64 protein-coding genes are annotated in these 54,521 nt (G+C 69.4%); 16 read left to right on the top strand and 48 right to left on the bottom strand.

What is annotated here, in order from left to right:
- The 8 genes from VM938_10435 to VM938_10400 all read right to left on the bottom strand — a co-directional run.
- Positions 1-1,310, bottom strand: a 1,310-nt coding sequence (locus VM938_10435) for a hypothetical protein (protein ID HVF75455.1), incomplete at its 3' end; no start/stop codon positions are given.
- A gap of 179 nt (positions 1,311-1,489) precedes the next feature.
- On the bottom strand, positions 1,490-2,164 hold the full coding sequence (locus tag VM938_10430; protein ID HVF75454.1) for a hypothetical protein: 675 nt from the start codon (positions 2,162-2,164) through the stop codon (positions 1,490-1,492).
- A 280-nt stretch (positions 2,165-2,444) separates the two neighbouring features.
- Complete coding sequence (locus VM938_10425) at positions 2,445-3,242, bottom strand: ABC transporter ATP-binding protein (protein HVF75453.1); 798 nt, start codon at positions 3,240-3,242, stop codon at positions 2,445-2,447.
- On the bottom strand, positions 3,242-6,292 hold the full coding sequence (locus VM938_10420; GenBank protein ID HVF75452.1) for a branched-chain amino acid ABC transporter permease/ATP-binding protein: 3,051 nt from the start codon (positions 6,290-6,292) through the stop codon (positions 3,242-3,244). Before VM938_10420 ends, VM938_10425 begins: the two co-directional genes overlap by 1 nt.
- A 4-nt stretch (positions 6,293-6,296) precedes the next feature.
- On the bottom strand, positions 6,297-7,736 hold the full coding sequence (locus tag VM938_10415; protein ID HVF75451.1) for an ABC transporter substrate-binding protein: 1,440 nt from the start codon (positions 7,734-7,736) through the stop codon (positions 6,297-6,299).
- Between the two features lie 126 nt (positions 7,737-7,862).
- Positions 7,863-8,708 (bottom strand): lysyl oxidase family protein, encoded by an 846-nt coding sequence (locus VM938_10410; GenBank protein ID HVF75450.1) that lies wholly within the window; start codon positions 8,706-8,708, stop codon positions 7,863-7,865.
- Positions 8,709-8,746: 38 nt separating this feature from the next.
- Entirely contained in the window at positions 8,747-9,382 is a 636-nt protein-coding gene (locus VM938_10405) for a response regulator transcription factor (protein ID HVF75449.1), read from the bottom strand.
- The gene (locus VM938_10400; protein HVF75448.1) at positions 9,354-11,288 is read right to left on the bottom strand and encodes a histidine kinase; all 1,935 of its coding nucleotides are present in this window, start codon (positions 11,286-11,288) and stop codon (positions 9,354-9,356) included. Before VM938_10400 ends, VM938_10405 begins: the two co-directional genes overlap by 29 nt.
- Before the next feature lie 268 nt (positions 11,289-11,556).
- On the opposite strand from VM938_10400, the gene VM938_10395 reads away from it, so the two are divergent.
- Positions 11,557-11,796, top strand: a complete 240-nt coding sequence (locus VM938_10395) for a helix-turn-helix transcriptional regulator (protein ID HVF75447.1) — start codon at positions 11,557-11,559, stop codon at positions 11,794-11,796.
- On the opposite strand, the gene VM938_10390 is transcribed toward VM938_10395, so the two are convergent.
- From VM938_10390 to VM938_10380, 3 genes are read right to left on the bottom strand one after another with little or no spacing between them, the layout of a single operon-like run.
- Positions 11,771-12,358, bottom strand: coding sequence for a cytochrome b/b6 domain-containing protein (locus VM938_10390; GenBank protein HVF75446.1), 588 nt, complete (start codon positions 12,356-12,358; stop codon positions 11,771-11,773). The two genes, VM938_10395 and VM938_10390, sit on opposite strands and share 26 nt — an antisense overlap.
- Positions 12,342-13,028, bottom strand: a complete 687-nt coding sequence (locus tag VM938_10385) for a molybdopterin-dependent oxidoreductase (GenBank protein HVF75445.1) — start codon at positions 13,026-13,028, stop codon at positions 12,342-12,344. The genes VM938_10390 and VM938_10385 overlap by 17 nt, the downstream gene beginning before the upstream one ends.
- Positions 13,028-14,185, bottom strand: coding sequence for an Mrp/NBP35 family ATP-binding protein (locus VM938_10380; GenBank protein ID HVF75444.1), 1,158 nt, complete (start codon positions 14,183-14,185; stop codon positions 13,028-13,030). The genes VM938_10385 and VM938_10380 overlap by 1 nt, the downstream gene beginning before the upstream one ends.
- Before the next feature lie 47 nt (positions 14,186-14,232).
- Between VM938_10380 and VM938_10375 the strand changes: the two genes are divergently transcribed.
- Entirely contained in the window at positions 14,233-14,928 is a 696-nt protein-coding gene (locus tag VM938_10375; protein ID HVF75443.1) for a helix-turn-helix domain-containing protein, read from the top strand.
- Between the two features lie 14 nt (positions 14,929-14,942).
- Complete coding sequence (locus VM938_10370; GenBank protein ID HVF75442.1) at positions 14,943-16,025, top strand: cysteine desulfurase family protein; 1,083 nt, start codon at positions 14,943-14,945, stop codon at positions 16,023-16,025.
- On the opposite strand, the gene VM938_10365 is transcribed toward VM938_10370, so the two are convergent.
- On the bottom strand, positions 16,022-16,384 hold the full coding sequence (locus VM938_10365; protein HVF75441.1) for a hypothetical protein: 363 nt from the start codon (positions 16,382-16,384) through the stop codon (positions 16,022-16,024). The genes VM938_10370 and VM938_10365 overlap by 4 nt on opposite strands.
- Entirely contained in the window at positions 16,384-17,688 is a 1,305-nt protein-coding gene (locus VM938_10360; protein ID HVF75440.1) for an acyclic terpene utilization AtuA family protein, read from the bottom strand. Before VM938_10360 ends, VM938_10365 begins: the two co-directional genes overlap by 1 nt.
- Positions 17,689-17,777: 89 nt before the next feature.
- On the opposite strand from VM938_10360, the gene VM938_10355 reads away from it, so the two are divergent.
- Positions 17,778-18,527 carry a lysyl oxidase family protein gene (locus tag VM938_10355; protein ID HVF75439.1) on the top strand — a complete coding sequence of 250 codons (750 nt, stop codon included), beginning with the start codon at positions 17,778-17,780 and terminating at the stop codon, positions 18,525-18,527.
- Between the two features lie 20 nt (positions 18,528-18,547).
- Here the strand turns inward: VM938_10355 and VM938_10350 are convergent, their stop codons facing one another.
- From VM938_10350 to ccmA, 8 genes are all read right to left on the bottom strand, one after another.
- Complete coding sequence (locus tag VM938_10350) at positions 18,548-19,276, bottom strand: tetratricopeptide repeat protein (protein HVF75438.1); 729 nt, start codon at positions 19,274-19,276, stop codon at positions 18,548-18,550.
- Positions 19,273-19,725, bottom strand: a complete 453-nt coding sequence (locus tag VM938_10345) for a cytochrome c-type biogenesis protein (GenBank protein HVF75437.1) — start codon at positions 19,723-19,725, stop codon at positions 19,273-19,275. Before VM938_10345 ends, VM938_10350 begins: the two co-directional genes overlap by 4 nt.
- Complete coding sequence (locus VM938_10340; protein HVF75436.1) at positions 19,725-20,285, bottom strand: TlpA disulfide reductase family protein; 561 nt, start codon at positions 20,283-20,285, stop codon at positions 19,725-19,727. The genes VM938_10345 and VM938_10340 overlap by 1 nt, the downstream gene beginning before the upstream one ends.
- Positions 20,282-22,243: a heme lyase CcmF/NrfE family subunit gene (locus VM938_10335; GenBank protein HVF75435.1), complete on the bottom strand. Its 1,962-nt coding sequence runs from the start codon at positions 22,241-22,243 to the stop codon at positions 20,282-20,284. Before VM938_10335 ends, VM938_10340 begins: the two co-directional genes overlap by 4 nt.
- A complete protein-coding gene (locus VM938_10330) occupies positions 22,240-22,629 on the bottom strand; it encodes a cytochrome c maturation protein CcmE (protein ID HVF75434.1) in 390 nt (129 codons plus the stop codon). Before VM938_10330 ends, VM938_10335 begins: the two co-directional genes overlap by 4 nt.
- A gap of 79 nt (positions 22,630-22,708) precedes the next feature.
- Positions 22,709-23,428: a cytochrome c biogenesis protein CcsA gene (ccsA, locus tag VM938_10325; GenBank protein ID HVF75433.1), complete on the bottom strand. Its 720-nt coding sequence runs from the start codon at positions 23,426-23,428 to the stop codon at positions 22,709-22,711.
- Positions 23,425-24,081 carry a heme exporter protein CcmB gene (locus tag VM938_10320; GenBank protein ID HVF75432.1) on the bottom strand — a complete coding sequence of 219 codons (657 nt, stop codon included), beginning with the start codon at positions 24,079-24,081 and terminating at the stop codon, positions 23,425-23,427. The genes ccsA and VM938_10320 overlap by 4 nt, the downstream gene beginning before the upstream one ends.
- Entirely contained in the window at positions 24,071-24,712 is a 642-nt protein-coding gene (gene ccmA, locus VM938_10315) for a heme ABC exporter ATP-binding protein CcmA (GenBank protein HVF75431.1), read from the bottom strand. The genes VM938_10320 and ccmA overlap by 11 nt, the downstream gene beginning before the upstream one ends.
- 66 nt (positions 24,713-24,778) lie before the next feature.
- Here ccmA and VM938_10310 point away from each other — a divergent pair, with 66 nt between their 5' ends.
- From VM938_10310 to VM938_10300, 3 genes are all read left to right on the top strand, one after another.
- Positions 24,779-25,660, top strand: coding sequence for a class E sortase (locus VM938_10310; protein ID HVF75430.1), 882 nt, complete (start codon positions 24,779-24,781; stop codon positions 25,658-25,660).
- A 56-nt stretch (positions 25,661-25,716) separates the two neighbouring features.
- On the top strand, positions 25,717-26,841 hold the full coding sequence (locus VM938_10305; GenBank protein HVF75429.1) for a DUF222 domain-containing protein: 1,125 nt from the start codon (positions 25,717-25,719) through the stop codon (positions 26,839-26,841).
- Between the two features lie 119 nt (positions 26,842-26,960).
- Positions 26,961-27,464 carry a hypothetical protein gene (locus tag VM938_10300; GenBank protein ID HVF75428.1) on the top strand — a complete coding sequence of 168 codons (504 nt, stop codon included), beginning with the start codon at positions 26,961-26,963 and terminating at the stop codon, positions 27,462-27,464.
- On the opposite strand, the gene VM938_10295 is transcribed toward VM938_10300, so the two are convergent.
- From VM938_10295 to VM938_10285, 3 genes are read right to left on the bottom strand one after another with little or no spacing between them, the layout of a single operon-like run.
- On the bottom strand, positions 27,451-28,209 hold the full coding sequence (locus VM938_10295) for a cytochrome c biogenesis protein CcdA (protein ID HVF75427.1): 759 nt from the start codon (positions 28,207-28,209) through the stop codon (positions 27,451-27,453). The genes VM938_10300 and VM938_10295 overlap by 14 nt on opposite strands.
- Positions 28,210-28,218: 9 nt before the next feature.
- Positions 28,219-28,941 (bottom strand): enoyl-CoA hydratase, encoded by a 723-nt coding sequence (locus VM938_10290; protein ID HVF75426.1) that lies wholly within the window; start codon positions 28,939-28,941, stop codon positions 28,219-28,221.
- Complete coding sequence (locus VM938_10285) at positions 28,938-29,150, bottom strand: biotin/lipoyl-binding carrier protein (GenBank protein HVF75425.1); 213 nt, start codon at positions 29,148-29,150, stop codon at positions 28,938-28,940. Before VM938_10285 ends, VM938_10290 begins: the two co-directional genes overlap by 4 nt.
- Before the next feature lie 48 nt (positions 29,151-29,198).
- On the opposite strand from VM938_10285, the gene VM938_10280 reads away from it, so the two are divergent.
- Entirely contained in the window at positions 29,199-29,453 is a 255-nt protein-coding gene (locus VM938_10280) for a hypothetical protein (protein ID HVF75424.1), read from the top strand.
- Here VM938_10280 and gmd read toward each other — a convergent pair.
- On the bottom strand, positions 29,443-30,417 hold the full coding sequence (gene gmd / locus VM938_10275) for a GDP-mannose 4,6-dehydratase (GenBank protein ID HVF75423.1): 975 nt from the start codon (positions 30,415-30,417) through the stop codon (positions 29,443-29,445). The two genes, VM938_10280 and gmd, sit on opposite strands and share 11 nt — an antisense overlap.
- 53 nt (positions 30,418-30,470) lie before the next feature.
- Here gmd and VM938_10270 point away from each other — a divergent pair, with 53 nt between their 5' ends.
- Positions 30,471-30,911 (top strand): helix-turn-helix transcriptional regulator, encoded by a 441-nt coding sequence (locus VM938_10270; protein HVF75422.1) that lies wholly within the window; start codon positions 30,471-30,473, stop codon positions 30,909-30,911.
- On the opposite strand, the gene VM938_10265 is transcribed toward VM938_10270, so the two are convergent.
- From VM938_10265 to VM938_10255, 3 genes are all read right to left on the bottom strand, one after another.
- Positions 30,870-31,190, bottom strand: coding sequence for a hypothetical protein (locus VM938_10265; protein HVF75421.1), 321 nt, complete (start codon positions 31,188-31,190; stop codon positions 30,870-30,872). The genes VM938_10270 and VM938_10265 overlap by 42 nt on opposite strands.
- 109 nt (positions 31,191-31,299) lie before the next feature.
- Positions 31,300-32,880: an acyl-CoA carboxylase subunit beta gene (locus VM938_10260; protein ID HVF75420.1), complete on the bottom strand. Its 1,581-nt coding sequence runs from the start codon at positions 32,878-32,880 to the stop codon at positions 31,300-31,302.
- A complete protein-coding gene (locus VM938_10255) occupies positions 32,877-33,659 on the bottom strand; it encodes an enoyl-CoA hydratase-related protein (protein ID HVF75419.1) in 783 nt (260 codons plus the stop codon). The genes VM938_10260 and VM938_10255 overlap by 4 nt, the downstream gene beginning before the upstream one ends.
- Before the next feature lie 25 nt (positions 33,660-33,684).
- Between VM938_10255 and VM938_10250 the strand changes: the two genes are divergently transcribed.
- Positions 33,685-34,251: a DUF5317 family protein gene (locus tag VM938_10250; GenBank protein HVF75418.1), complete on the top strand. Its 567-nt coding sequence runs from the start codon at positions 33,685-33,687 to the stop codon at positions 34,249-34,251.
- On the opposite strand, the gene VM938_10245 is transcribed toward VM938_10250, so the two are convergent.
- The 4 genes from VM938_10245 to VM938_10230 form a co-directional block, all read right to left on the bottom strand.
- Positions 34,209-34,814 (bottom strand): hypothetical protein, encoded by a 606-nt coding sequence (locus VM938_10245; GenBank protein HVF75417.1) that lies wholly within the window; start codon positions 34,812-34,814, stop codon positions 34,209-34,211. The genes VM938_10250 and VM938_10245 overlap by 43 nt on opposite strands.
- On the bottom strand, positions 34,811-35,665 hold the full coding sequence (locus VM938_10240; GenBank protein ID HVF75416.1) for a GGDEF domain-containing protein: 855 nt from the start codon (positions 35,663-35,665) through the stop codon (positions 34,811-34,813). Before VM938_10240 ends, VM938_10245 begins: the two co-directional genes overlap by 4 nt.
- A 94-nt stretch (positions 35,666-35,759) precedes the next feature.
- Positions 35,760-36,317, bottom strand: a complete 558-nt coding sequence (locus VM938_10235; protein HVF75415.1) for a hypothetical protein — start codon at positions 36,315-36,317, stop codon at positions 35,760-35,762.
- A complete protein-coding gene (locus VM938_10230; GenBank protein HVF75414.1) occupies positions 36,314-37,081 on the bottom strand; it encodes an HD domain-containing phosphohydrolase in 768 nt (255 codons plus the stop codon). Before VM938_10230 ends, VM938_10235 begins: the two co-directional genes overlap by 4 nt.
- Before the next feature lie 220 nt (positions 37,082-37,301).
- Between VM938_10230 and VM938_10225 the strand changes: the two genes are divergently transcribed.
- The 3 genes from VM938_10225 to VM938_10215 are packed head-to-tail and all read left to right on the top strand — an operon-like array spanning position 37,302 to position 39,684.
- The gene (locus VM938_10225) at positions 37,302-38,282 is read left to right on the top strand and encodes a glycosyltransferase (GenBank protein HVF75413.1); all 981 of its coding nucleotides are present in this window, start codon (positions 37,302-37,304) and stop codon (positions 38,280-38,282) included.
- Entirely contained in the window at positions 38,279-38,536 is a 258-nt protein-coding gene (locus VM938_10220) for a hypothetical protein (protein ID HVF75412.1), read from the top strand. The genes VM938_10225 and VM938_10220 overlap by 4 nt, the downstream gene beginning before the upstream one ends.
- A gap of 41 nt (positions 38,537-38,577) precedes the next feature.
- Entirely contained in the window at positions 38,578-39,684 is a 1,107-nt protein-coding gene (locus VM938_10215; GenBank protein ID HVF75411.1) for a Zn-dependent alcohol dehydrogenase, read from the top strand.
- Positions 39,685-39,760: 76 nt separating this feature from the next.
- Here the strand turns inward: VM938_10215 and VM938_10210 are convergent, their stop codons facing one another.
- The gene (locus VM938_10210) at positions 39,761-39,913 is read right to left on the bottom strand and encodes a hypothetical protein (protein HVF75410.1); all 153 of its coding nucleotides are present in this window, start codon (positions 39,911-39,913) and stop codon (positions 39,761-39,763) included.
- A 124-nt stretch (positions 39,914-40,037) separates the two neighbouring features.
- Here VM938_10210 and VM938_10205 point away from each other — a divergent pair, with 124 nt between their 5' ends.
- Positions 40,038-40,622, top strand: a complete 585-nt coding sequence (locus VM938_10205; protein ID HVF75409.1) for a TetR/AcrR family transcriptional regulator — start codon at positions 40,038-40,040, stop codon at positions 40,620-40,622.
- Here the strand turns inward: VM938_10205 and VM938_10200 are convergent.
- Complete coding sequence (locus tag VM938_10200) at positions 40,619-40,840, bottom strand: hypothetical protein (protein HVF75408.1); 222 nt, start codon at positions 40,838-40,840, stop codon at positions 40,619-40,621. The genes VM938_10205 and VM938_10200 overlap by 4 nt on opposite strands.
- Before the next feature lie 236 nt (positions 40,841-41,076).
- Between VM938_10200 and VM938_10195 the strand changes: the two genes are divergently transcribed.
- Entirely contained in the window at positions 41,077-41,550 is a 474-nt protein-coding gene (locus VM938_10195) for a DinB family protein (GenBank protein ID HVF75407.1), read from the top strand.
- Here VM938_10195 and VM938_10190 read toward each other — a convergent pair.
- The gene (locus tag VM938_10190; GenBank protein HVF75406.1) at positions 41,522-41,869 is read right to left on the bottom strand and encodes a metalloregulator ArsR/SmtB family transcription factor; all 348 of its coding nucleotides are present in this window, start codon (positions 41,867-41,869) and stop codon (positions 41,522-41,524) included. The genes VM938_10195 and VM938_10190 overlap by 29 nt on opposite strands.
- 76 nt (positions 41,870-41,945) lie before the next feature.
- Here VM938_10190 and VM938_10185 point away from each other — a divergent pair, with 76 nt between their 5' ends.
- Positions 41,946-42,347, top strand: coding sequence for an ArsI/CadI family heavy metal resistance metalloenzyme (locus VM938_10185; GenBank protein ID HVF75405.1), 402 nt, complete (start codon positions 41,946-41,948; stop codon positions 42,345-42,347).
- 79 nt (positions 42,348-42,426) lie between these two features.
- On the opposite strand, the gene VM938_10180 is transcribed toward VM938_10185, so the two are convergent.
- From VM938_10180 to VM938_10120, 13 genes are all read right to left on the bottom strand, one after another.
- Positions 42,427-43,305, bottom strand: a complete 879-nt coding sequence (locus VM938_10180) for a hypothetical protein (GenBank protein HVF75404.1) — start codon at positions 43,303-43,305, stop codon at positions 42,427-42,429.
- On the bottom strand, positions 43,302-44,219 hold the full coding sequence (locus VM938_10175) for an ABC transporter ATP-binding protein (protein ID HVF75403.1): 918 nt from the start codon (positions 44,217-44,219) through the stop codon (positions 43,302-43,304). Before VM938_10175 ends, VM938_10180 begins: the two co-directional genes overlap by 4 nt.
- 237 nt (positions 44,220-44,456) lie before the next feature.
- Positions 44,457-44,906: a DUF4345 family protein gene (locus tag VM938_10170; GenBank protein HVF75402.1), complete on the bottom strand. Its 450-nt coding sequence runs from the start codon at positions 44,904-44,906 to the stop codon at positions 44,457-44,459.
- Between the two features lie 151 nt (positions 44,907-45,057).
- Complete coding sequence (locus VM938_10165; protein HVF75401.1) at positions 45,058-45,207, bottom strand: hypothetical protein; 150 nt, start codon at positions 45,205-45,207, stop codon at positions 45,058-45,060.
- An 82-nt stretch (positions 45,208-45,289) separates the two neighbouring features.
- A complete protein-coding gene (locus VM938_10160) occupies positions 45,290-45,499 on the bottom strand; it encodes a DUF6458 family protein (GenBank protein ID HVF75400.1) in 210 nt (69 codons plus the stop codon).
- A gap of 190 nt (positions 45,500-45,689) precedes the next feature.
- Positions 45,690-46,886: a peptidoglycan DD-metalloendopeptidase family protein gene (locus VM938_10155; GenBank protein ID HVF75399.1), complete on the bottom strand. Its 1,197-nt coding sequence runs from the start codon at positions 46,884-46,886 to the stop codon at positions 45,690-45,692.
- A gap of 62 nt (positions 46,887-46,948) precedes the next feature.
- Positions 46,949-47,836 (bottom strand): permease-like cell division protein FtsX, encoded by an 888-nt coding sequence (ftsX, locus tag VM938_10150; protein HVF75398.1) that lies wholly within the window; start codon positions 47,834-47,836, stop codon positions 46,949-46,951.
- Positions 47,836-48,117 carry a hypothetical protein gene (locus VM938_10145; protein HVF75397.1) on the bottom strand — a complete coding sequence of 94 codons (282 nt, stop codon included), beginning with the start codon at positions 48,115-48,117 and terminating at the stop codon, positions 47,836-47,838. Before VM938_10145 ends, ftsX begins: the two co-directional genes overlap by 1 nt.
- 7 nt (positions 48,118-48,124) lie before the next feature.
- Positions 48,125-48,811, bottom strand: a complete 687-nt coding sequence (gene ftsE / locus VM938_10140) for a cell division ATP-binding protein FtsE (protein HVF75396.1) — start codon at positions 48,809-48,811, stop codon at positions 48,125-48,127.
- The gene (locus VM938_10135) at positions 48,808-49,227 is read right to left on the bottom strand and encodes a hypothetical protein (protein HVF75395.1); all 420 of its coding nucleotides are present in this window, start codon (positions 49,225-49,227) and stop codon (positions 48,808-48,810) included. Before VM938_10135 ends, ftsE begins: the two co-directional genes overlap by 4 nt.
- Positions 49,228-49,327: 100 nt before the next feature.
- Complete coding sequence (prfB, locus tag VM938_10130) at positions 49,328-50,434, bottom strand: peptide chain release factor 2 (GenBank protein HVF75394.1); 1,107 nt, start codon at positions 50,432-50,434, stop codon at positions 49,328-49,330.
- A gap of 3 nt (positions 50,435-50,437) precedes the next feature.
- Positions 50,438-53,158, bottom strand: a complete 2,721-nt coding sequence (secA, locus tag VM938_10125) for a preprotein translocase subunit SecA (GenBank protein ID HVF75393.1) — start codon at positions 53,156-53,158, stop codon at positions 50,438-50,440.
- A 95-nt stretch (positions 53,159-53,253) separates the two neighbouring features.
- The gene (locus tag VM938_10120) at positions 53,254-53,955 is read right to left on the bottom strand and encodes a response regulator transcription factor (GenBank protein ID HVF75392.1); all 702 of its coding nucleotides are present in this window, start codon (positions 53,953-53,955) and stop codon (positions 53,254-53,256) included.
- Positions 53,956-54,521 lie beyond the last annotated feature (566 nt).

Genomic DNA, 54,521 nt, shown 5'->3' with positions numbered 1-54,521 from the left:
TCGACCCCCACGTAGTCCTGCACCAGTTGGTAGAGGCGGCCCGTCGTGGCGTCGATGCCCGCCGACATGGTGTACGAGTCCGTGGCCCGGGCCGAGACGGCCCCCGTGAAGCGCCCCAGCCCGGTGTCGAAGACCCACCAGCTGTGCCCGCCCCCCCACGACTGCACCAGCACCCGTTCGCCCCCGTCGTCGACGAACACGTCGGAGATGCGCTGGCCCAGCGGGAAGAACTCCTGGCCCCCCACCGCCCGCGGCACCCCCGTGGAGCTGTCCACGCCGATGCGCGCCACCCCGCCCGCCGCGTCCGACGCCTGGCACGCCGTGTAGACGGCGTCCCTCGTCGCCAGCATCCCCCACTGGTAGTTGCCCTGGCCGAACCCGCCCGTGCTGGCCATCGGCGCCCCGCTGCAGACGTCCAGGCGCCGGGCCCAGGCGTTTCCGGTCACCGGGGTCGTCCCCGGCGGGACCTCGCCCGCCGACGGGGCCCCCGCGTCGAAGTTCAGGCCGCTCACGTCCCAGCCCGCCAGCGTGTGGTCGTAGAAGGGCGAGACGTGGGTGGGGCCCTGGGGCATGGCGAAGAGCGCCAGGAGCCGCCCCGGCTCGGCCGGCTTCGCATGCGCCCGGTCGACCTTCAGGCCCAGCATGAAGTAGGAGTGGAGCCGCACCTGGTCGACCGGCTCGCGGAACGACGCCGCGAAATCGTCCTTGCCATCGTCGAGACGGTCCTCGTCGATGGCCACGAACCGCCGCAGCGGGCGTTGGCCGTCCGGCGGGAAGCCCGCGCCACCGACGAACGTTCCCGCCGGGTTCTGGCCGGGGTCGCTCATGGCCAGATAGATGCGGCGGCCCGGCCCGTCGACCGCGTGCACGATCTCGCCCGCCATCAGTGTCCCGGTCGGAGCGGAGACGGCGGCCACCCCCGAGGTGATCGGCACGCCGTCGAGCACCACCCGTCGCAAAGGCTTCAGGGTGTCGAGGTCGAACGAGCGGATCACCGTCGTCGAGAACCCCTCCAGAACCTGGTAGCCGCGTCGGCTCTCCGGGTTGAGGATCAGCCACCCCGATCGAGTCACGGCCGCTGCATCGATCTCGGCGTCCGCGGGGAGCTGCAACTGCGCCACCTCCTTGAAGGCCTTCGGGCGCCTTTGTTCGTCGGCCTGCGCGCCGTGCGACGCGCCGACGAGGGCGTAGAGGACGGCGACGACTACGACGATGCGCCCGACTCGGACGGACCTACGAGAACCTGGGGTGCGGCGCTGCTGCGGCTTCAACTGGATTCTCCTTGATATGTCGAATCGCGGATCGTGCATCGTGGCCGACTCGTTGACTGACGAGCCCCCTGCTGATGACGGAGTATCCGACGATATTGCGGCGAGCGCTGCCCTAGTACTTCGACGCAATTCTTTGCTGTCCTGCCGGGTCGTCAAACGCGAAACCTGGGGCCGCCTCAAAAGAGGCGGCCCCAGGATCTTACAGCGAATAACGGCTGCTACGGCAGCGGTGGGTTCTTCACGATGTAATTGCCTTCGGCCGCGATGGTGAAGTTGTTTGCGGTCTTCCCGGCGCAGCTGTTGGTCGTAGTAGGAGGAGGTCCCACTGTGACGGTAGGCACGGGGACGGCCTCGGCGGTCACCTCGCCCTGTACCTGTCCACCGCCTGTCGCCTTTGTGCCCTCGATCTTCAGGACAAGTGTGCCGCCGACGCCCTGGCCCCAGAATGTGACGTTGTACGTCTGAGGGCCGAATCGGATTGTGGCGGTGCCCTTGAGCATGCTCAGTCCGCAGTAGCCGTCGACGCGGCCGCTTGCGGTGATCGCGCACGCACCTGCTGTCGCCGGCGCCTTGGGGGCCTTGCCGACTGTGGCGTTGGCCCCTGTGCAGACGGTTGCGCCGAACGCGAAGGCAACCGACTGCCCACCGGGATCGACGTTCGCCTTCGGTGTGTCCTTGAGGCCGTTCTTTGTTGTTGTCGTCGCGTTCGGCGGACACTTCGGCGTGTTCACGTCGTTCGGTGTGCACGGGTAGCCGAGCGGGGCGCTGAGAGTCGCTTCCCCCGAGAAGGCGATGCTTCCCGCTTCTTGGGCACTGGCCGACGGGGTGCCCGTCGCCAGCAGTCCGATGACGCCCGCGGCAAGGATGCCGAGGCGTGCGAGCCGTGATCTCACGGTTATCTCCTTATGGTCGATGTTGCTTGCTCGAGCAGCGACGCGGCGCGACTGAGGAGACGGAATGGCGCGACGACGCTTGGCGCACTGCAGGGGCGGGCGGCTGCTGCGCCAGGAGTTCGGATCCCCCCGATTTCCCCCTGTTTGACCCTACGGGTACCAGTCCCCTCTAACGACCCCCGATCAGGTGATATTCAGGTCACCCTGCCTCCCGTTTGTCACCTATACCAGCGGTGAACGGGCGCCTCGGCAGAAACTGGCGGTCTTTTCGCCGAATGCCTCAGCTCGACCGACTGCGACGTCGACGGTGCCCATTCCCATTTCCATTGGTGACCGGCGGTGGGGAGTCGGCCGCCGCGGGCTCGCCGCCGCCGAGATACGAGCTCAGCAACTCGTCGCTCCCCGCTAGCTCGGACGACCGGCGCTCGAGGACGACCTCGCCCTTGGTCAGGACGTAGGCCCGGTCGGTGTTCTCCAGGGCGGTGTGGACGAACTGCTCGACGATGAGCACGGCGGTGCCCTGCGCATTCACGTCGCGGATGATCTCGAACAAGAGGGCCACGATCTTGGGCGCCAACCCCAGCGACAGTTCGTCGACGATCAACAGCTTGGGCGAGCTCATGAGAGCGCGGGCAACCACAAGCATCTGCTGCTCGCCGCCCGACATGGTGCCCGCCGCCTGGTTGCGCCGCTCCTGCAGCCGCGGGAAGTAGGCGAAGACCTGGTCGAGCGCGGCACGGTAGCCAACCTTGTCCTTGCGCCTCGGGAGGTACCCGAAGCGCAGGTTCTCCTCCACGCTCAGCCCGGGGAACAGCGCACGGCCCTCCGGCCCGTGGGCGATCCCCTTGCCGACCACCGCATAAGCGGGCATGCCCGCGATGTCCTCGCCGTTGAAGACGATCGAGCCCCGCTTCGGCGCCAGCAGCCCCGAGATCGTCCGCAGGGTCGTCGTCTTGCCCGCCCCGTTGGCGCCCAGCAGCGCCACCCGCTCGCCCACGTCGACCTGGAGGCTGACGCCGCGCAGCGCCTGCACCGACCCGTAGAACACGTCGATGTCGTTGACCTCGAGCAGCGCCATCAGCCCACCATCTCCTTCTCGGACGCGTCGGCGGGCTCGCCAAGGTAGGCGGCAATGACCGCCGGGTTGCGCTGAATGTCCTCGGGCACCCCTTCGGCGATTATGCGCCCCTGTTCCAGGACGTACATGTAGTCGGACACGCCGGTGACCATCCGCACGTCGTGCTCAATCAGCAGCAGCGTCACCCCGAGGCCGCGCACGAAGCGCAGCACCTCGATCAGCCGGTCGGTCTCGGTGTTGTCGAGGCCCGACGCGGGCTCGTCGAGCATGATCACCCGGAACCCGGTCACCAGCGCCCTGGCCACCTCGACCATGCGCAGCACGCCGAAGGGCAGGTCGCCCGTCGGCCGATAGGCGATGTCGGTGAGGTCGAGCAGGTCGAGGATCTCGTTGACCCGGTCGACCGCCGCCTCCTCCTGCTCGATGGCCCGCCCCGACACCACCAGGTGGGATCCGAAGCCGGTCGGGTTGTGCACATGGGTGGCCACCAGGAGGTTCTCGTAAACCGAGAGCTGGCGGAACAACTGGATGAGCTGGAACGTCCGGGCCACGCCCACCCGGGCCCGACGGTGGACCGGCAGGTTGGTGACGTCCTGGCCGTACAGCCGGATGATGCCCGCAGCCGGTGTGTTGTAGCCCGCCACCGCGTTGAACAAGGTGGTCTTGCCCGCTCCGTTGGGACCGATGAGCCCGACGATCTCGCCTTCGCACACCTGGAGCGACGCGTCGTCGACGGCGGTCAGGCCGCCGAAGCGCACGGTGACGTGATCGGCCTCGATCAGCGGCCGCCGCTCCGACCGGTCTCCCAGGGGCCGCACCTCCGACAGCCGCGCCCGTAGGGCGGCCAGCTCGGCCTGATGGTCGACGACCGGCTCCGGATGGGCCTCCTCGGCGCTGTGGCCGTTGACTGCAGGCGTGGTCGCCCGCACCGCCGCCTTGAAGTCCAAGGGCGCCTCCGGCGCCAGTTCGGGCGGCGGCTGAAGTTGGGCGATCGGCAGCCGGGCCCGGAGGCGGCGTGTGGCTGTCGCCACCTGATGGCGCCGGTCGCGGATGCGCTCGCCCACCCCGGACAGGTCGACCGACCAGGCTCGCTCGGCTTCGGGCCGATGGCGCCACCGCTCGGGGATACGAGCGACCAGCGGGGCAACCACCGGCTCGATCCGCGGCCGTAACAGCTCCACGATCCGCCGAGCGCGATCGGGGAACGACGCCAGCCCGCCTCGATAGGCGATGAGGACCACCGCCAGCAGCAGGCTGGACACGATCTCCAGGAAGGCTCCCAGGACTTCGACCCGATAGAAGACCTCGGACAACGCCGCGAACACGATCCCCGAGGCCACTGCGCCGGGAAGGCTGACGAGCCCGCCGACGACGGCGATGGCGACGTAGAACAGCGAGCGGTTGAAGGAGAACTGGTCGGGCGTCACCACCCGGGCCTCGGTCATGATCAGGTTGCCCGCGATGCCTGCGATAGCACCCGAGGTCACGAAGGCCAGGAACTTGTAGCGGACGACGTCGATGCCGAGCGACGCCGCCGCCATCTCCGAGCCCCGCAGGGCGAAGAACGCCCGCCCCGTCTTCGAGTCGCGGACGTTGGCGGCGCCGAAAGCGACCAGCCCCAAGGCGGCCAAGGCCACGAGGAAGAACGTGCGGCGGTCACTGAAGTCGAAGAACGGAAGCTGCCCCTTCTCTCCGATGGCGCGCTCGCCGATCTCGCCGTGCTGGGTGAACCAGTCCTGCCGGAAGAGGAACTCGCTCGCCATCCACGAGAACACGAGCGTGGCCACCGCCAGGTAGAGGCCTCGGACCCGCACCGCGACGGCGCCGAGCATCGCCGCCACGCCGCCCGACAGGACGGCGGCGATGGGCAGGCTCAGCGGGAACACGATGCCCGCGCCCTCGACGATGTGGCCGGTGAGGTAGGCACCGACGCCGACGAGTGCGGCGTGCCCCAGCGAGATCTGACCGACCCAGCCCGTCAACAGGACGATCGATACGCCGATGATGGCGTAGATGGCGGCCTGGTTTGCCGTTCCCACGATGGACGACGGCATGCCGGGCAGGTAGGGGAACGCAACCAGCGCGACGATGCCGACGACCAAGCGCACGCGGCTCCGCCGCCGACGCGCCCGCGGCATTCCACCACCGCCGCCGCCGAGGGCGCGGGCTTCGGCGCCGTCGTCGGCGCCGGCCAGGCTCTTGCCCCGGGTCGCCATGACCACCACGGCGAGCACCGAGAGAAGCAACTGGGGAGCACCCTGGAGGTCGCCGATGGCGCCGAGGAGCGGCACCAACCCCTGGACGGTGCCGACGATGCCGGCCCCGACCAGCGCGCCGGGCAGGCTGCCCAGTCCGCCGATGAGGGCGGCGATGAACGCCGGGAGCACCTGGAGGGCCAACGTGTAGGGATGCAGCGACGTGACCGCCGCCAACAGGACGCCCGCCAGCGCAGCCAGCGCGCCGCCCATGGCCCACGTCAACGAGGTGATGCCGTCCGGGTTGACGCCCATCAACGAGGCAGCCAGACGGCTCTCGGCCGTCCCTCTCATCATCAGCCCGAGGTCGGTGCGCTGCACCAGCAGATACAGCGCAGCGGCCACCACGAGCATGACCGCGAACAGCCCGAGCTCGCCGTACTGGATGCTCGACGCCCCGATCGAGACGCGGCCCTCGGGGAAGATGGTGACGGCGGGCAGGCCTGAGGTGCCCCAGATGCGGGCCGCCACGGCAACGATGATGCCGAGGGCGGCGACGGTGCCCACCGTCTGCGCGGTCGGTCCGTCGGCGCGCAGCCGGCCGACAAAGACCTTTTCGACCCCCAGCCCCAACGCTGCCCCGCAGACGAGCGCCAGCGGGAAGGCGATGGCGGTGGGAACGCCCCACTGCACGATTGTGTAAAGCAGGTACGCCGGGAGCATCGCCATCGCCCCGTGTGCCAGGTTCAGCATGTGGGACGCCCGGTAGATGAGGACGATCCCGATGGCGAAGATGGCATAGGCCCCAATCAGGGGCAACGACAGGACGAGCGAGACGACGATGTCGGTGAGCACGCGCCTACCCGAACGCCGGGTCCTGCAAGAACCCGGTGCCCTCGTTGCGCCAGCCGCGGAAGGTGCCCTGGCTCACGGTCATGGCGAACGACTGCGCCCGGGTGTTGGCGTAGTGGCGGCCCGGTGCCCACGTGAGCGGCGACGACAGGTCGGAGGTGAACGTCATGGAGTCCATGACGGCCTTGAGTCGCTCGCGCGTCAGGTTGGGCCCGACCTTCCGTAGGGCCTCGACGAATACCGACATGCCCAGGTAGGCACCCTCGACGAACTGGTTGGTCACGTCGATGTTGGCCTTCACTGCCCGCACGTCGTTCACATAGGTGGACACGCCAGGCAACGAGGCCAGCGGGCCGATAGGCGGGTTGTAGCCCGTCCACACGGCCATGCCTTCGCACTTTGTGCCGTACTGCTGCACGCAGTCCGCCGCGAACCGGTCGGTGAACAGCGTCTGGGCCCCGGCGGTGTACCGCAGGGCGCGCTCGGGGTTGCCCTTCAGCCATTTGGTTGCCGTCTCCGGCAGCAGGAGCATGGCGACCATGTCGCACTTGCCCTGCCCGCACTTCCCGGCCCCGTTGAACTCGGCGACCTTGGAGCCGTAGGAAGGCAGGTCGGGATCGAGGTCGATTTCGGCCTTCACCTCGCCGCCCAAGGCCCTGACTTGGTCGCGAAATGCGTCGCGTCCTTCGATGCCGAACCGGTACTTGCTGTCGTAGACGATGGCGAACGAGCGGGCAGCCCGGTTCTCATAGCCGTACTTCGCCATCACCCGCATGGCCGTTACGGTGGCCGAGGCAACCGGCCAGACATACGGCTCGGCGTACTGCTCTTTGCGCATGCCGTCGCTGCCGACCACGGGGATCTTGGCCTTGGCGATCTCACCGGAGGTGATGGCCGAGCCGAGGCCTTCGGCCGACGGCACCACAGGCAGCGCGAAGTAGCCCTCGGCAATGAAGTTTTTGATGATGCGCAGGCCGTCGTCGGCCTTGAACGAGTCGTTCACGATCCGTAGCTCAAGCAGCCGGCCGCAGATGCCGCCCGCCTTGTTGACCTTGTCGACCACGGCCTTCATGGCATTGGGCGAGTCCTCGAGCAGGCTCTTGGCGGGCCCGTCGAGCACGGCGGTCGAAGCCAGGCGGATCGACGTCGGCGTCACGCCCTTGTCGGTGGCGCCGCCGTTCTTTCCGCGAGCGCACTCCAGGCCCTTGGGATCGGGCCCTGTTGCGGTGGGGTCGTTGACGAGGTTGCTCTGCGGGTTTGTCGGGTCGACGACTTCGTCGAGCGCACCGATATCGCCGTCGTCGTCACCCGCGGTCCCGCCGTCTTGGCCCGCGCTCCCACCGCGCACTGTTTGCTCCCCTGATCCGGGGTCGAGCCGCAACCACGACAGCACCAGGAACACTGCTGCGACGAGTGCGAAGGTCTTAAGGCCGTTGTTGCGATTCATGCTGCTCCTTCGATGGTCGGCCTACTGAGGGGCGCGCGGATGGCTCCTTGGATTCCGCCACTAGACGGTTCGCCGGGCCGCTGAGGTTGTCCTCTCGAAACCGCCGAGAGGCGGCAAACTTTTTGGTCAATTCCAGAACCGATCGACGATCGACACTGTGGGCTCCGGGGTAGCCAGGTTCGTCATCTCCACAATGGCGACGACCCGGTTGTTGGTGGCGTCGGTCTCCAGCACGTGGCCTCCCGGATTCATGTTTATGACCAGGGCGTATCGACCGTCGGAGACGCCCGCCAACGACACAGACTGGCCTTCCAGGTTGCTGCCGTAGATGTCGGCCCAGCCTGGGGAAATGCCTTCCTGGGCGTGTGTGCAACTCGTGTAACGCAGCACCGGCGAGCTGTCGTCGCGTATCCGGATCGAGTCGAGGAGGCAGAACGAGACTTTTTCGCTGGTGGCGATGAGGCCGCGCTGACGGTAGTCGACCGTGCCATTGCGGCGCAGACGGCGCAGTTCGTAACTGGCAAAATCCTCAAAATGGAAATGTGTGTGGATGTCGTGCCACACAAAGCCGCCGACTGTGACGCGCTCCCGACAGCCGAGGTTCGTCGTCCACGACACGCACTGCGACACCGACGAACCGTTGACGTTGCTCGGATCGTCGGCTACCAGGTCGAGGGGGACGGAGCCCAGGTTGCGGGCGTGGGTGTCGAAATACAGGTCGTTCGGACCGTATGTGAACGTCTGGGTGGCCTCGTCGTACCCGAGCACCGGCGGGTAGGCCTCGACCTCTGTGACGTTTGGGCTGAGATCGGGATATGTGCGCTGGGGCGCAAACGGGTCGCCCGGGTCGCCTGTCAGCACCCCGATACATGCCTCCGCCCCGACGGTCGGTGTCGTCGGATCGCACGACGGCGGCACAGGCGCCGCGCTCTGCGCCGGGTACCACGGTATGAGCACGACGACGGATCCCACGAGCGCCCCGACGAGTCGGCGTTGTCTTTTTGACGTCCTCACAGCAACCCCCTCTTTGCTGCCGTCGCCGCCGCTTCCGACCGGCTGTGGCAATTGAGCTTTTCCAATGCACGGCGCAAGTAGGTCTTGACCGTGTTCTCGCTGACGCACATGGCGGCGGCGATGTCCTTGTTGGTGCCGCCCTTGGCCACCAGGCGGAGCACCTCGATCTCTCGCATCGACAACGAGTCGTCGCCGTAGCCTGTGTTGCGCCGATGGGCCCAGCGGAGCACCCGGCCCGTCACCTTCGGGTCCAAGACCGCATCTCCTTTTGCGACAGCGCGGATAGCGCGCTTGAGCTCGAACCCGTCGACGTCCTTGCACACGTACGCCCGCGCCCCGGCTTCGACCGCCTTGAGAATCACTTCGTCGTGGCTGAAGTTCGTGAGCATCACCACGCCCACTTCTTCGAAACGGCGTGTCACTTCTTCGCACACCTCGACGCCGCTCATGCGCGGCAGCGAGTAGTCGACAACTGCCACTTCCGGCCGGAGCTCGGTGATCAGGTCCAACGCCTCTTCGCCCGTCGATGCCGTGGCCACCACGTGGATATCGGGCTCTCGCCCGAGCATGGCCGCCAGGCCCGCCCGAACGATCTCGTGGTCGTCAACGACCACGACTCGTACCGGCGGCACGGGCTGCTCCCTTCTTCTTGGGAATGCGAGCCTCGACCAACACCCCACGCGGCGCGGCATTGCGGACCCGCAATTCGCCGCCGGTGTCCTCCAACCGCCGCTGCATGGCCCGGATGCCGAAGTGGCCCGACCGGCCGAACGGGTCGCGGTGGCCCAATCCCACCCCGTCGTCTCGAATCGTCAGCAGCGCGCCCTCCGGCCCGTACGTCAGGTGCACCGTGACCATCGACGCTCGGGCATGCCGCTCGACGTTCACCAATGCCTCGTGCGCAGTGCGGAACAGCGCATCCTCTTTTGGTGCCGCCAGCGGCACTGGCGTGCCGTGCAGCACGAACCGCACCGGTAGGCCGGTCGTCGTCTCGAACTTGTTGCACAGCTCGCGGATGGACGAGGGCAGGGCAGCCCCCCGTGCCTGCAGGAACAGCAGCGCATACACCGACTGCCGAACCTCACGGTTGCCCCGCCCCGCCATCTGCAGCAGCTCCTCCAACCGCGCCCGCCACACCTTGTCGGGCGCGTCCGCCACGTACTGGGCCAACCGCATGCCCATGGCGGTGATGAGCTGCCCCACCGAGTCGTGCAGGTCCTGGGCGATGCGGTCACGCTCGACCGCCACCGCCAGGCGCCGCTCGCTCTCGGCCAGGCTTCGTTGCAGCCCCGCCTTGTGCACCAGCTCCGCGCACCCGGCGCCGATGGCGAGGAGCAGATCCTCGGTCACCACATCCACCGTCGGACCGCCCGCCAGCGACACGCGCAGGGCCCCGTGCACCTTGCTCCGATGGGCCACAGGCACCAACAAGCCGCCGGCCACCGGTCGGGGCGCCAACGGCTTACCGCCCTTGCCCAGCACGGCCCGCCACGATCGGATGGCCTCCAACTCATCGGCGTCGGGCACCCGTCCGCCCACGGCCAGGCGCAACTCGGCGTTGGCCAGCGAGATCGACCGCAGCCTGATCCCCAGGTCACGGGGCAGCGTGCGGTTGAGCTCACGCACGGCGACGGTCAGCCCCCCGGCGCCCGCCACCACCTCCGACAACCGGGCCAGCGCCTCGGCCTCGTGCAACTGCAGGCGCAGCCGGTCGCCCATCTGCGCCCGGGCGATGGCCGCGGCGGCCAGGTCAGCCAAGGCTTGGCCCGTCTCCAGGTCGTCGATCGCCACCTGCCCCCGCTCCACCACCACGTAGCCGAGGAATCCGTCGGCCGTGCGCAAAGGGAAATGGACCGTCGAGCTCGAGGGCTGGGAAGGCTCGAGCTCGACGGTCCGGTGGTCGCCGTCCGCGACGGGGTGGGACACGGACGGGACCGCCCGACGAGTGGTTCCGGGAACCCGATCGGCCCCACTCGCCGGAGTATTCGACGGCCGCACGCGCACGTCGCACGCCGCCGCTCCCAACAGGTCTGCATAGGCGGCACGCACGCGTTCGACCACGCCGGCCAGGGACGACGTGGCGTTCAGCTCGGCGGCCACGGCCACCAGCCGGGCCAGCGTCGCCGCCTTGGCCTCGGACCGCTCCACCAATCGGGCGTTGCGCAGGGCGATCGAGGCCAGCGCCGCCACGGCAGCCACCACATCGGCGGCGTCGGCACCCGCCCCCACCACGACGAACACGCCGACAGGCCGGCCGTCGACGGCCAAGGGGGCCAACACGTCGGCACCCCGCGCCATCGGCGCCTCCACCAAGGGAACCGACTGGACCTCGACGCCGTGGCCCACGGTGCACATGGGGACCAGCGCCCCCCGTTCGGCGTCGGCCAACAGGACCGACGCCCCCTCGGCGGCCAAGGCCTCCATGGTCAGCCGGGCGATGCTCCACAGCAGCTCGGGCGGCGACAACGCCGAGTTGGCTGCCATGGCCACCTGGGTGAGCAGCCCGACGGCGCCAGGGGGCGGCGTCGAGCGCTGCACGCTCCCCCGCCCTCCTCTTACCGTCTCCGTGCGTCCCACTGGGCGACCCCTTCGTTGACTCCACCTGCACCCAGTAGCTCGTACGAACCGCCCTCACGTCGCGAAAAAACTTTGGAAAAAGGAACGCCGCCGCCCGGGGTGACAGCCCCGTCACCCCGGAAATCGACCCCCGAAGCGCCCCAGGACGCGCCGAAGGAGGCGTGGAGTAGGCAAACTGCTACGCATGGGCTGTCGACACATAGACGGCGGGGCGTCTCGAATGGGTGACATGGGAACCGAAAACGCGGGCGCGCCTACCTTTGCCTTCGGGCAACGGGTCAGGACGCGACGTATCGAGCTGGGACTGTCACAGGAGGCGTTGGCACGACGGGCGGGCTTGCACCGCACCTACGTGGGCTCGCTGGAGCGCGGCGAACGCAACGTGGCGCTCATAAACATCGTGCGGCTGGGCAAGGCGCTGGGGGTCGACCCCGGCACCTTGATCAGCGGGATCGAGCCGGAGGACTGACGGGCTTCGCCGACCCCGACCACATGGCTCGCAGCGCACTCGGGTGGGAGAGCGCCTTGCCGATGTGGCCGACGGTGAAGGCGAACACGACCACGGCCAACCAGTCGTGGACGAAGGTGGCGCCCGTGCGCCACGTCAGTGGGAACGGGGTGAACCAGCGCATGATCACGCCGGTGCCGAGCAGGACGGGGACGGCACCGGCGATGATCGCCGCGTTCAGCTTCTGGCCGGGGTTGAACTTGCCGACCTTGGCGTAGGGGTCGCGCCCAAAGGACCGCACCCAATGCCAGTCGTCTGCCGTCCACCGGTTGAGGCGACGGACGTCGGCGCGCAGCGCCACCGTGCGCAGAGGTCCGAACGCCAGCACCCACACCACCGGGAGCGCCAGCCCGGAGTACACGTGGATGTCGCGCACCAGCGCCCGGCGGCCCACCAGCCGCGATAGCGGGTCGAGGTAGAGGGCGGCGGCACTCGCCAGCAGCACGAGGAACAGCACGGCGTTGGCCCAGTGGAACCACCGCTCCACCCGGTCGAAGCGCACGCCCTCAGTCGACGGGAGCATCGTCCCGCCCGTTCGACTTCCCGATCCAGGCGTCGATGTCGTAGCCCCGCAACTCCCAGTAGCCCGGGACCACCCGAGGCGTGACCTCGATCTCGGCCAGCCACTTGCACGACTTGTAGCCGTACATAGGCGCCGTATAGAGCCGCACCGGCCCCCCGTGGGCCCGGGTCACCGGCTTGTCGTACATCTCGTAGGCCACGACCATGTCGGGCCGGCGGGCCTGCTCCAGGGTGAGGCTCTCGGTGTAGGCGCCGTCGAACGACACGAAGCGCAGCGCCTTGCCTGCCGCCTGCACCCCGGCGGCGTCGAGCAGGGCCGACAAGGCCACGCCCGTCCACGGCACGTCGGGCACACGCCACCCGGTCACGCACTGGAAGTCCTTGACGAACCGGGTGCGAGGCATCGCCCGCAGGTCGGCCACCGTCAGTTCCAACGGCCGGTCGACCAGGCCCGTCACCTTGAGCCGGTACTCCGCCTCCGAGCGCGCAGGCAAGGAGCCGGTCACCGTGTAGATGCGGAAGCCGCCTGCCGCAGGCAGCGCGGCCCCGAGCGGCGAGAACAGGCCGTTCACGGTGTCGGTGACCTTGGAGCCGAACAGCACCCCGACGGCGCCCAGCCCGAGCATCCCGAGGACGACCCGCCGGCCGACCGGGACGCCCTCGCTCTCCATCAGGTGATCTTCAGCTCCGGGCGGAAGATGCGCGCCGGGCCCATGTTCACCAGCTCTTTGGCGATGACGTCGAAGGCCTGCGCGGCCTCGCCGTCAGGATCGGACACCGTGACCGGCAGGCCGATGTCGCCGCCCTCGCGCAGGTCGGGCACCAGCGGCACCTGGCCGATGAGCGGCACGCCCAACTCCTGGGCCAGCGCAGCGCCGCCGCCGCGGCCGAAGATTTCGTAGCGCTTGCCGTCGTCGCCGGTGAACCACGCCATGTTCTCGATGACCCCCCGCAGCGGCAGGTTGACCTTCTTGGCCATGAACGCCGTGCGCTGGGCCACCCGCTGGGCAGCGGCCTGCGGGGTGGTCACCACGAACATCTCCGACTTGGGCAGGTATTGCGCCATCGACAGCGCCACGTCGCCGGTGCCGGGCGGCATGTCGATCAGCAGGTAGTCGGGCTCGCCCCAGTAGACGTCGACCAGGAACTGCTCGAGCGCTTTGTGCAGCATCGGCCCCCGCCACATCACCGGCTGGTTTTCCTCCACGAAGAACCCGATGGAGATGACCTTCACGCCATGCGCCTCGGGCGGCACGATCATGTCGTCGATGACGACGGGGTCCTGGGTGATGCCGAGCATCTTGGGGACCGAGAACCCGTACACGTCGGCGTCGAGCACGGCCACGTCGTAGCCCTGGCGGGCCAGTGCCACTGCGGCGTTGACGGTGACCGACGACTTGCCGACCCCACCCTTGCCAGACGAAATACCGAGCACCCGAGTCTTCGAGCCTGCGGCCATGAACGGATTGGGGCGGCCGTCCTCGTGGCCCAGCTTCTGCCCGCCGCCCGCGTGCGAGTGGCCCGCGTGGCCGCCGCCGCCTTGGGCCGCGCCCATGCGCTCGCGCACGGCGGCCCGTTCCTCGTCGGTCATGACGGTCATGTCGACCTTCACGTCCTTGACGCCGTCGAGCGGCAGCAGCGCGGCGGTGACCCGCGAGGTGATCTCGGCCCGCAGGGGGCAGCCGGGAACGGTGAGGGCGATGAGGACGGAGATCGTGCCCCGCCGGAGGTCGACCTTCTTGACCATGCCGAGGTCGACGATGCTCAGGTGGAGCTCCGGGTCCTCGACCGGCCGCAATGCCTCGATTATCTGCGCTTCGGTGGGCACCAAGCCTCCGGGGGGATTTCCACTATCTCGATAGGTAGAATACCGGGGTGGACGACGCTCAGTTCTCGGCCGCAGTCATCGCGGTCACGTCGGCCTTCGGCGACCCGACCCGGCGTGATATCTACCTCTTCGCCCGTGAAGGCGAACGGGGCGTCACCGCCGCCGAAGTGGCCGAACGCTTCGAGCTCCACCCCAACGTGGCCCGCCACCACCTCGACAAGCTGGCCGCCGGCGGGTACCTCGAAGTGCACGTCGCACGGGGCGGCACCGGCGCCGGGCGCCCGTCGAAGCGGTACCGCAGCGCGGCGCGCGACACCGCCCTCGAGTTCCCCGCTCCCCGCGACGACCTGTTGGTCACCCTGCTGGGCAAGGCGCTGGCGCTGATCCCGGCCGAGCAGGCCGAGGCCATGGCCGAGCAGGTGGGCGAGCAATACGGCCGTTCCCTGGCCGAGCACATGGCGCCCGGCGAAGGGCAACGCTCGTTCCGCAACGCCCTCCACGCCGTGGCCGACGCCCTCACCGCCCACGGCTTCGCCGCCCACGCCGAGGCCCGCGGCGGGTCGCTGGCGATCATCGCCGACCACTGCCCCTTCGGTGAGACGGCCACCCAGCACCCGGTGATCTGCGCCGTCGACCGCGGCATGGTGCGCGGCATGCTGGCCGGCCTCTACGGCAACGCCGTGCCGACCACAACCGCCTCGCGCGCGCTGGGCGACGACGCCTGCGTCACCTCGCTGGCCTAGGCGTAGAGGGCCGAGTGGGCCGCCACTACCTCGACCACGCCTCCACCTCGCCAGCCCGACCCGAGGTGGTCGAGGCCATGCTGCCCTGGCTGGTCGGCGAGCAGGCCGCCGACCCCGGCCGGGTGCATACCGAGGGACGCATGGCCCGCGCCGCTGTCGAGCACGCCCGGGAGCAGGTGGCCGCACTGGTCGGTGCCCGGCCCCGCGAGGTCGTGTTCACCAGCGGCGCCACCGAAGCCATCAACGCCGTGTCATTCGGCGCAGGTGGGCCGGTCGCACTGGCGCCCGTCGAGCACTCGGCGGTGCGCGACTCCGCCGCCCGCCACGAGATGATCGACCTTGCCGTCGACGGCGTTGGTCGCATCGACCTCGCCTCGGTCGACGAGGCGCTCGACCGCAGCGCCCGCCTCGTGCACTGCCAGTGGGGCAACCACGAAGTGGGCACGTTGCAGCCGGTGCGCGAGGTGGTCGAGCGCTGCCGGGAGCGCAACGTGCTCGTGCACGTCGACGCCGCCCAGGCTGTGGGGCGGGTGCCCGTCGACTTCCGCGGCCTCGAAGCCGACCTCCTGTCGGTCAGCGCCCACAAGTTCGGCGGACCCAAGGGGATCGGCGCACTGGTGGTGCGCAGGGGCCTGCGCCTCGACCCCTTCATCGTGGGTGGCGAGCAGGAGCGGGCTCGGCGGGCGGGCATGGAGAACGTGCCCGCCATCATCGGCTTCGGCACTGCCGCCGAAGCGCCACTGGTCGACACCCGTCCATTGGTGCAGCGGTTGGCCGCCGCCGCCTGCGCCGTCGACGGTGTCACCCGCTACGGCGACCCCGACGACGCCCTCCCCCACATCCTCTGCGTCGGCATCGACGGCGTGGAAGCCGAGGCGGTCCTCCTGGGCCTCGACCAAGCAGGCATCGCCGCCCACTCCGGCTCGGCCTGTTCGTCGGAGTCGCTGGAACCCTCGCCCGTGTTGGCCGCCATGGGCGTGGAGGCCGAGCGCTCCCTGCGGCTCTCGGTCGGGTGGTCCACGACCGAGGAAGACGTCGATGCCTTCGCCGACGCCTTCCCGCGTGTAGTCGCCCGCTTGCGTTCGCTGGGCGCCTAGCGAGGCGGGCGGGCTCGGCGGCGAGCGCTTGCCGCCACCTCGTCGGGCACGTCGATCTCCATGCGCAACAGCGAGGCGGCATGGGTCTTGCCCAGGTTGTCGCTGCGCAGGGAGCGCGGGGCCCCGCCGCCCAAGGCGTCGTGCATGACGAACTTCAGGGCCAGCACGTTGCGCGCTTCGTAGCGCTCCACGTCGCCCTGTACCAGCTCGCCGAAATGAGCTTTCACGCGCTCGGCCGTGACCTCGCGACGGATGGCCTCGTAGGCAGCCTCGTCGTCGGCGAACAACGACAGGTCGCTGATATCGCCCTTGTCGCCGGAACGGGCGCCGCACAGGTCGCGCAACTGGATGCGGGCCATCAGACGTCCTCCACCTGCACGCGCACCTGGGCGTCGACCAGCGCCTTGTCGACGTAGAAGGGCTCGACGGCCAGCAACTGCGAGGGCTTGCCGTCGCGGGAGCGCCCCGTCGACGAGATCGTCGGCGGCCCGGAGAGGCCGAGCACACCGACGTTGCGGGCCACGCGGGAGGCACCGTCGGGCGTGGCCGTGCGCCAGGCCAGGCGGCCGACGACCTCGGGCGGCTCGCACTCGTCGTCGGGGACGGTCGGCCCGCCGAAGGCACCGGCCCCGAAGTACTCCTCGCGCCATTCCTCCACGGCGAGGTCGGCGGCCCGTTCCCGCACGAAACGCAGCGCGGCCCGGGCCTTGGCCTCGGCGTCGGGCCACGAGTAGGCCAAGCGCACCTCCCCGGCCCACCCCGCCGGCGTGCACACCAAGCCTTTGTACGACTCGGGCGCGGGGGCACCGCGGGTGCCGGTGATGCGCACACGGTCGTCGCCTTCGTCGGCGAGGGTGAGCGAGGTGAAGTCGGCCACCACGTCGGGGTTGAGGTAGCGAGCCGGGTCGTGCACCTCGTAGAGCAGCTGCTCGCGCACGGTGTCGAAGGTGACCATGCCACCGGTGCCCTGGGGCTTGGTGATCACCATGGTGCCGTCGGCGTCGACCTCGGCGATGGGGAAACCGATGCGCTGCGGGTCGGGGTTCTCCCACCAGCGGCCCGAGTAGTTGCCGCCCGTGACCTGGCCGCTGCACTCCAACAGGTGGCCGACGACCACCCCTGCAGCCAGGCGATCCCAGTCGTCCCAAGACCAGCCGTGCTCGTGCACCAAGGGGGCCAGGAACAGCGAAGCATCGGCGACCCGACCGGTGATGACGACGTTGGCGCCTTGGTCGAGGGCGTCGACAATGGGACGGGCGCCCAAGTAGGCGTTGGCAAATAAGGCGTCGCCGGGCAACCCGAGTTGCCCGGCATGAGGACGGACGTCGTCGCCCACCACGGTGGCGATGCGAAGGCCGCTGACCCCTGCTTGTCGTGCCGCGGCGACGACGGCTCGCCCGGCGGCGATGGGGTTGATGCCACCTGCATTGGTGATCAACTTCGTGCGACCGTCGAGCAGGTACGGCACCGCCTGGTGCACGTAGAGAGGCAGGTCGCGGGTGTAGCCCAGGGCCTCATCGCGCTGGCGGTCCTTCTGGAGGATGGCCAGCGTCAGCTCGGCCAGCGCCTCGCACACCAGGTAGTCGATCCCGTCGGCCAACAGGTCCTCGACCGGGCCGATGCCGTCGCCGTAGAAGCCCTGTCCGCCCCCGAGACGAATCACGAGCGGCGACAGTAGCCGCAGGAGTCTTCGGTCAAATGCACGAAACCTTCTGGGACGAATCCATTTCCCAAATCCGGGGGGCCTTTGCCGTGAAACGTTTTCTTGCGCTGTTTGCACTGCTTTCTGTTGTTCTTGTACCCCATGCCGACGCCGACGAGCCGACGCTGCCGAACCTTCGACCGGACAAGCCCTACGACATCCAATTGGGGTACGCCGACGAGTTCAACATCAACAACCCGACGGAGGCACTCCGGTTCTCGATGGCCAGCGGGAACGTCGGCGCCTACGCCCTCGACCTCCTGGGCGCGCCGCCCAAAGACCAAGAACGCACCACCGCCAACCAGTGCGTGGCCTGGGTCGAAAAGGTGTGCACGCAGCGCCAGGAAGCGGGCGAGTTCGTGTTCCACCCCTTGCACGGCCACTGGCACCTCGACAGCTTCGCCGCCTACGAGCTGCGCAAGGTCACCAGGAAGGGGGCCGTCGACATGACCGGCACCGGCCTGGTCGCCACCAGCGGCAAGGTCTCGTTCTGCATGATGGACTCCCAGCCCGTCGGCGGCTACGACCCGAACCAGACACAGACAGGCTTCTACAACACGTGCACCGGCGTGTACCAAGGCATCAGCGCCGGATGGGCCGACGTGTACGACTTCTCGCTGCCCGGCCAGCAGATCGTGGTCAAGGACATCCCCGACGGCACATACGCCTTGGTGGTGAAGTCGAACGTGGACGGGCAACTGCTGGAGACCGACTACACCGACAACACGGCCTACGAAATCATCACCCTGGCGACGCCGCCCGGGTGCGTCGGCCGCACCGTCACGGTGGGCGCCGCCTGATCTCGTCGGCAGGCGAGCGGTCAGCCGCTGGGTTGGCCGCTCGCCTGCAGGGCCTGCTTGAGCACGCCCTCCACCATCGGCACCATCTCCTGGGGCGGGTTCAGCCCCAGGAAGGCCCGGAACTCGGGCACGGCGGCGGCGGGGTCGTTGCGGTCCTCGAAGAGCATCATGCCCTTGAAGAAGTGGGCGTCGGGGTAGGCCGGGTCGACCTCGACGGCGCGGCTGACGTACTCCAACCCCTTGTCGAGCAAGGCCTTTTCGCCCGCTTGGCGCCCGGCCAGCCGCACCAACCAACCCCGGTAGGCCAGCGCTTCGGCGTTGCGGGGGTCGATGTCGAGCACCTCGTCGTAGCGCTCGATGGCCTCGGCTGCCTTGCCCTGGCCGATGAGCGCACGGGCCTCGGTGAGCTTGCGCGACGGGCCGGTGGCCGTGATGCCGCCCGCGCTGGGGTCGCCGGGCAGCCGTTCGCCTGACGAGCCCGCCACCACCAGCCCCGCCGTCACGGCCAAGACGGCGACGCTCACCACCCAGGCGGCAGGCCGCACCCAACTGCGAGCCGCAGGTGGGGGCGGCAACGGCTGCGCCGCTTGGTCGATGGCCCGCAGCACCGCCGCGGTGCGCACGGTGTAGTCGTCTTTCAGCGTGCGGTAGTCGTCGTCGTCGATGTCGCCCGCCGCCCGTTCGCGCTCGAGGTCGTCGAGCGAGCGCAGCAGAAACTCCCGTTCCTCGAATAGCTCGTCGACGCTCACCGCGCCTGCCTGGCCTGCTCCACCAGCGCCCGGTCCTCGTCGCTCACGCCCGCGTCGCCGTCGGCGCGCCAGCGGCGGAAGGCGAAGGCCAACCCGCCCAACGCGCACACGGCGGCCACCACCGGAAGCGCCCACACCAAGCCGCTCACGCCTGAGGCTTCCGGCTTGAGCAGGATGTCCTTGCCGAAGCGGCTCACCAGGTAGGCGCGGATGTCGCCGTCGCTCTCCCCCGCCTCCACCCGGCGGCGGATCTCGTCGCGCACGACCCGGGCGGTGGCGGCGTCGGACTCCTCGACCGACAGCCCTTCACAGGTGGGGCAGCGGACTTCCTTGGCGATGGCGGTGACCCGGGACTCGGTGGTGCGGCCGCCGCCGTCGCCGCTGGAGCCGACCGCCAACGCGCTGACGACGAGCACGGCCATCGTCAGCCAGGGCAGCCACTTGCGCATCACGGCGCGCTCCCCAGGTAGCGCCGCAGGTCGCGGTCGACGCCGTCGGCGCTGATGCGGCTGATGTAGCGGGCCAGCACGACACCTTCGGGTGAGATCACGAACGTCTCGGGCTGGCCCCGCACGCCGAACTCCAAGGCGATGGTGCCGCGCGGATCGTCGACCACCGGCCAGTCGCCGCCGTGCTCGGCCCGGTACCTGCGCACCTCCTCCGCGGTGTCGTCGTGGATGACGCCGAGCACCACGGCGTCGCCCGCCGCCGCGTGGCGGGTGGAGAACCGTTGGAGCTCGGGGTGCTCCTGGCGGCACGGCACGCACCACGAGTTGAAGAAGTTCACCAGCACGAACTTGCCCCGGTAGTCGGCCAAGCGGACGGTACCGCCCTCGAGCCCGGGGCCTTCCACTGCGGGCGCGGGCTTGCCCAGCAACGGCGTGGCCGCCGCGGTGTCGATGGCAGGCGAACGGGTGGCGAGGACGCCCACGAACACCGCGAGGATGAGGCCCACTGCAGGGGCCACGTAAAGAGCGACGCGTTTGCGGCTGCGCGCCGGCGCCGTCATACCAACGTCTCGACCTTCTCTTCTTCGAGGGGCGCCTCCGACGCGGGCGCGGTGGGCCGGCGACGCCCGCCGGGGATCGCCGCCATGGCGGTGCCAATTGCCATCAGCACGCCACCCACCCACAGCCACATGACCAGCGGCTGCACCACGACGGCGATGACCGCCTCGCCCTCGGGGGTGCGAGGCGCCTGGATGAGCGTGAGGTAGACGTCCTCGATGGGGCCCACGCGCACCGACGGCGTGCCGATGGCTTGGGTGGCGAACGGGAAACGGTTCAACGCCGGGCGGTAGACGCCGTCGTCGTCGACCCGCACCAGGGCCTGCACCGCCGTTCGGTTGGGGAACGTGCGGTTCTCGATGCCGAGGTAGGTGACGCGATGGCCCGCCAGCACGGCCGACTGGCCCGGCGCCAGGCGGAACTCGGCCCGGTGGCCGTACGACTGGGCGGCGGCGAAGGCCACGGCGAGCACGATGACGCCGAGGTGCACGACCATGCCCCCGTTGGCCCGCCCCATCAGTCCTCGCCAACCGGCCCGTCGCGTCGACAGCGCCAGTTGTCGCACTGCTGCGCCCGCGGCGAAGGCGCCGAGCCCGAAGGCCACGAGTGCGCTGAAGCCGCGCAACCCGAAGGCCACGCACGCCACGAGCGTCGCGGTGGCGGCCCACGACGGCCACAGCAACCGGTGCCGCAGCAATTCGCCCGAGGCCTTGCGCCATGGCAGCACCGGCGCCACCGCCATGAGGAACAGCAGCACCAAGGCGATGGGCCGCGTCATGCGGTCGAAGTACGGGCGCCCCACCGAGATGCGGTCGTCGCCGAGTGCCTCGGCCAACAGCGGGAAGACGGTCCCCAGCAGCACCACGAAGGCGAACGCTGCGAAGGCCACGTTGTTGGCCAGGAAGGCGCCTTCGCGCGACAGCGGTGAGTCGATGGCGCCGGGCGAGCGCAGCTTGTCGCCCCGCCAACCGATGAGGCCGACGCCCACGGCCACCACCACGGCGAAGAAGCCGAGCAACAGCGGGCCGATGGCCGATTCGGTGAACGCGTGCACCGAGTCGAGCACGCCGGAGCGGGTGAGGAAGGTGCCGAGGATGGTGAGGCTGAACGTCGACAGCAGCAGCGACAGGTTCCAGACCCGCAGCATCCCCCGGCGCTCCTGCACCATCACCGAGTGGATGAAGGCGGTGCCGGTCAACCACGGCAGGAACGACGCGTTCTCCACGGGGTCCCAGCCCCAGAAGCCGCCCCAGCCCAGCACCTCGTACGACCACCAGGCGCCGAGGATGATGCCGCTGGTGAGGAAGCCCCAGGCGAACAAGGTCCACCGGCGCGTCTCGATCAACCAGCCCTCGCCCACCCGGCCGGTGACGAGGGCCGCCACCGCGAAGGCGAAGGGGATGGTGAAGCCGACGTAGCCGAGGTAGAGCATCGGCGGGTGGAAGGCCACCAGCGGGTGGTTCTGCAGCAGGGGGTTGGGGCCCATGCCGTCGCTGGGCACGGTGGCCAACTGTTCGAAGGGGTTGGCCGGGCCGAGCATGAGCCCGAAGAAGAAGACGGTGACGACGAGCGCGGTCAGCGTCGCCCACGCCACCAGCGGGTCGGCGGCGCGGTGGCGGAAGTGGCGCACCATCACGGCGACGTAGCCCGCCAGCACCAGCGCCCACAACAGGATCGAGCCCTCCAGGGCCGACCACATGCCGGTGACGCTGTAGAGCCACGGGGTCGACCGAGCGTTATTCTCGGCCACGAACTTCAACGAGAAGTCGTGCGTCAGCAAGGCCCGCTGCATGGCGAACGTCGCCACCACCGCGGCGCCGAGCACGAGGAAGGCGTACACCCGCGCCGTGCGCAGCAGGATCGGCCGCTTGCGGCGCAGGCCGACCACCAACGTGCCGACGCCGGCGAGCGCGGACAGGAACCCGAGGAAGACGGCGCCGAGGCCGATGGCAGCATTCATTGCGGCGGGCTGTAGTCCTCGACCCGGTCCGGGTTCTTCTCGCGGTACTCGCTGGTGTGCTTGACCATCACCCGATCGCTGGCGAAGTGGTCGGCCTTCCAGCGGCCTTCCAGCACGACGGGGATGCCCACCTGCATGAGCTGCGGGATGTCGCCCGTGTGCACGATTGCCGCGCTGTGCTGGGTGCCCTTGATGGTGAAGCGGCCGTCCTTGGGTTCGTCGACGACGGTGCCTTCGATGCGGAAGCGCTCGTCGGCCAGCTGCGGCTTCTGGGCGACGGCTTCGTCGACCGTCTTGAAGTAGACGGTGGCATTGCCGAGGCCGCGGAAGACGAGGAAGCCGAGGGCCAGCACGATGACGGCGATGGCAACGGTCGTCCGCTTCATCGACGGCCTCGCTGCAGCAGGCGTGCCGCGTAGGCGACCAGGGTGACGACGGTGATGCCGTAGCCGGCCCACACGTAACTCATGAGGCCACCGCCGCCTCGGCCCGGCGCTCGGCCAGGGCCTGTTCGAGGGCGTCGGCGTCGCTGCGCTCCTCGAGCTTCTCGATGCGGAAGCGCTGGGCCAGAAGCCACCCGTACACCAGGGTCATGGCGAAGAAGCCGAGCAGCATGACGGTGATGTACTCGCCGTCGAGGCTGTCCTTGGGGGCGATGTCGGCCAGTGAACGGCCCTGGTGCAACGTGCGCCACCACTCCACGGCGAAGTGGTTGATGGGCACGACGGAGACAGCGAGCAGGGCGGCGACGGCGGACCGGTGGGCGCGCACGTCGACATCGGCGGGCACCCGCCGCAGGGCGAGGTAGCCGAGGTACATGAAGAACATCAGCGCCGTGAGGGTGAGGCGAGCGTCCCACGTCCACCACACGCCCCACGTCGGGCGGCCCCAGATGGAGCCGGTGGCCAAGGTAAGGAAGGTGAAGACGACGCCGACTTCGGCCGACGACGCCGCCAGTTGGTCCCACCGCCGGGCGCGGGTGGCCGGGAGGAGCCACAGCACGCTGGCCAAGGCGGTGACGGCGAAGGACAGATAAGCGGCCCACGCCAGCGGCGGGTGCACGGCGATGAGGCGGGCCAAGACGTCCTGCTCGCGGGTGGGCGGCAGGGCGAGGCCGAGGGCGATCGTCGAGCCGAGGGCGACGATGGCGAAGAAACCGAGCACCTTGGTGCCGAGGCCGGTCATGCGTCCTCCAGCAGGGGGCCGAAGGCGAGCACGCCGAAGGCGGTGTAGACGACGGCGAACACGGCCAGCAGTTGCAGCCACGGGCGGCCGTCGTCGATGCCGATGCCCATGGCCGCCTCCCACGCCTTGGTGGCGCCGAGCAGGACGGGGGCGAGGACGGGCAGGAGCAGCAGGGGCAAGAGGGTTTCCCGGACTCGCAGTCCTGCGGCCAGCACGCCGTAGGCAGTGCCCGCGGCAGCCATGCCGACGGTGGCGGCCAGGCAGGTGGCGAGCAGGAGCAACGGCCCGTCGAGGCGGGCGTCGTAGAGAACGGCCACGCCGACGGCCAGCAGCACTTGCAGCGCCAGCAGCTCGACGGCCACGGCGGCGGCCTTGCCCAGGAAGATGCCCGCCGGGTCGAGGCCGGAGATGCGCAGGCCGTCGGCCGACTCCAGGGTGAAGCTGCGTTGCACGGCGAGCAGGCCGGCAAAGAGCACGGCCACCCAGAACAGGCCGGCGGCGGCCCGGGTGAGAGTGCCCCGGTCGGGGTCGAGGGCGAAGCCGAAGAGGACGAGCACCAGGACGGCGAAAGGGGCGACTTGGTTGGTCGTCACGCGGGAGCGGGCCTCGATGCGCAGGTCCTTTCCTGCCACCAGCACGGCGTCACGCCACACGGGCGGGCTCCTTCACTTCGCCGCCCGCCACGTGCACGATCCGGTGCGCAGGCACGGCTTCGTGGGAGGCGACCACGACGGTGCGGCCGCGGGCGGCGGCGTCGCGGATCAGGTCGTCGAGCGTGTTGCGTCCCTCGGCGTCGAGCCCGGCGTGGGGTTCGTCGAGCAGCCACAGGTCGGCGTCCTTGGCCACCACGGTGGCGAGGGCGACGCGGCGCTTCTGGCCGGTGGAGAGCTTGCCTGCGGCGACCGAGCGGAGGCGTCCCGACAATCCCAGACGTTCCAGCGTGGGCTCGATGCGGGCGGTGTCGGCTTTGGCGGCGCGCACGGCGAAGCGCACGTTGTCGTCGACGGTCAGGTCGTCGTAGAGGAAGCCCTCGGAGCCGAGGAAGCCGACGTGGCGGCGCACCTGGCGCCGTTCCTTGCGGAGGTCGTGGCCCAGCACCACGGCCTCGCCGTCGGTGACTGCCAGCAGGCCCGCGCAGGCGCGCAGGAGACTGGTCTTGCCCGCGCCGTTCGGCCCTTGCGCGAGCACGATCTCTCCCCGTTGGACGTCGAGATCGACGCCGGCGAGGGCGGGGAAGCGGCCGAGGAGGGCGACAGCGGATCGAAGGCGGATGGCAGGGGCCATGGCTGCGCCTTCCATGCTACGGGGGGCCGTCGCGTTAGTTCCATGCGAGGCCGGTACCCTCCGGCCGTGGACTGGCGACGGATGATGCGAGGAACGGGCCGGGCGCTGATCTCGGCGGGCGTGCTCATCCTGCTGTTCGTCGCCTACCAACTGTGGGGGACGGGGGTGGCCGAGGCCCGCAGCCAACGGGCGCTGAAGGGCGACTTCGTCGACGTGCCGGTGCCCCCCACCACGCCGGGCACAACGGCGCCGCCCGTCGCCGCTCCCCCGCCCGTGCCCGACGGCGAGGCGGTGGCCGTCATCCGCATCCCCAAGATCGGGGTGGAGAAGGCGGTCGTGGAGGGGGTAGCGCTTGGCGACCTGAAGAAGGGCCCGGGGCACTACCGCGATACGCCCATGCCGGGGCAGCCGGGCAACGCCGCCATCGCCGGGCACCGCACCACCTACGGGGCGCCGTTCTACCGGCTCGACGAGCTGGAGCCCGGCGACCGCATCACAGTGGCGACCCGCCAGGGCACCTTCGACTACGAGGTGCGAGAGACCAAGATCGTGCGGCCTAGCGAGGTGTCGGTGCTCGACCCCACGCCCGACAACCGGCTCACGCTGACCACGTGCCACCCCCGCTTCAGCGCCCGGCAACGGCTGATCGTGGTGGCGGCGCTGTTGGGGCCGGCCGCTCCTGCGCCGGTTTCGTCGACCACCACGGTGCCGCCGGGGACGATCCCGGGGGATTCTCGGTCGCTCGATGCGGGGCTGTCAGGGGACGAGGCGAGCAACGGGCCTGCGGTGCTGTGGGGCCTGCTGGCGGCGCTCGTGTGGCTGGTGACGTGGGCCGTGTCGAAGCGGTGGCGGAAGTGGCCTGCATATGCCGTGGGGACGCCGGTGTTTTTGGTCGTGCTGTTCGTGTTCTTCGAGAACTTCAGCCGGTTGCTCCCGGCGAACTATTAGCGGAATTTCAGTGTTTTTCAGTTGATTTCAGTATCGAACACATGTACGATTAAAGGGTGGTTGGGGAACTGCGGAAGGTCGTCGAGGAGTTGGAAATTCCGCTCGACGGCAACGTCCTGGCAGAAGTGTTCTCGCTCATCGACGCACTGACGGCGAAGGCTTCGAAGGCCGTGGCCGAGTTCGACGCCGAGGCAATGTGGGAATTCGACGGAGCGACGTCGATGACGGCCTGGCTGCGGCACCACGCAGGCATGACCTCGAGCACCGCCAAGTCGACGGCGTCCACGGCGAAGAAGCTCCGCACGTTGCCGATGACCGCGGAATGCTGGTTGTCGGGCACCTTGTCGGGCGGCCAGGTGCAGGCCATTGTGCGCAACGCCACGCCGGAGTTCAGCGACCACGAAGCGACGGTGGTGCCGGCGCTGGTCGACCTGTCAGTAGCCGACACGGCGCTGGCCATGCAGCAGTGGAAGGCCATGCTCGACATCGAACCGAAGTTCGAGAAGGGCGTCCACCTGTCGCAGACGTTGGACGGCCAATGGGAACTGTCGGGCTCGCTCGACCCGCTGGGCGGCGAGACCGTTGCTACCGCGTTGCGCTTGGCCATGGTCGACGACCCCGACGTGTTGCCGTCGCAGCGCCGGGCCGATGCGCTGGTCGACGTGTGCCGCTTCTTCTTGGACCATCAGAGCGGCAAGCGGGGCGGACGGCACCGCCCGCACCTCAACGTGGTGGTCGACTACGAAGCCCTGCGTGCCGGCAAGGCCGGCGGCTTTGTCGGCGGGGGCCTGCTCGACGGTGCGTCCGTGCAGGCCCTGGCGTGTGATGCGGCGATCCATCGAGTGGTGACCGACGGCCACAGCACGATCCTCGACTACGGCACCTCCACCCGGACGATCCCGGCCCCGCTGTGGTCGGCGCTGGTGCTGCGGGATCGGCACTGCCGGTTCGAGGGGTGCGACCGGCCGTCGCAGTGGTGCGAGGCGCACCATGTGGTCCCGTGGCACGACGGAGGCACGACGAGCCTCGACAACCTGGTACTGAAGTGCAGCCGGCACCACCACATGGGCCACCAACCCGGTTGGTCGGAGAAGCTCAAGCCCGACGGCACCCTGGTGGTCACGGACCCAAGAGGCCGTACGCGCACCACTCGACCACCCGGTGCGTTGACCGCGCAGTAATGCACACCAGGATGTGCACTACTGCGAGGTCAAGTGTTCGGTCGGTCACGCAGTGGGCGTCGGCGCGTTCCGATAATCCCGGGGGTCACCGTCCGGCCAGATCGCTACCGTCGTCCCTGTTGACTTATTGGGGTTCGTCCGCAGGCACGCTGCTGTTCCTTCCCGACCCCGCGTGCGCACTCGACGTCGAGGACCTGGCCATCCTCGCCGCCGGGAACGTGCAGGTCGTCGCCAACGACGACTACTGGCACAACCCGATGGCCTGGTTCGACAGTCGCGGCGACGGGTTGTTCCTGCGGCTCAGCCGCGTCCCCCCTCACTACGGGGACGGCATCCGCTGGGGCGATCGCGAACAGGAGGACGCGGTCCTCCATGTCGCAGAGCGGGCGACGCTTCGATCCAGGAGGCGCTGGTACGCCCTCTGCGAGTACGGAGGCTGGGACGAGGAGTGCCGCGATATGTGCGAGCACCCGACCTTCGAGGACTTCCGCGACGAGCTGCGTCGGCTCGAAGAACAGCGGCTACACGCCAAGCCCCGCCACCAGACATGGGGTCCGCCCGATTGCGTCATCCACAAGGTGCACGGGCCGCCGTGGATGCCCGACATGCCTAGCTCGTCGTGAGGAAATCCAGGCCCAGGCGGTCCATGGCGTCGAGCACCATGCCCGACACCTGCCCCACTTGATTGGTGAGGAGCAGCAACCCGAACCCGGCGAGCAGCAGGCCGCTGACGACGTTGATCACCCGGAAGTGACGCTTGACCCATCCGAAGGCACCGGCCAGCCGGCCGAAGGCCACGCCGCTGAGCACGAACGGCACGCCGAGCCCCAGTGAGTAGAACACCAGCAGCACCACACCGGAGGTCACCGTCCCGTCGGCCGCCGCGTAGGTGAGGATCGGGGCGAGCACGGCGCCGATGCACGGCGTCCACCCGAAGGCGAACGCCATGCCCATGACCGGTGCGGCGAACACGCCGAGCTTCGACGGCACCACGTGGAAGCGCCGCTCCTGCTGGAGCAACCGAGGCGACACCATCCCGGCCAGGAACAAGCCCATGACGATGACGACCACGCCGGCCACTGCGTTCAACGTGCGCTGGTGCTCCAGCAACGCGCTGCCTACCGCGGACGCAGTGGCGCCCAGCGCGGTGAACACCACCGTAAAGCCGGCCACGAACAACAGCGTCGAGCGCACCAGCCGCCGCACGTCCGACGACGACCCCGCCACCACCTCGGTGACCGACACGCCCGACATCAACGACAGGTAGCCCGGCACCATCGGCAGCACGCACGGCGACAGGAACGACACCATGCCCGCCGCGAAGGCAACGACCCAACCGGTGGGCCCGGTGGAGAGGCCCAGCAGCACGACGGCCGCTCAGCGCCCCTCGAACCGGGGCGCCCGCCGCTCCCGGAACGCCGCCATGCCCTCGGCCAAGTCGTCGCTCGACCACGCCCGCACCCGAGCGGCGGCCACGTCGGCATCGTCGAGCGCAGGCTCCAGCCGGTTCAGCGCCAGCTTGTGCCCGGCGATGGTCAGCGGCGCCAACGAGGCGATGCGCTCGGCCCACTCCAGGGCGTCGTCGCACGACCCCAGCCGCTGCACCAACCCCAAGCGGAACGCGGCGTCGCCGTCGAGCTCCTCGGCCGTCAGCAGCATCTGCCGCGCCGGCCCGTGCCCCGCCAGCAGCGCCAGCCGCTGCACCGTCCAGTGGTCGACCATCAAGCCCAGTTTGGCGGCGGGGATGCCGAAACGAGCAGTCGGCACCGCCACCCGCAGGTCGCACGCCACCGCCAACTGCGTGCCCGCCCCCAACGCCGCCCCCTCGACGGCGGCGATCACCGGGACCGGCACGGCCACCAGCGCGTCGAGCAACGCCCGCAGGGCGGCGGTGAACCGCTCGTCTTCCACCGTCGACAGGTCGGCGCCCGCGCAGAAGTGCCCGCCTGCGCCGGTCAGCACCACCACCCGGCACGACGACGCCAGCGACGAGACGGCATCGAGCAGGTCCTCGCAGTGCGACACGTCCAAGGCGTTGCGCCGGTCGGGACGGTCGATGGTGACCTGCCCCACCACCCCGCGGGACTCGGCGGCGATCACTCGATCACGGCGATGACGTCGCCCTCCTGCACTTGGTCGTCGGGCTTCACCCGCACCTCGCGCACCACCCCGCCGACCGGCGCCTCGACCGGGATCTCCATCTTCATCGACTCCAGAATGGCGAGCGTGTCGCCCTCGGCCACCTCTTGGCCGACCTCGGCCGGCACCTGCCACACGTTGGCCGTGATCTCGGCCTTCACTTCGGTCACGAGTCCCCTCCTGGTTCGCCGTCCGGGCGGACGGGCACAGTACCCCCCATGGGTTTCATTCTGTCCCTCATCATCACCGGCCTCGTCGTCGGCGCCCTCGGCCGCCTCGCCATCCCCGGCCGCAACCCCATGAGCATCCCTGTGACGATCCTCGTCGGCATCGGCGGCGCACTCGTCGGCGGGCTCATCGGCAGGCTGCTGTTCGGCGACGACGGCCCGCACCTCATCTTCGCCGTGGCTGCCGCCGCCCTGATCGTCTACCTGATGCAGCGCAACGGCGACCGGAGCGGGATCAGGCGCTGAGGCGCTTCACCAGGTCGAGGTCGTTGTCGACCATCATCCGTACCAGTTCGGCGAACGACACCTCGGGCTTCCACCCCAAGACGGTCTGGGCCTTAGCCGGGTCGCCGATCAGCAGCTCCACCTCGGCGGGCCGCATGAAGCGCTCGTCGAGCACCACGTAGTCCTGGTAGTCGAGGCCCACGTGTGCGAAGGCCAGCTCACAGAACTCCCGCACCGAGTGCGTCTCGCCCATGGCGATGACGAAGTCGTCGGGCTGGTCCTGCTGGAGCATCAGCCACATGGCCCGCACGTAGTCGCCCGCGAAGCCCCAGTCGCGCTGGGCATCGAGGTTGCCGAGGCGGAGCTCGGTGTCGAGCCCGTGCTTGATGCGGGCCACGCCGTGGGTGATCTTGCGGGTCACGAACTCCAGGCCCCGGCGGGGGGACTCGTGGTTGAACAGCATCCCGCTCGATGCGTGCAGGCCGTAGGACTCGCGGTAGTTGACGGTGATCCAGTGGCCGTACACCTTGGCCACGCCGTAGGGCGAGCGGGGGTAGAACGGCGTGGTCTCCCGTTGCGGCACCTCGACGACCTTGCCGAACATCTCCGACGACGACGCCTGGTAGAAGCGGATGTCGGGGTCGACGATGCGGATGGCGTCGAGCATGCGGGTGACGGCCAGCGCCGTGGTCTCCCCCGTCAGCACCGGCTGGCCCCACGACGTCTGCACGAACGACTGGGCGGCCAGGTTGTAGACCTCAGCGGGCCGGTGGTCGCGCAGGATGTTGATCATCGACACCTCGTCGAGCAGGTCGCCCGAGGCCAGCGTCACCTTGTCCTGGATGTGGGCGATGCGCTCGAAGTTCACCGTGCTCGACCGCCGCACCATGCCCACGACCTCGTAGCCCTGGTCGAGGAGGAACTCGGCCAGGTACGAACCGTCCTGGCCGGTGATGCCGGTGATGAGGGCGCGACGGGGTGCCATGGCCCAGTTGTATAACGGTTCAACCGTATGAGTCTGCTAAGCCAGTTGGCACGATGACCGAGCACCTCGGCCGCCGCATCGCCCGGCTGCGCAACGACTTGGGCTGGACCCAGCAGGACCTGGCCGACCGCCTGGGCATCTCCCGGGTGGCCGTCTCGCACCTGGAGTCGGGCGTCAGCGACCCCGGCGAGCGCACCGTGACCCTGCTGGCGGGGGTGTTCAAGCTGGAGCCCCACGAGCTGGTGGCCGACACGTCGTACCCCCGGGCCAAGGCCGAGCGGCTGCCGGTGGTGGCGTACCGCTACACCGAGGTCGAACTGCAACTGCGGCTGTTCGAGCGTGACCTGGAGACCGGCATCGGCCTGGGCGAATGGAGCCACCGGCTGGCGGCGTTGGAGGCGCTGGCCCACGACCGCCGCGAGCGGGCCGCCCTGCGCGAGGCGGCCCAGCGCCTAGCTGGTGCTGTCGACCAGGCGCAGTCGCGGCCGGCCTGACGCACTCCGCACGTACTTCGCCGGGTTCACCGCCCCGCTCTTGTCGTCGCCCAGCCACTCGAACCAGGCGGTGACGGCGGGGCCGACCTCCTGCCAGTCGGCGTGGCCGCTGTCGGCCAACTGCTGCAGTTCCGCCGTGGTCGCCTCGAACAGCGGCTTGCCCCAGCGCCCGGCGGCGTAGCCGGTCGCCCACACGGCATGGCCCACCCACACCTCGGACACGTCGTCCGGGAAGCCGCGGTTCCGCAACCACGCCTCGAATCCCGCCCCTCGTCGCATGGGCACGACGGTACGGACCGACAGCGTTGACACGCCATGGCCCAACCGGGCCATTTCCCGAGTACATGGCGTAGGGATTCCCTACGCCATGTACTCGGGACGGGCCACGTCAGACGGGGAGGACGCCGTGCTTGCGCCAGGGGCGCTGCACCACCTTCGACTGCGACACCTGCAGCCCCCGCCAGATGGCGTGGCGGGTCTCGGCCGGGTCGATGATGTCGTCGATCTGGGCATGGCCCGCGGCGATGTAGGGGTCGATGTTCTTGCGCAGCTCCTCGGCCATCTTGATGCGGGCGTCGTTGCGTTCCTTGCCCTCGGGGATGGCTTCGAGCTGCTTGCGCATGATGATGTTCACCATGCCGTCGGGCCCCATCACGGCGATCTCGGCGGTGGGCCAGGCCACGATGTAGTCGGCTTCGTAGGCCGTCCCGTTCATGACGAAGTAGCCCGCCCCATACGCCTTGCGCAGCACCACCGTCACCTTGGGCACGGTGGCCTCGGAGATGGCGTAGAGCATCTTGGCGCCGTGGCGGATGATGCCCTGCTTCTCCACCGCGGTGCCCACCATGAACCCGGGCACGTCCTGCAGGAACACCAGCGGGATGCCGAAGGCGTCGCACAGCCACACGAACCGGGCCGCCTTGTCGGCCGAGTTCACGTCGAGGGTGCCGCCCAGCACCTTGGGCTGCGAGGCCACGATGCCGACGGGACGGCCCCCGAAGCGGGCGAAGCCGGTGATCACGTTCTTGGCCCACTCCGCCTTCATGGGGAAGAACTCGCCGTCGTCGACGACGGTCTCGATGACCCGGTACATGTCGTAGGCCCGCCGCGGCGCGGTGGGCACGATGTCGTAGAGCTCCTCGCAGCGCCGGTCGACGGGGTCGGACGTCTCCTTCTCCGGCAGCGGCGTGGTGTTGTTCGACGGGAAGAACGACAGGTACTGGCGCACCACCCGCAGGCAGTCGGCGTCGTCGGCCACTTCCATGTCGGCCACGCCGCTGACCTTTGTGTGCACGGCCGAGCCGCCCATGTCCTCTTCGGTCACGTCCTCATTGGTGGCGGCCTTGACCAGGTGGCGGCCTGCCAACGCCATCGACGAGGTGCCCTTCACCATGGGGATGAAGTCGGCCAACGCCGGGATGTAGGCGGTGCCCGCCGCGCAGTGCCCGAGCATGGCGGCCACCTGCGGCACCACCCCGCTGAGGATCACCTGCTCGCGGAACAGGGCGCCTGCGGCGGCGAAGGTCGAGCCGGTTGTCTGGCTGACGCGGGCGCCCGCCGAGTCGAGCAGCCACACGATGGGGATGCGTTGGCGCAGCGCCAGCTCGCGCATGCGGGCGGTCTTGTGCTCGCCCACCGCGCCCATCGAACCGGCCAGCACGGTGAAGTCGTAGGCGCACACGGCCACGCGCCGCCCGTCGATCTCCCCGACGCCGGCCACCATGCCGTCGGCGGCCAGGTAGCCCTTCTGCTCGCGCAGCACGCGGTCCATGGAGTCGGCCAGCAAGCCGTACTCCACGAACGTGCCGGGGTCGAGCAGCGCCTCCACCCGTTCGCGCACCGGCCACTTGCCGAGCGATCGCTGCCGCTCGACGTTTTCGGGCCCGCCCATGGCGTAGGCCTTCTCACGCCGCGACTGCAGGTCGTCGACGAGGGGCTTCCAGTCGTGCAGTTCGGCGGGGTCGGTCATCGCCCTCTCCATTCGGGCGGCCGCTTCTCGACAAAGGCTTTGATGCCTTCGCGCGAGTCCTCCGTCCCTGTCGTAAGCGTGAGCATTGCGTGCAGGTGGGCCAGCGCGTCGCGGGCGCCCAAGTCCCACACCGCGTAGAACGAGTCGCGCCCGAGTTGCATCACCGCGGGCGACTTGGCTGCCAGCACGGCGGCGAACGAGTCGACCGCCTCGTCGAGGGCGTCGACGGGCACGACGCGGTTCACGAAGCCGATGCGCTCGGCCTCGGCGGCGTCGACCCGCCAGCCCGTCATCATGAGCTCCAGCACCTTCTTGGGGGGCATCGACCGGGCCAGGGGCACGGTGATCATGTACGGCCACAGGCCCACGTCGATCTCCGGCGTGCCGAACTGGGCGTCGTCGGCGGCGATCACGAAGTCGCACGCCAGGGCCAGCCCGAACCCGCCCGCCAGCGCGTACCCCCGCACCCGGGCCACCGTCGGCTTGCCCAGCGACCACAGGTCGTCGAACAGGCCGGCCAGCTCGCCCCGGGCGTTGTGGAGGTCGAGGTAGCTCGCCCCTTCGCCCATGCCGCCCAGGTCGGCGCCCGCGCAGAACGCCTTCTCCCCCGCGCCCGTCAGCACCACCACGCGCACCTCGGGGTCGGCTTTGGCCTCGGCCACGCGCGCCCTGATGTCGCGGATGACGGTCCACGACATGGCGTTGCGGCGCTCGGGACGGTTGATGGTGATGCGGCCCACCCCGGACGCGGCGTCGTACAGGACCTCATCCGATGCCATCGCCGGACGGTAGCGTGAACCCGCCATGTTCTTCACGGCCGTCGCCGTCGTCGTCGGCCTCGCACTGGGGCTCCTCACCGGAGGACGCCTCGAGCACCTCGGGAACCGACGCTTCCGCGCCCCCGCCCTGTTGGCGGCGGGCTTGGTCGTGCAAGCGGCCAGCGGGCGCTTCGGCGGGGGCACGGTGGCACTGGTGATCGTGTCGTACCTGTTCCTCATGGCCTTCTGCGCCGCCAACCTGCGCCTGGTGGGCATGGGCGTGGTCCTGCTCGGCCTGGCCATGAACTTCACCACCATCGCCGTGAACGGCGGCATGCCCGTGCGGCGCTCAGCGGTGGTGGCGGCCGGCATCGCCGAGTGGCACGAGCTCGACGACCTGGAGATCCACGACAAGCGCCACCTGGAACGGTCCGACGACGACCTCATGTTCCTGTCCGACATCATCCCCGTGCCTGTGCTGGGCGAGGTGCTCAGCTTCGGCGACCTGGTGATGAGCGTCGGCGTGGCGGACGTGTTGTTCCACCTGCTGCGGCCCCCGCCGGGGCGGCGCTACGAGGAGGACGGCACGAACGCGTCGTCGCGTGAGAGGTAGCGGTTGAGCGCGTGGAGGGTGGCCCGGGCGGCCGCTTCTTCCATCGACGGGGCACGGGCCACGCCGTAGAGCTTGGGGGCCCGCTCGTCGGGCTCCAGCACCACGACCACGGCGTGGTCGGGGCTCTGGCGCAGGGCGGCGGTGGCGGCGTCGATGCGGAACGGCAGCTCGGCGCCCAGTTCGGCCAGGGCCACCAGGGTGGCCGCTGCCGCCTCGGCGGGCGAGCCCGCCTCTCCCCTGCCGACCACTCGGCGGGAACCGAGGGCCAGGTGCACGTCGAGCTCCTGCGAGAAGGCGTCGACCCGTACGCCGTCGAGCCGCACGCGAGCCGGGTAGCGGGTCGGCCGCGGTGCGGCCAGGTCCTCCACCTCGATGACCAACGGCTTGTCGAGGTGCGCCCGGGCCCGCTGCGACACCTGCCTGCGCAGTTCGCTGGGGCCGACCTGGGGCACGTCGGCCAGCACGTGCACCACCACCGTGTCGCCTTCGTCGGAGTAGCCGACGCCGACGATCCCGGGCAGCCGGCGCAGTTCGAGCTCGAGGGTGTCGAGGGCCTCGTTCACCGGCGTTTGGCCTCGTAGAGCCGGCGGTCGGCCAGGCGGTACAGCTCGGTCACGTCGGTCGCCTCCTGAGGGGCCAAGGCAACGCCGGCTGAGAATCCCATGTCGGCCGCCCCTGCCACTGCCGTGGTCACGGCCGCCTCCAGTCGCCGTACCAACGCGGTGACCAGGTTGCCGTCGCCCTTGGCCAGGATGAGGGCGAACTCGTCGCCGCCCAAGCGGGCAGCCACGTCGCCGGCCCGCAGCGACTGGCGCAGCTCGGCGCCCACGGCCCGCAACACCTGGTCGCCGCCGTCGTGGCCCAAGCGATCGTTGAGCGCCTTGAAGCGGTCGATGTCGATGAGGACGAGGGCAAACGGCCAGCCGTAGCGCACGCTGCGCGACGCCGACTGCACCAGCAGCTCGTCGAACGACCGTCGGTTGAGCAACCCGGTCAGGGCATCGTGCGAGGCGTCGTGGCGTAAAAGGTCCATGCGAAGCGCCACCGTGCACAGCCGTGACACGGTGACGGCCAACCCGGCCTCGACGGGGCGGCCGTCGCCGTAGACGCCGGCCTCGGCCTCCCGCGGGTCGACCGACGTCGCTTCCCAGGGGGGGCGGCGGCGGTTGCGGAACACCTGGCGCCCGGCCGAGGGGTCGTCGAGGACGAGCACCACGTCGTCGTAGCCACCGTCGTGCGCCACCCGGTCGAGGGCTCGGTAGATGAAGGCGATACCCGACGCTGCGGTGGCCAACTCGGCTGCCAGCGCGTCGAAGCCGGCGGTCCCAGTCGACCCCTCGACCTCTTGGTCCTCCGCCCCGGTATCGCGCGGCCGAAGCCAACGCCGGCGTGACGGGTTCGCGCTGGCGCTCACCGTTCACCTCAACTTCAACGAGCTTGTTCCGGCAGAGGCTGAGCTGCGCCGTCAAACCGGGTTTTCGCCACTCTGGGCGCGTTTTCCTGCTGCGTCAAGCTGGGGCGATGCCCTCTTGCATCAGAGCCACAAGTTCGGCGGCGGCCCGTCGATCGTTGCCTGCGCCGTGGGCGGAAACGGTGGCGAACAAGGCGCCGGCCGTTGCCACGTGCGGTTCCGTGCGCTTCCGCTCGAAGGTGGCGGCCACCCGCACGGCCGCGGCAGCTCGACCAGCCCGGCCACCGCTCGTGGTCAAGACTTCGTTCAGGAGCCCCGTGACGGAGGGTGACAAACCGCTCTCTGTGGCGATTTGGGTGACAACCCGAGCTCGGGCCACGCCGTCTTCGCCCGCCCCCAGGTCGGCCAGCCCTTGCAGGCGGGCGGCGGCGGCCACGTGCTCGGCCTCCCGCGGGTTCACACCCAGCCGCACGCTCAGCGCCGTTGCTGTCGCCGACATCCGCTCCGCTGCCCCGGGGGCGGCGACGCCCGCCAGTTCCGGCACCATGGCAAGGGCGTCGACGGTCTGGCGTCGGGTGCGACGGGCACGCGCCCATGCCCCTGCGGCCACGCCGGCCACCACGAGGGTGGAGACGAGCAGCAGGGCAACGATCACGACGACACCTCGCGGCGGGAGGTGAACACGCCCAGCGCAGGCGGATCGACGGCGAAGACGACAGCGCTGCGCTCGTGGCCCATGCCGTGGCGCTCGCCTCGGCGCTCGACGGCGGCGACCAAGGCGGCCACGCACCGGGGGTCGAACTGGGTGCCCGCCCGGCGGCGAAGCTCCTCGAAGGCGACGTCCTGTGGCAGCGCCCGGCGGTAGGCCCGGGTCGAGGTCATGGCGTCGTAGGCGTCGGCCACGGCCACGATGGCGGCCTGCTGCGACGGCTCGCCTGCGCCGTACCCCCCGCCGTCGAAGCGCAGGTGGTGCCCGGCGGCAGCGGCCCGCAAGGGGCGCAGGGCGTCGACCCGGCCGAGCACGTCGTCGCAGGTGTGGGCGTGCTGTTGCACCCGGGCGAACTCTTCGTCGGTGAGGCGGCCCGGCTTGTTGAGCAGGTCGGCGGGCACCGAGAGCTTGCCGATGTCGTGCAGGAGGGCTGCTTGGTGCAACCGCGCCAGGCGCCGCCGCGACAGGCCGAGCTCTTCGCCGATGTAGGCGCTGTAGCGGGCCACCCGCGCGGTGTGCTCGCCGGTGTAGGGGTCTTTCACGGCCAGCGCCCGCACCAGGCCGGCGACGGCGGCGGCCCGGGCCGCTTCGTGTTCGGCGTGCCCGGCAACGGCGAGCAGGGCGAGGCAGGTGACGAGGACAGCCCAGCACGCTCCGGCCGCGACGGGGTGAGCGACGAGTGCCGTCGCGGCAGTTGCGACCGCCGACACGCAGGACGCGAGGAGGAGACGCGTTGCGTTCTCCCGGGCCCAGCCAACCATGTGTCCCTCCGTGCGGTTCGTCGTAGCGAAAGTCCGCCCGGCCCCCAGCAGGCCCCCACTCCGAAGCGAAGGATACGCCTGCTACTACGTAGGTGGCAATGGCCTGGGCTACCGTCCCGCAATCCCCACCGCAGCGATCCTCTCGTTCCGCCTAGGCGGGCCCGACGGCGTGTCAGTGGAAGCGGGCAAGTGGGCGTGGTCGCTCGGCCGGCTCGGCTTCGACGTCCGCACCGTGGCCGGCGAAGGCGCCGCCGACGTGCTCGTTCCCGGCTTGGCACTGGCCGCCGAACGCCCGCCTGCCGCGCCCGAAGTGGCACGCGCCCTCGACGGCGCCGACCTGGTGGTCGTCGAGAACCTCTGCTCCCTCCCCTTGAACCCGCCCGCCGCCGACGTGGTGGCGTCGGTGCTCGCCGGTCGGCGGGCCGTGCTGCGCCACCACGACCTGCCGTGGCAACGGGAGCGCTTCGCCGGCTACCCGCCGCCGCCCGACGACCCGGCGTGGCTCCACGTGACGATCAACGATTTGAGCCGCCACCAGTTGGCCGAGCGCGGCATCACTGCGGTGACGGTGCGCAACGCCTTCGACCCCGACCCGCCTGAGGGTGACCGCAGAGGCACGCGGGCGGCGTTGGACCTCGGCCCCTACGACCTGCTCGTCATGCAGCCGACGCGGGCCATCCCCCGCAAGGGCGTGCCCGTGGCGCTGCGTCTGGCCGAGGCGCTGGGCGCGGCGTACTGGCTGCTCGGTCCCACCGAGGAGGGCTACGAGGGGGAACTGGAGCGGGTGCTCGAACGGGCGAAGGTCCGCATCATGCGGGGGCTGCCCTCCGGTCGAGTAGCCAATGCCTATGCGGCCGCCGACGTGGTGGCGTTCCCGTCGTCGTGGGAGGGGTTCGGGAACCCGGTCGTGGAAGCGGCGTTATACGGCAAGCCGCTGGCGCTGCGCCGCTACCCCGTCGCCCTCGAGTTGGAGGCGTACGGGTTCCGGTGGTTCGACGCCGACGACCCGGAGGCGGTGCGGGCGTGGCTGGCGGCTCCCGGCCCGTCGTTGTTGGAACACAACCGCATCGTCGCTCGCACGCATTTCTCGCTGCACGACCTGCCGGGACGGCTGGCCGCTTTGTTCAACGAGGCAGGATGGTCGTGGTGAACGACTCCGATCCTGTCCTCGTGCAGCGCGCCCGTATCGCCCGGCTCGTCGAGGTGGGCCAGCGGGTCGGCTATTCGCTGTTGCTGGTGGCCGTCGTCGCTTTCTTCGTCGGCCTGGCCACCGAGTTCACCGGGCTGATCACCGTGGTCGTGATCGGCTCACTGCTGGCCATGACCGTCGTGCTGGCACCGGCCATCGTGTTCGGGTACGCCGTGAAGGCGGCCGAACGGGAGGACCGGCAGCAAGGTCGCTAGAGTTCCGGCCAACCGTTTTCTTTGCAGGGGGAGTGCGACAAATGACCAAGGCTGCAGTGCTGTCAGGGATCGACCAGCGCCTGGAGATCCGTGACGACGTCGTCGTCGACGCCCCCAAGGCAGGCGAGGTCAAGGTGCGCATGGCCGCCTCCGGCGTGTGCCACTCCGACGTCTCCGTGCAGAACGGCACGCTCTACAACGCCCTGCCCGCCATCATCGGCCACGAGGGCGCAGGGGTGATCGAGGAGGTCGGCGAAGGCGTCGACGGGCTCGAGGTGGGCGACCACATCGTCATCTCGTGGATCCCCCAGTGCGGCGCCTGCTTCTTCTGCGACAAGGACCAGGCCTACCTGTGCGAGAACGCCAACCTGGCGTTGTCGACAGGCGGCATGCTCGACGGCACGCCCCGGTTTAGCCTCGAAGGGCAGCCCCTGCACCACATGGCTGCGGCAGGCACCTTCGCCGAGTCGACGGTGATCCCCGCCATCGGTGCGGTGAAGATCCCCAAGGAGATCGACCTCAAGGCGGCGTCGCTCATCGGCTGCGGCGTGCTGACCGGCGTGGGCGCCGCGTTGAACACGGCCACCATCCGCAAGGGCGACAGCGTGGCCGTCGTCGGATGCGGCGGGGTGGGGCTCAACGTGATCCAGGGCGCCCGCATCGCCGGGGCGGGCGAGATCATCGCCGTCGACATGAACGAGACCAAGCTGGCCATGGCCAAGGACTTCGGGGCCACCGCCACAGTCAACGCCTCCCAGGGCGACCCGGTCGGCAAGGTCATGGAGATGACCGAGCAGCGGGGCGTCGACGTGGCCTTCGAGGTCATCGGCCTGCAGCAGACGATCGAGCAGACGATCACAATGGCCCGCCGGGGCGGCCAGGCCATCCTGGTCGGCGTCCCCCGCATGGACGTGATGGTCACCCTGCCCGCCTTCCTCGGCCTGGTGCTGCAGGAGAAGACGGTCAAGGGCTGCTGGTACGGGTCGTCCAACGTGCACAAGGACGTGCCCAAGCTGGTGGAGCTCTACCAGCGGGGGGAGCTGAAGCTCGACGAGCTCATCTCGCGAGAGATCCCGCTGGAAGAGGTCAACGAGGCCATGGAGGCCATGAAGACGGGCGAACTGGCCCGGAGCGTGATCGTCTACTGACCGTTCCAGTCGTTCTGGTCCGTCAATCCGGCGCCACAGCACCGGATTGACGGACCAGAACGGCGGCTCTCTGCGGCTAGCGCAGGTCGGAGCGGCGGTAGCGCCGGCGGCGGGCGCGCGCTGCCAGCAGCGTGATGCCCGTGTGCTTGGCGGGCAGCGGCCGGATGGGCTCCGGCGGGCGACGGCTGTCGGCCATCGGGGTGGTCCGGGCCGGTCGGGAAGCGCTCACGCCCATGGTTTTCGGCGCGATGACTAGTCCTCCCTGTGCAAGCGCACATCATGGACATTTCTGTCACTTCGGACGACACTGTGCGTGACCGGCACGACCACTCCTTGTTACTGTCCGGTACCCCATGTCGCTTCGCCTCCCCGCTGCACGCCGCCGCCACCAGTTGTTGGACACCGCCCTCGAGGTGTTCGCCGCCAACGGATTCCACACCACGTCGATGGACGACGTGGCCATCGCTGCGGGCGTCACCAAGCCCGTCCTCTACCAGCACTTTCGCTCCAAGCGGGCGCTCTACCTGGAGCTGCTCGACGAGGTAGGCACGCAGCTGCGGGAGGCCATCACCAAGGCGTCGGTGGAGGCCAGCGGGCCGCGGGAGCAGGTGCAGGCCGGTTGTGCCGCCTACTTCCGCTTCGTGGCCGAGAAGCCGTCGGCCTACCGGCTGCTCTTCGGCGGCGGCGCCCGCCGCGACGAGGAGTTCGCCGACGCCGTACGCCGGGTGGAAGAAGGCATCGCCGAGACCGTCGCCCAGTTCATCGAGGCCGACATCGACGACGAGCACCGGCGGCTCTTAGCCCACGGCATCGTCGGCCTGGCCGAGGGCACCAGCCGCCACTGGATGGCCCACGACCTCGACCTCGACCCCGACGTGCTCGCCCGCCGCATGGCCGAGTTGGCCTGGGCGGGGCTGCGAGGCATCACCCGGGACTAGCTCCCGAAGTGAAAGACCGCGTTCGCCATGCCGAGAAGTCCGACGCCGGCGAAGACGAGGGCTACGCCGACCTCCATGATGTCGCGGAAGGGGTCGTGCTTGAGTTTGAGCCGTAGCTTCCGTTCTACGACGCTCATCGGGTCCAGCGCATGATGGCGCAGCACGAGGTACCCCACTGCACCGCAGAAGACCACAAACCCGACGAGCACGTTGGCCAATCTAAGTGGTCCTCGCGGTGTTGCGAAGCGCCCTGGTGGCCGCGCGGAGCAGGCGGCGGCCCCTTCGGAGGCGGCGTCGCACTCGACACGGTGGCGTTCTCGACGTGGATGAGCCACGTCGGCCGGTTTTTGCGCACCACGCCTCGCAGGATCGTGCGCTCCCGCGGCGTCATTGTGCGGCGAACCGGCCGAATCTCCATCGCCCCAGCCTGCACCACACGCGAGGATGGCCCGCTATGGATATCGCTCGCCGGCAGGAGTTGATCACCCGCTACCGCGACGGCCATCGGGTGGTTGTCGAAGCGTTGGCCGGTGCGACCGACGACGAACTCGACCGCATCCCCGAGCCCGGCGAGTGGAGCGCCCGACAGGTGGTGCATCACCTGGCCGACAGCGAGACGACCTCGTATCTCCGCCTGCGCCGCCTGGTGGCCGAGGACAACCCGGCGATCCCGGGCTACGACGAGAACCTCTTCGCTCGGCGCCTGCACTACGAGGCCCGGCCCGTCGCCACCTCGCTCGACGTGCTGCAAGCGGTGCGGGCATCGACCGCAGAGCTGCTCGACCACCTCAGCGACGACGAGTGGAACCGGGAAGGCACCCACGCCGAATCGGGTGCGTACTCAGTGGCGATCTGGCTGGAGACCTACGCAGCCCACGCCCACGACCACGCCGATCAGATCAGGCGCGCGCTCGGGCGCGGCGAGTAGGCGCCAGCGCCTCGCGCAGCCCGGCCAGCCGAGCGGGCACGGCGCGGTACCAAACCCACGTGCCCCGCTTCTCCCGGTCGAGCAGCCCGGCCTCGTAAAGCACCTTGAGGTGGTGGCTGATCGTGGGTTGCGACCGGCCCAGCACGTCGACCACCTCGCACGCGCACACCTCGCCGTCGGGGTCCGCGGCGATCAACGAGAACAGCCGCAGCCGCACGGGATCGGCCAGCACCTTGAACGCCGCGGCCAGCTCCTCGGCCTCGTCGTCGGACAAGGGCGACGCCGACACCGGCGCACAGCACACCTCGATCTGCTTCACGTCCACAGGAACATATTGACACACATCTATGTTCCAACGTATACATAGACGCAGATCGATACAAGGAGGAGACCCCGTGTCCCGAGTGCAGCTGGCCCTGAACGTCACCGACCTGGAGTCGGCCGTCGACTTCTACTCCAAGCTCTTCAACGCCGAGCCGTCGAAGCGCCGCCCCGGCTACGCCAACTGGGCGCTCAACGAGCCGCCCCTCAAGCTGGTCCTCTTCGAGGCCCCGGAAGGCGGCACCCTCAACCACCTCGGCGTCGAGGTCGGCACCACCGACGAGGTGACCGAGGCCACCCGTCGCCTCAACGACGAGGACCTCCCCACCGCCACCGAGGAAGGCGTCACCTGTTGCTACGCCACCCAGGACAAGGTCTGGGTCACCGACCCCGACGGCGCTCGCTGGGAGGTCTACACGGTCACCGACGACAACCCCGCTCCCCAAGAGGCGGCCTGCACCCCAGGATGCTGCTGATGCTCACCTTCGGAGAAGTAATCGCCACCACCCACCGGGACGACCTGCTGCGACGGTCGCTCCGCCGGCGCTGCCGGCTTCAGCTGCTCGCCACGTCGCGGAGGCGCAAGGACGCCACCGCGACGGCGGCCAGCGCCACGCAATAAGCCAGCAACGTCATCGCGGCGGTCCCGAACTGCCGCATGACCAACGGGTCGTTCAACGGCCGGCCGGTGAGGAAGATGACGGCGTTCTCGGCCAGCAGCCACGGCCGCAGCCACGGCTTCCACGCCCGCACCAGGTTCTCGCCGATCACCATGTAGGCGAAGGCGGCACCGAAGGCGGCGGCCGTGTTGCGCCCGATCATGGCGACGGCGCCGCCCACCAAGGCGGCGAAGGCAGCCATGGCGCCGGAGCGAAACACCCCACCGGCGAGAACTCGCAGCCACTCGCCGTCGACGCCCTCGGTGGAACCGTGGGCGGCGGCGGCCGGTACCACCGCCAGGACGAGCAGCACCTGCAGCGCCATGGCGAACACCCACGCCAGCACGGTGGCGGCGGCCAACTTGGCCACGGCCAAGCGCACCCGCCGCGGCTCCCACGTCAGGACCGTGGCCATGGTGCCCGCCCGCCACTCGGCGCCGATCATCGAGGCGCCGCCGAGCAGGCCGCCGATGGCCAGGAAGAAGACGCTGGCGGCCAACGCCGGGTCGCCGCCACCGACCGGCCACAGGTCGGTGAGCGTGAAGGGCTTGACCACGCCCGGCTCGGTGCGGCACTCCTCCACCGGGGGCTGCCCCGGTGTGACGACCTCGACCTCGCACACCGATGTCAGGACTTGCTCGCCCGGCTGTGTGCGCGCCGTGTTGGCGAACACCAGCACGCCGGTGACGACGATGGCGACGGCGGCGATCATTAGCAGCACCCACACCAAACGACGCGATAAGCAGCGGCGCACCTCGACCAGGAAGAGGTTCACGACGGCTCCTCGGTGAGGTCGAGGAACACGTCCTCCAAGCTCACTTCGCGCGGGCGCAGGTCGGACACCCAGTGGCCCGCCTCACCGAGCACCTGCGCTATTCGCGCCGCGTCGGTGGCGGCCACGTCGACCACGAGCAGTTCGCCCTCTCGGGTGGCGGGCAGGCCCGCGTCCTTGAGCACCCGCAGCGCAGCACGGGGGTGGGCCACCCGGGCCAGCACGCCCGTCGTGCGTCCGCCTTGCAACACCTCGGCCACCGGCCCGGCCGCGACGCAACGCCCGCGCGACAAGATGGCCACCCGGTCGCACGTCTGCTGGATCTCGCTCAACAGATGGCTCGACACGAACACCGTGCGCCCTTCGGCGCCGAGGCTGCGCACCAAGCCTCGGATCTCCTTGATGCCGGCCGGGTCGAGGCCGTTGGCGGGCTCGTCGAGGATGAGCAGGGCCGGGTCCTTGAGCAGGGCGGCGGCCAAGCCCAGCCGCTGGCGCATGCCGAGCGAGTACGTGCGCACGAGGTCGCGGCTGCGCTCGGCCAGCCCCACCCGCTCCAACGCAGCGTCGACCGCCGAGGCTCCGATGCCCTGCAACTGGCCGAGCAACAACAGGTTCCGCCGTCCCGACATGGTGGGGAACAGGGCGGGCGTCTCCACGATCGACCCCACGCGTCCGACCACCGACGGCAGCCCTGCGGGCATCTCGGCGCCGAGCATGCGCGTGCGGCCCGACGAGGGCCGGACCAAGCCGAGCAGGCAGCGGATGGTCGTGGTCTTGCCTGAGCCGTTGGGGCCCAGGAAGCCGAAGACACCGCCTTCGGGCACGCTCAAATCGAGCCCGTTGACGGCAACGGTGGTGCCGCCGCGCAACCGCTGGTATTCCTTGCGCAGTGCTTCGACTTCGATCACAGCGGGCATTTGGCCGCAGGCTACCGGGCGATTCGTCGTGCATCGGGGTGGGTAATACGGTGGGGATGCTTTCCCGACTGGTCCGCGTCTGCCGCGGACTCACCGACGACCTCCCGTTGCTGTGCGACTGCGCCGACCGCGGCGCCTGTTCCTGCTAGGTGCGGATCGGGCGCAACGTCGAGGTTCGCCCGCTGGGGGGCATGCCGGGATGCCTGGCGATGATCGCCTTCTCCATCGCCATCTCGGTCATCGGGACGCTGTTGCTGAACCTGTTTCGCTGAGGTTCCGCCCGGCCAGGGCGATGGCCACGGCCACCGCGAGCACGGCGGCCAAGCCGAAGCCCTGCGTCGCCCACTCCCATCGCGTCAGGTTCTCGTCGTGGGCCAGGTGGAACACCAGGTGCGGCAGCTGCACCAGCGCCCACGCCGCAGCGACCGGCGTCGCCAGTCGCACAGGTTGTCGGGCCGCCCACACGAACAGCACCACGAAACCGAGGTAAAGGGCGCCGACGTCGCGCACGTAATGCTCGTTGTACGGGCCGGCCGCCGACGCCCAGTTCATCCCCAATATGCCGGGGAAGTCGTCGAAGAACGACCGGGGTGCGGGCAAGGCCCACAGGCCGATCAGCGCCGCGCTCACCGCTTCGTACACCAGCCCTATTCGCACCCATCGCACCATGTGCACATACTGGCTCACGACGCGCGGCCGACGACGGACGCCTGCGAATCAGCTGGGCGTGACCGGTGTCATCGGCTCGTTGTCGGGAAGTTCTTCTCCCCCGGAGGCATCGAGCTCGTCGGGCAGGAAGTCGGCAGGTTGCTCGATCGCGTCGTTGTCGGGCATCGACTCAGTTCCCTTTCGCCTGTGCGGCCTCGGCGATGGCCACCGAGTCGTCGCTGAGGGCGTCCAAGGCGGCCGCCGCGTTGCTGGGAGCGGCGGCCGTGCGGGCCTGCAGTTCCTCGGTGGTGGTTTCCGGTTGCCGTTCTTGTTCGTTCATGTCGCTCCTGATGCCACAGGGCGCGAAACGGGCCGGCCCCTGAGGACCGGCCCGTTTTCCGCCGTTGCGCCCTGCGTGCTGGTTAGAGGACCTCGCGGTCGCGGACCACGACCTCGTCACGGCTGCGGCCGAAGCCTGCGCCTGCGCTGCTCCAGAAGAGCATGGAGGCAAGGAGGCCGATGGCGCCCACGATCATGAGGATGATGCCCACCGTGTCGAGGTCGATGCCTTCGGCACTGGCTTCGACGGCGAAGGCGAGGATGGCGCCGACTGCGATCAGAAAAACGCTCACTCCGATACCCATTGCGGTTACCTCCTTCGGAGAGGCGTAGCGCTCTCCCCGTCTTAGTGGCTTTGGGGTCTGATCAAGTTGTCTCCCACTACTGCGAGTGGTAAACGCCGGCGGCCACGCGCCGACGAACAGGATGTTCCGCGCCGTCAGGGCCGTTGCCGAACCCGGCCTGCGTGGGGTTCTCGTGCGCCTACAGGTAGCGCATCGGGTCGACCGGCGTGCCCTGCACGCGCACCTCGAAGTGGAGGTGAGGACCGGTCGAGAAGCCCGTGGAGCCCACGGCGCCGATGACCTGGCCGCGCCCGACGGTCTGGCCCACGGCGACGCCGATGGCGCTCTGGTGGGCGTAGAGGGTGGCGAGCGACCCGCCGTGGTCGATCACGGTGGCGTTGCCGTAGCCCCCCCGGGGGCCGGCGTAGACGACGACGCCGTCGGCCGCGGCGCGGATGGGCGTGCCCGTCCCTGCGCCGTAGTCGATGCCGTTGTGGTTGCGGGCGTCGCCGGTGATGGGATGGATGCGAGGGCCGAACAGCGAGGTCACACGGGCGCCGGGCAGCGGGTGCGACAAGGACCCGGGGGCGCCCCCCTGCACGGCTTGGCCGTCCTGCACGCCACGCAGCAGCCCGCCCACGGCATCGGACTCGGCCTGCAACGCATTGATCTGGGCTTGGAACTCGGCCTTGCGGGAGCGGACCTGCTGGACGAGCGAGGCCTGCTCGCCTTCCTGGGCGCGCACCTCTTGGCGCACGACCTCTTGCTCCATGCGGGCGCCTTCGAGGTCGGCCACGCGGGAGGCGACGACGTTGCGCTGCGCCATGGCCTCGTCCTTGACCTTGGCTGCCGCTTCGCGCAACGCGACGATCTCGTCACGCAGCGCGGTGTAGCGATCGAGCACGGCCTTCTGCGAGGTGACCATGACATCGAGGTAGGTGGCTGTGGCGGCCAGGTCGCGCATGCTGTCGGCCTTGAGCATGAGCTCGGCGGCGTGGGCTGTGGGCTGGCCCACGTAGGCGGCGACGGCCCGCTTGCGCAGCTCGTTCTGGGCGCCTGCCACTTCGCCTTCGACGGCGGCCAGGCGCATCTGGGCACCCACGAACTCGGCCTGCAGCGTGTCGAGGTTGGCCTGGGCGGCGGCCACGTCGACCTCGGCAGCGGCGATCTGCTTGTCGAAGGCGGCGACCTTGCCGTCGAGCGTTCGCCGGCGGCTCTGCACGTCGTCGAGCTGGCCCAGCAGTTCGCTTTCCGCCTCGGAAGCTTCCTCGACCTGCTCGCGCAGGGTGCGGATCTGCTGCTTGATCTCGTCCTTGCGGTCAGCCGACGCAGGCACGGTCGCCGTCAGGAAGACGGCGACGACGAGCGCGAGCGAGGCGAGGACGCGGCGATGCACACAGTAAGAATCGGCCTGCCGTCAAGGATCTTGAGGGACGGAGGCGGGCAAACCGCCCGAAATCAGACGTCGAGGAAGCGGCGCACGGCGATGAACGAGCCGATGGCGCCCACTGCGGCGCCCACGAACAGCAGGAACATGCCGGTGCCGACGACCTCCGACGTGCTCACCACCAGTTGGTCGATGAGCTGCAGCTTGTAGCGCCGCACGCCTTGTTCGATGAACGTGCGCATGGCGAACACCACGCCGAAGGCGAGGGCGGCACCCACCACGCCCTGCACCAGTCCTTCGAGCATGAACGGCACCCGGATGAACCAGTTGGTGGCACCCACCAACTTCATGACCGCCACCTCGCGGCGGCGGGCGAAGATGGCCATGCGGATGGTGTTGAGGATCAGCAGGGAGGCCGAGCCCATGAGCACCACGGCCACGCCGAGCACCAGCCACTGCAAGATGTTGCTGACCCGCAGCAGGGTGTCGACGGTGTCCTTGGCGTAGACGACATCGCGCACGCCTTCGCGTTTCTTGAAGCGCTCGCCGATGACCTCGACGAACTCGGCCTGCTTGGGCACCACCCGATACGACGGGGGCAGGTCCTTGGCCGAGACGCTCTCCACCATGTCGGGCGAGTTGGCGAACATCTGCGAGAACTCCGCGTAGGCGGCGTCCTGGTCGACGTATGTGAAGTCCTTGACCTCGGGCAGCTTGGCCAGCTCGCTCTCCACCGCCTGGCTCTGGTTGGGCGGGGCGTCGGGCTGCATGAAGATCGACAGCTCCACGCCGCCCTTCCACTGGATGGTGGCGTTGTTCACCCCTTGGCGCAGCAGGAGGGCGCCGCCCACCAGCGACAGCGACACCGCCACCGTGAGCACGGCGGCGAAGGTCATGAGCATGTTGCGGCGGAGGTTGGTGAACGTCTCGCGCACGACGTAGTCGACGGACAGGGCCATTACTCGTGCACCTCTTTGCGGAACGTGAAGCCCGCCAGCCGGACGGCGTGGCGGACGAGGACGGCGAGCAGCACGACGAGCGCCACCGCGCCGGCGACGGCCACGGCGACGAAGCCGCGGTAGCGCCCGCGCAACTCCTCGGGGAAAGCAGCGTCGACGGGCGGCGCCAGGAACAGCGCCAGCGCCGCGCCGGCCAAAACGAGCAGCACCACGCCGCCTGCCAGCCAGGTCAGGACGAGCTGGCGGCGCAGGAAGGCGTCGGCCGTGGCTTGGTCGGACACCGGGCTCCTAGGTGCCGTAGCCGTAGACGCCACGGGCCTGGTCGCGCACCACGGTGCCGCGGTCGAGCTCGATGACCCGGCGGCGCATGGAGTCGACGATGCCCTGGTCGTGGGTGGCCATGACGACGGTGGTGCCGGTGCGGTTGATGCGGTCGAGCAGGCGCATGATGCCGACCGTGGTGTTGGGGTCGAGGTTGCCGGTGGGCTCGTCGGCCAGGAGGATCAGCGGCCGGTTGACGAAGGCCCGAGCGATCGAGACGCGCTGCTGCTCGCCGCCCGACAGCTCGCCGGGCAGGTTGTCGACCTTCTTCGACAGGCCCACCAAGTCGAGGATCTGCGGGACCTGCGAGGCGATGACGTGCTTGGGCCTGCCGATGACCTCGAGGGCGAAGGCGACGTTCTCGTAGACGGTCTTGTTGGGCAGCAGCTTGAAGTCCTGGAAGACCGAGCCGATGTTGCGGCGCAGGTACGGGATCTTCCAGTGGCTGAGCTGGGCGATGTCCTTGCCCGCCACCCAGATGCGGCCGCCGTCGGGCTGCTCCTCTTTGGTGAGCAAGCGCAGGAAGGTCGACTTGCCCGACCCCGAGGGGCCGACCAGGAAGACGAACTCGCCCTTCTGGATGTCGACGGAGCAGTCGCGCAGTGCGACGGTGGAGCCCTTGTAGGCCTTGGTGACGTTTTCGAGACGGATCATGAGTTGGCAGCAAGGCTATCCGGGCTGCCTTGCGTACCCGCGGCACGGGCCGTCACCACGACGGCGGCGCAGGCGATCCACACCGCTATGACGCCGGCCCACTGGAGGGCGTCGGCTGAGCCGTCGCCCCAGTACGGGGCGGTGGCGTCGGTCGCTGTCGGGATGCCGTGCACGACGACGAAGCCCAGGGCCACCAGCACTCCGGTGGCTACGGCCAGCGGGACGACCCAACTGACTCCCTTGACGGCGGCGACCAGCGCGACGACGTTGCCGGTGACGCCCAGGATGGTGCCCGGGTCGGCCAGTGTGCCGAAGAACGTGGCGCCTTCCTCGGTGCGCAGTTCGTCGAGGCCGTGGAGCACCTGGATGACGAGCAGCGCGGCGAGCGCCCAGACGAGGTTGCGACGTGCCTGCATGAAATGACCCCCGGTTCTCCGCCGCGCCCCGACGCTACCGCCGTTCTGGTCCGTGAATCCGGCACCCTGGTGCCGGATTCACGGACCAGAACAACCGGGGTCAGCCCTCCTGGGTGCGGCGCCAGCGGAGGTAGGCCTCCATGAACTGGTCGAGGTCGCCGTCGATGACGGCTTGTACGTTGCCCGTCTCGTAGTCGGTGCGCAGGTCCTTCACCAACTGGTAGGGCGCCTGCACGTAGGAGCGGATCTGGGTGCCCCAACTGGCTTGGGTGGTGGGGCCGCTGATGTCCTGCAGCTGCTTGGCCCGCTCTTCCCGCTGGCGCTCGGCCAGCTTGGCCGCCAGCACCTGCATGGCGCGGGCCTTGTTCTGCATCTGGCTGCGCTCGTTCTGGCACGAGACGACGATGTTGGTGGGCAGGTGGGTGATGCGCACGGCCGAATCGGTGACGTTGACGTGCTGGCCGCCTGCGCCCGAACTGCGGTAGGTGTCGATGCGCAGGTCCTTCTCGTCGATCTGCACCTCGTCGGAGAGGTCTTCGAGGAACGGCACCACTTCCAACGAGGCGAAGCTCGTCTGGCGGCGGGCCTGGGAGTCGAACGGCGAGATGCGCACCAGCCGGTGGGTGCCCTGCTCGGCCGACAGCAGCCCGTAGGCGTAGCGGCCCTTGACGATGAAGGTGGCCGACAGGATGCCCGCCTCCTGGCCCTGCGACACGTCGTCGAGCTCGAACTCGAAGCCCCGCCGCTCGGCCCAGCGCTGGTACATGCGCATCATCATCTCGGCCCAGTCCTGGGCGTCGGTGCCGCCTGCGCCTGCATGGACTTCGCACACGGCGTCGTGCTCGTCGTACTCGCCGCTGAACAGGCTGCGAAGCTCCAGTGCGTCGAGGTCCTTGGCCAGCGCCGCTGTGGCCGACTCCAGCTCTGCTTCCACCGAGTCGTCGCCCTCTTCGACGCCGAGCTCGTGCAGGGTCTCGGCGTCCTCGATGCGGGCGCGCAGGGCGTCGAGGGTCTTCACGTCGTCACTGACCCGGCCGAACTCGGTGGTCACCGCTCGTGCCGCGTCGGCGTCGTCCCACAAGTCGGCGCGGCCGATCTCGACCTCCAGGTCGACCAGGCGCTTCCGCTTGCCCTCGATGTCGAGGTAGGCCTCGGCCTCCGTCAGCCGGCGTCGGAGCGCGCGCAAGTCATCGGTGAAATCCCTCACGAGTCAGCGACCGTGGCAGAGCTTGAACTTCTTGCCGCTGCCGCACCAGCAGGGCTGGTTCCGACCGAGCTTCTCCTCGTCGGACTTCATGACCGGCTGCATGGTGGCCTGGGCCATGGCCGACTGCTGGGGCTGGCCCGTCTCGTCGGCGGCGGGCGAGGCGAGGGCGGCTTGCTGCACCGCGCTCTGGCCCTGCACCGGGTCGTCGGCCGCCTCGTAGCGGGCCTGGCGCAGGTCGGGCTCGGTGGGCTTGTCGACCAGGACCTCGACGTGCATCACGTACTTGAGGTAGTCGTCGTCGACGCCGGCGATCATGCGGCCGAACATGTCGTAGCCCTCGCGCTGCCACGCCACCAGCGGGTCCTGCTGGCCCATGGCTCGCAGGTTGATGCCCTCGCGGAGGTAGTCCATCTCGGCCAGGTGCTCGCGCCACTTGGTGTCGATGATCTGGAGCATGACCTCGCGCTCGAGTTGGCGCATGGTCTCGACGCCGCCGGGCAACGCCTGCTCGCGGTCCTCGTAGTAGCGCACCGCTTCGGCCAGGAGGCTCTCGTGGATCTCGTCGGAGTTGACCGCAGCGCGCAGCTCGTCGGCGGTGAACTTCGTGGGGTAGTACAGCGAGACCTCGTTGAGCAGGCCTTGCACGTCCCACTCCTCCTGGTAGCCGGTGCAGTACGTCTCCACCAGGCTGTCGAGGGCGCCGTCGAGCAGGTCGAGGGTGTGCTCCCGAAGGTCTTCGCCATCGAGGATCTGCATGCGCCGGGCGTAGATCACCTTGCGCTGCTCGTTCATGACCTCGTCGTACTTGAGGACGTCCTTGCGGATCTCGGCGTTGCGCTGCTCGACCGTGGTCTGGGCCCGTTCGATGGCCTTGGTGACCATCTTGGCCTCGATGGGCACGTCGTCTTCGAGGGTCTTGCTCATGACCCACTGCATGGCGCCGGTGGCGAACAAGCGCATGAGCTCGTCTTCCAGCGAGAGGTAGAAGCGGCTCTCGCCGGGGTCGCCTTGGCGGCCGGCGCGGCCGCGGAGCTGGTTGTCGATCCGGCGGCTCTCGTGGCGCTCGCTGCCGAGCACGTAGAGCCCGCCCAGTTCGCGGATCTTGTCGCCGTCGGCCTTGGTCTGCGCTTCGAACTTGGCCAGCAGCTCCTTGTAGGCGGCTTCGCCCTCGGGCGTCGTGCGGTCGATGCCTTGAAGCTGGCCTTCCTGCTCGGCCAACAGTTCGGGGTTGCCGCCGAGCAGGATGTCGACGCCGCGGCCCGCCATGTTGGTGGCGACGGTGACGGCGTGCAGGCGGCCTGCCTGGGCCACGATCATGGCTTCCCGGGCGTGCTGCTTGGCATTGAGCACGGCATGGGCGATGCCCTTGCGGTCGAGCAGGCGGGAGAGCTGCTCGGACTTCTCGACCGAGGCGGTGCCGATGAGCACCGGCTGGCCGCGTTCGAAGCGCTCGACCACGTCGTCGACCGCGGCGTTGAACTTCGCCTCCTCGGTCTTGTAGATGAGGTCGGCCATGTCCTTGCGGATCATGGGCCGGTGGGTGGGGATGGGCACCACCGGGAGGTTGTAGGTGTTGGCGAACTCGGAGGCCTCGGTCTCGGCCGTGCCGGTCATGCCCGACAACTTCTCGTACATGCGGAAGTAGTTCTGGAGGGTCACCGTGGCCCAGGTGTGGTTCTCCTCCTTGATGCGCACGCGCTCCTTGGCCTCGACCGCCTGGTGCAGGCCGTCGGACCAGCGCCGGCCCTCGAGGATGCGGCCGGTGAACTCGTCGACGATCTTCACCTCGCCGTCCTGCACGATGTAGTCCTTGTCGCGCTTGTAGAGCTCCTTGGCGCGCAGGGCCTGGGTCATCTGGTGGACGTAGTTCACCGAGACCTGGTCGTACATGTTGTCGACGCCCAGTTGGCGCTCGACCTTCTCGATGCCCTCTTCGGTGGGCACGACCGTGCGCTTCTCTTCGTCGACCTCGTAGTCGACGTCGCGGGTGAGGGTGCGGACGATGCCGGCGAACTGGTAGTAGAGCTTGGCCGACTCGGCCGCCGGGCCGCTGATGATGAGCGGGGTGCGGGCCTCGTCGATGAGGATGGAATCGACCTCGTCGACGATGCCGTAGACGTGCTCGCGCTGCACCATGTGGTCGCGTGACTTGGCCATGTTGTCGCGGAGGTAGTCGAAGCCGAACTCGGTGTTGGTGCCGTAGGTGACGTCGGAGGCGTAGGCGTCGCGTTTGGCCTGCCAGTCGTCGATGTCGGGGATGACCAGGCCGACGGTCAGGCCGAGCCACTTGTGGATGCGGCCCATCCACTCGGCGTGGAACTTGGCCAGATAGTCGTTGACGGTGACGAGGTGCACGCCCCGGCCGGTGAGGCCGTTGAGGTAGACGGGCAGGGTGGAGACCAGGGTCTTGCCCTCGCCGGTCTTCATCTCGGCGATCCAGCCGAAGTGCAGGGCGGCGCCGCCCATCATCTGCACGTCGTAGTGGCGCTGGCCGATGGCCCGGTCGGCGCCCTCGCGCACGACGGCGAAGGCCTCGATGAGCAGGTCGTTGAGGTCGGCGCCGTTGGCGATGCGCTCGCGGAACTCGACGGTCTTGTGTCTCAGCGCATCGTCGGACAGCGCTCGCATCTCGGGCTCGAGCGCGTTGATCTCGGGGACGATCTCCGCCAGCCGCTTGACCTTGCGGCCTTCACCGGCCCGAAGAACCTTCGCAAAAACACTCATGACGCCCCCATGCTACGCGGAACCCCCCGTGGTGCCCTGCGGCGTCGCAGGGAAGGGTTGCCAGGGTAGCGGCCGGGCCGCGTTGGGCGGGTGCGTCAGTCTTCGCGGATGTCGAGCAGGCGCTCGCGGACCGCGTAGATGACCGCTTCCATGCGGTTGTGGAGGTGCAGCTTCTCCAAGATGTTGCGGACGTGGTTCTTGACCGTGTTCTCGGAGATGTAGAGGTCTTCGGCGATCTCGCGGTTGCTCATGCCCTTGGCTACGAGGCGCAGAACCTCGACTTCGCGGGCGGTCAGCGCAGGTGCCGGGAACTGCTGCTTCTCCTCGGCCCGCTTCACGAGGGCGTTGAACTCGCTGAGCAGCTTCGAGGCCATCGACGGGGAGATCAGGCTCTGGCCTTGCACGACGGCGCGGATGGCCTCGGCCACCTCTTCGACGGAGATCTCCTTGAGGAGATAGCCGTTGGCGCCCGCCTTGATGGCCTCGTAGAGGTCGTCCTCTTCGTCACTGACGGTGAGCATGAGGATCTTGGTGGTGGGCACGTCGGCCCGGATGGCCCGAGCTGACTCGATGCCGTTCACCTTGGGCATGCGGACATCCATGAGGACGACGTCGGGCGCCAGCTCGCGGGCGCGCTCGATGGCTTCCTCGCCGTTCTCGGCCTCGGCGACGACCTCGATGCCGTCTTCGGTGCCCAGCACGACGTACAGCCCACGACGGAACAAAGCCTGGTCGTCGGCGATCAGAACGCGAATGACGTCGCCTTCGACTCGGTTGTCGTTGTCGGTCACGGTCACCCGGTGGCTCCCCTTGCTCTCGTGTGGCTTCTTCTGGCGTCGCCGGGGGGTCGGCGGCGCTGACGAACTAACTCTTTGTGATGAAGCTCACCACACCCTCATCGGCATCGTCCGAACGGAGTGAAGCATTTGGGCTAGTCCGTGCTGCTGGTCAGTGCGGTGGCGAGTCTACGCGACACCCGCCCGCGCCAAGGTGTCCCCCCGTCGTGGCTCTGGGCCGATGTGGAGGCCGCGTGCGGCTGACCTGGTCTTTGACCCCACACTCGCCTGCCGAGGAACTGGCACGCCTGCCGATGGCGACCTGCGGACAGGTCCGGCATCGACACCTCGACGTGCTTCGTCCCTTCTCCGGCGTACACCGGGTGTCGGTGCATCGTCGGGCAGGGCTTACCTCTAAGCCGCACCATGCTCAGCAACCACGGGTTGCCTTACGTGGGTCGTTTCGCCTGCGACTGGCATCGACTTGCAACCACAGACCCGCACGCGGCCCAAGCCAGTGTACGAGGCGTGGCGCCCGCTACGGGAGCCGCTGGGCCACGAAGCAGTCGACCAACTCCGAAGCAACC

Source organism: Acidimicrobiales bacterium (assembly GCA_035536915.1).
GTDB lineage: Bacteria > Actinomycetota > Acidimicrobiia > Acidimicrobiales > JAHWLA01 > JAHWLA01.
Note: the sequence above shows the minus strand (reverse complement) of the source record. Positions and strands in the feature narration are given on the sequence as shown.

What these genes read in the sequence shown, in the direction of transcription:
- VM938_10425 (HVF75453.1), bottom strand. Translation starts at nt 3,242, where the DNA reads ATGGCGCTGCTCGAGGTCAACGACATCGACGTGTTCTACGGGTCGGTG.
- VM938_10415 (HVF75451.1), bottom strand. Translation starts at nt 7,736, where the DNA reads ATGAATCGCAACAACGGCCTTAAGACCTTCGCACTCGTCGCAGCAGTG.
- VM938_10395 (HVF75447.1), top strand. Translation starts at nt 11,557, where the DNA reads ATGGGAACCGAAAACGCGGGCGCGCCTACCTTTGCCTTCGGGCAACGG.
- VM938_10390 (HVF75446.1), bottom strand. Translation starts at nt 12,358, where the DNA reads ATGCTCCCGTCGACTGAGGGCGTGCGCTTCGACCGGGTGGAGCGGTGG.
- VM938_10385 (HVF75445.1), bottom strand. Translation starts at nt 13,028, where the DNA reads ATGGAGAGCGAGGGCGTCCCGGTCGGCCGGCGGGTCGTCCTCGGGATG.
- VM938_10365 (HVF75441.1), bottom strand. Translation starts at nt 16,384, where the DNA reads ATGGCCCGCATCCAGTTGCGCGACCTGTGCGGCGCCCGTTCCGGCGAC.
- VM938_10345 (HVF75437.1), bottom strand. Translation starts at nt 19,725, where the DNA reads ATGCGCAAGTGGCTGCCCTGGCTGACGATGGCCGTGCTCGTCGTCAGC.
- VM938_10340 (HVF75436.1), bottom strand. Translation starts at nt 20,285, where the DNA reads ATGACGGCGCCGGCGCGCAGCCGCAAACGCGTCGCTCTTTACGTGGCC.
- VM938_10335 (HVF75435.1), bottom strand. Translation starts at nt 22,243, where the DNA reads ATGAATGCTGCCATCGGCCTCGGCGCCGTCTTCCTCGGGTTCCTGTCC.
- VM938_10330 (HVF75434.1), bottom strand. Translation starts at nt 22,629, where the DNA reads ATGAAGCGGACGACCGTTGCCATCGCCGTCATCGTGCTGGCCCTCGGC.
- ccsA (HVF75433.1), bottom strand. Translation starts at nt 23,428, where the DNA reads ATGACCGGCCTCGGCACCAAGGTGCTCGGTTTCTTCGCCATCGTCGCC.
- ccmA (HVF75431.1), bottom strand. Translation starts at nt 24,712, where the DNA reads ATGGCCCCTGCCATCCGCCTTCGATCCGCTGTCGCCCTCCTCGGCCGC.
- VM938_10280 (HVF75424.1), top strand. Translation starts at nt 29,199, where the DNA reads ATGGGTTTCATTCTGTCCCTCATCATCACCGGCCTCGTCGTCGGCGCC.
- gmd (HVF75423.1), bottom strand. Translation starts at nt 30,417, where the DNA reads ATGGCACCCCGTCGCGCCCTCATCACCGGCATCACCGGCCAGGACGGT.
- VM938_10270 (HVF75422.1), top strand. Translation starts at nt 30,471, where the DNA reads ATGACCGAGCACCTCGGCCGCCGCATCGCCCGGCTGCGCAACGACTTG.
- VM938_10265 (HVF75421.1), bottom strand. Translation starts at nt 31,190, where the DNA reads ATGCGACGAGGGGCGGGATTCGAGGCGTGGTTGCGGAACCGCGGCTTC.
- VM938_10260 (HVF75420.1), bottom strand. Translation starts at nt 32,880, where the DNA reads ATGACCGACCCCGCCGAACTGCACGACTGGAAGCCCCTCGTCGACGAC.
- VM938_10255 (HVF75419.1), bottom strand. Translation starts at nt 33,659, where the DNA reads ATGGCATCGGATGAGGTCCTGTACGACGCCGCGTCCGGGGTGGGCCGC.
- VM938_10250 (HVF75418.1), top strand. Translation starts at nt 33,685, where the DNA reads ATGTTCTTCACGGCCGTCGCCGTCGTCGTCGGCCTCGCACTGGGGCTC.
- VM938_10215 (HVF75411.1), top strand. Translation starts at nt 38,578, where the DNA reads ATGACCAAGGCTGCAGTGCTGTCAGGGATCGACCAGCGCCTGGAGATC.
- VM938_10205 (HVF75409.1), top strand. Translation starts at nt 40,038, where the DNA reads ATGTCGCTTCGCCTCCCCGCTGCACGCCGCCGCCACCAGTTGTTGGAC.
- VM938_10195 (HVF75407.1), top strand. Translation starts at nt 41,077, where the DNA reads ATGGATATCGCTCGCCGGCAGGAGTTGATCACCCGCTACCGCGACGGC.
- VM938_10175 (HVF75403.1), bottom strand. Translation starts at nt 44,219, where the DNA reads ATGCCCGCTGTGATCGAAGTCGAAGCACTGCGCAAGGAATACCAGCGG.
- VM938_10165 (HVF75401.1), bottom strand. Translation starts at nt 45,207, where the DNA reads ATGAACGAACAAGAACGGCAACCGGAAACCACCACCGAGGAACTGCAG.
- ftsX (HVF75398.1), bottom strand. Translation starts at nt 47,836, where the DNA reads ATGGCCCTGTCCGTCGACTACGTCGTGCGCGAGACGTTCACCAACCTC.
- ftsE (HVF75396.1), bottom strand. Translation starts at nt 48,811, where the DNA reads ATGATCCGTCTCGAAAACGTCACCAAGGCCTACAAGGGCTCCACCGTC.
- VM938_10135 (HVF75395.1), bottom strand. Translation starts at nt 49,227, where the DNA reads ATGCAGGCACGTCGCAACCTCGTCTGGGCGCTCGCCGCGCTGCTCGTC.
- secA (HVF75393.1), bottom strand. Translation starts at nt 53,158, where the DNA reads ATGAGTGTTTTTGCGAAGGTTCTTCGGGCCGGTGAAGGCCGCAAGGTC.